Source organism: Streptomyces sp. SA15 (assembly GCF_002291145.1).
GTDB lineage: Bacteria > Actinomycetota > Actinomycetes > Streptomycetales > Streptomycetaceae > Streptomyces.
Genome location: NZ_NTGE01000165.1, coordinates 1 through 55083 on the forward strand (window position 1 = coordinate 1; position 55083 = coordinate 55083).

Sequence of the window (55083 nt, forward strand, 5' to 3'; positions counted from 1 at the left end):
AGTCGGAGTTCACCGCGACCATGTTTCAGAATGCGGGCACAGGCGCGGAGCTCTCCCCGGTCGCCTCGATTGCGGACGTTCTTGAGCGGTTCAAGAGGTTTCCGGAGTTCGTGAAGACCAGTCCGACCGCCTATGAAGCGGAGGTGGCCACCTACGACACGCTGCCGCTGCCGCTGCCCACCCCTGAGGAGCGGGAGGACTTCCTGCTCGCCCTGGCCGATGCGCGTGAGAAGAAGCTGCGCTACCTCCAAACCCGCAACGATCTGCAGTTCGCGCTGCAAAACCCCGCGTTCTTCCAGGACCTTCCCTCGAGTCAGACCCTCAATGGGGCCATTGCGGTGTACACGAAGCTGATCAACGCGGTGGTGCAGCATGCCGTCCGGCTGTCACGGGGGCAGATCACCCCGCCGCAGCTGTTCGACCCCGGTGCGCTTACACCGCCCATCGTGGAGCCGGCCCCTATCCCGTTGACGAGGAAGCCGGCCGAGGAGCCGCGTCTTGCGCTCACGGCGGGTCCGCGGTCGTCTTCGAACATCCCACACCGCGTGTTCGATGTGCCGGATAGTTTCCAGGCCACCGTCAAGCTCTCGCTCCGGTTTGCAGAACCGTCGATCAGCTCAGCCCGCCACGCCGGTATCGCTCTGCTCGCCCCGGGCGGCTTCTATGTCGGTGTGAGCAAGCGCATCGATTCGGGCGGGCACCTTGTCGGCGCGGTCCATGGGAGCGTCACCGGGGACGGGAGCATCGCGGACGGGAGCAGCAGCACGACGGGCGGGGAGCAGCATCTGGTCTTCCGCCCCGAGCCGCCGTTCTTCGACGAGACCGTGCACCTGAGGATAACCGTCCGAGATCGGAAGATTCGCGGAACGGAATTCAGCAGGGACGGAGTGGAATTCACCCCCATTAGGTTGCGCCTGATTCATAGCAACAGGCCACAGCCAGAGAAAAAGCTGGTCCTCTTCGCGTTTTCGGGAGACGACACGTCGTTCACCGCCAGTTTCTCCGAACCGAAGATCGTGGATCTGGCAGCCCCGCCAGGGTAGGTGGGGAAACCCGCAGGCCATCCGAGTCGGGGCCTGGTTGCCTGGAGAGCTCTGGCGTTCATCGCGGAACGCCTATGCGATCGGTAATGGCATATATAGGGACGTCATGGTAGATCCGTAATCTCTGGCTGCCGCCCTCGCACGCAGGGGGCACAGGTCACTCTTCGAGTCGCAAAGTGTGATCAGCGGGAGTCGGGTCATCTGCGGCTTCCCCCCGGTGAGCAAGGAGGTCGGCATGGCCATCAGGCCCAAGGTCACGCCGCTGGTATCGGCACCGGTGACCGGCCTCAGCGAGGCCAACGGGATCAACAACGCCGGGGTTGTGGTCGGCCAAGACGATACGGTCTTCCCGTTCGTGTGGCGCCCCGCCCAACCTAACGGCCCAACGGGCACGCCGACCCGCCTGCCGATCCTGCCCACGGGCAGTGGTCCCAGTACCGCCACTGCCTTCGCGATCAATAACAACGACCAGATCGTGGGTTTCTCCGACGCCCTCGACGCCAACGGAACGCCCGTCGAGCGCGCCGTGTTGTGGACCGCAGGCGCCGTGCAGGACTTGGGCACGCTCATCCCCGACCCGGCTAATCCGGGCAGCTTCCTGGGCAGCAGTCGCGCGATCGACATCAACGACGTCGGCCAGATCGTCGGCAAATCCGACACGGCCCTCGGCGTCGAGCACGCCTTCCTGCCGGCACAGACCCCAGCGGCAATCCGCTGACCGGCGCGGCCCAATTCGTCAACGGATCGCCGCCCAGCGCTTTGCTGCCGCTGCACAGCGACGGTTTCGATGTGGGATCCAGCGGCCACGTCGTGGGCAGCTTCGGCCTCCCGGCCAAGGGCTTCGTGCTCCACAGCACGACCGGCCTGGTCGACCTGACCGCGTTCGCCGCCACGCCGGGCATGACGATCATCGGGGGCACCGGAGTGAACGCCTCGCGCCAGGTCACCGCTCTAGCGGAGGTCAGCGGCGCCACCGTAGGGGTGTTGATCACACCGTGACGGCGGCCGTGGTCCTCAAACCAGCACACCACCGAGATTGCCGAACCACCTACCCCGCCCATCCCGAAAGAGGCCACACGCCCCCGGCTAACACCGCCTGCCACGAATCCACACGCCGACGGACCTGACCCGAACCAGGAGGGATGGACGATGCCGCCAGCACTCCAGGCACGCCGGATCATCGTCAACGACGACGGTCGTACCCGGCAGCTCGCCTGCGCCATCGTTCACCCGCAGTGAGGAGACGACCATGTCCCTGCTGGTCCTTGAGGGAACATTCCGCGTGCCCGGTGCCATCGCCGACGGGGGCACAGTCCGCTTCGCCCCAGACTCCCTAGACGCCTGGCATGCCCTCGAAGGCACACATCAGGTCGCTCTTGATGCCGACGGGCACGCCAACGTGCGCCTGTATGGCGCCGACACCTTGGAGACGGACTTTCCGACGCGCACCGGAAAAGTGCATCAGCCTCTAGAATTTGCCAATTTGGCCGGAACTGCGCTGATGCGCCTGGTGCTTCAGCGCAGCGCCAAACTCGTACGACCGCTTGGGGTGCGTGGGTACGTGCTGGCCCGCGGGGCCGATCGTCACGGACGGTGCGTGGCGTTCGCAGGCGGCGGCCCGACGCCGGCGCCGAGCGGCACCCGCATTCAAAACACAGACGCAGCGCTACAGCAGTCGGCCAACCTGACCTTGTTTCAGCTGGGCCTGGCCTACCCCGCCTTCGACCGGGAACTCGACCCCGACCTACGTACCAAGATGGCCCACGCCTCAACAAGCGCCCGCCACGAGAAATTGGGACTGTGGCGCAAGGATCGGACGGGTACCGGAGCGCAGATCGCCGGTATGGACTCACTGGCCGACATCGTCGTCATGCCGGCGCTGTTTCGGCGGTTGGTGGACTTCCTGGTGCGCAACGGCCCCGAGACGTCGTTGGCCGGATTCCGCGAGGATCTGCGGCAACGCCACGATCAGGTCACCGTGATATCCACCGGTGAGCAGACTGGCCTCGACACGCTGGTGGACGTCTTCGGCCAGACCGTGAAGCTGGTGCATCGTCCGGAGGACCTCGTCTTCGACCAGCCCTGAGACCGCAGGAGGCTGATGACCCGGTCCGCCTAGGAGCAACCTGAGTGAGCAGGTCCAGCCGGCGCATCACTCGCAGTGAGACTGATCGTGTGGTCGCGGCTGGGTGCTCATCGGCTTCAGGGCCCCCGGTCTTCTCTTCTCTCCAGGGAGTTGCTATGCCAATGCTGCTGTTGCTGATCAGAGGCTCGTACCAGGTCGTTGGTACTCGGCCGGAGGGGGACACCGTCCACTTCACCCCTGCCAATCCGGCTGAGTGGAATTTCGTCGGCGTCGGCGGCTTCCACAGCGTCGAACGCAATGCGTCCGGCCAGGGCAAGCTGCGACTGGATGCCGTCGACACGCTGGAAACCCACTACTCCCGGTCTGGCCCCGAGGTCAGTCAGCCACCGTTCTTTGCTCACGCCGCCAGGGACGAACTGTTGAGTTGGCTGGGCTTCACCGACGTGCAACGCGCGCCGGACGAGACAGTCACTGCTGCCACGCCCGAGAGCACACCCGGGTGGATCCTCGCCCGTAGTGCGGACATCGGCGGCCGCTGCATCGCCATGGCCGGCCGCGGCACGCCCCCTGGCAATAGCGGGACAGACACCATGCTCGACGTAACCCGACTCCGCACCACCGTCAACCACCATCTGCTCAAGACAGGGCTGGCCTATCCGACCTACTACAGCAATCTCTTCCACGACGATCCCTTCCAGGACCTGCGCGCTGAGCTGACTGCCGCGGTCCATCAGGCGCAGGCCGCCCCCGTCAAGGGGCTGTGGACCAAGGACGTCACCCTCAGCGGGGCGACCGTCACCGGCATGTCCTCGCTCACCAACGACGTGGTAATCCTGCCGAAGCTCTTCCGACGGCTGGTGGACTTCCTCAACCTTGGCAATACCGATCTCTCCGGCTTCCCCGCCTTCCTAGCACAGACACAGGACCGCTTTCTCATCCTGTCCACTGGCCAGTTCACAACCGGTCTCGACGCAGTGGTCGAAGTCACCAACAGCAACGTACGGATGACCCACCCCGCCGAAGACCTCGTCTTCGAAGAACGCGTCTTCGAAGAGTCCTGATCCTTCGGAAAGGAATCCCGGCGGCGCCGGTCGCCGCGAGGTGCGGACAGCGATCGCGGCATGGCTCAGGCCTGGCTTCGACGCCGACGACCGGGCTCTGGCACAGATCTTGGGGAGCGGTCGCGGAGGGTCACCGTGGTGTTCGATTGCGAGGGTTGGTCTCGTGTGAGACCGCGTACGCCTCGCCGTCGGACAGGCGACAGTGACGCTCCATCAGGTCTCTGCGGGCCTTGGCGGTCGTCGGCTGTGGCCGGTGACGGTGCTGGTCATGCAGGCCGACTCAGTGTTCTGGGACTCGCTGGTGTTCGACGGGATCGACGACGTGGACGTCGCGGCGGTGACCGCTGTCTTCGGCACCGTCGACATCGTGGCGAGAGGCCGGGCGGCGGGCGCAGCCTGTCCGGACTGCGGTCGGTTCTCGGAACGGGTGCACGACTCCTACCAGTGCAGGCTGAAGGATCTCCCGCTCGGTGGGCAGGGCGTCGTCATCCTGCTGCGGGTCCGGCGCTTCATCTGCGGCGACACCACCTGTTCGCGCCGCACCTTTGCCGAGCCGTTCGCGCAGCTGACCGCCCCGTACGCGCGCTTCACCACCCGGTTGAACCGCATGCTGGAGCGCATCGGGCTCGCGCTGGCCGGACGGGCCGGCGCCCGGCTGGCTGCCCAACTGGGCCTCGGCGCTGGGCGGATGACGCTGCTGCGCAGGGTCGTGGCGTTGCCGGATCCGCAGTTCGCCACGCCGCGGGTACTCGGGGTGGACGACTTCGCCACCCGGCGTGGCCACTCGTACGCCACCGTGATCACAGACGGCGAACGCCACCGGCCCATCGACGTCCTGCCGGGACGCGAAGCGGCACCCCTGGCGGCGTGGCTGGCGGCCCACCCGGGAGTTGAGGTGATCTGCCGGGATCGCGCCGGCGCCTACGCCGAGGGCGCCGCGCTCGGCGCCCCGCGCGCGCTCCAGGTCGCCGACAGGTATCACTTGCTGCAGAACCTCGGCCAGGCCGTCGAGAAGTGCGTCGCCGCGCACCGCGACTGCCTGCGCTCCAGCGCCCCGCAGCCGGACCAGGCAGTCACCGGGGAAAACGCCGACGGGGCCTGCGCCGTCGAGCCGCACTCACTCCCTTTGCCCACCGGTCGGCGGGCCGAGCGGATGCGCGCCCATCATGCCCTGGTCCACGGCCTGTTGAGCGAGGGGATGGGGCTGCGTGCCATCGCCCGTCACCTGGGCTGGGGGCGGCACACCGTCCAGCGGTATGCGCGCGCCGCCCGCTGGCAGGACATGGTTACCGGACGCAGTTCCCGCACCAGCCGCCTCGATACTCATCAGCCCTACCTGCAACGGCGCATCGACGAGACCGACGGCACGATCACCATCACGAGGTACGCGAGGAGCTCGCCGGCCGCGGTCATCCGGTGCCCTACAGCAGCCTGCGGGATTGGGCCCGCAGCCGCCTGCAGTGGCCCGACGCGCCCGTCCCGGCCGCCGCGGCGCCCTCGGTCCGCACCGTTGTCGGCTGGATGACCCGGCACCCCGACACCCTCACCGAGGACGAGAAGCGGCTGCTCAAGGCGGTGCTGGCCGTCTGCCCGGAGCTGGAGCAAACCCATGGACTCGTACGGGATTTCGCCCAGACGCTCACCCAGCGGACCGGCGCTGACCTGCCGGACTGGATCAGCACCGCCCGTGCCGCGCAGCTGTCCGGGATCACCGGCTTCGCCCGCGGACTGACCTCCGACCTCGAAGCCGTGATCGCCGGGCTGACCCTGCACTGGAGCTCGGGCGGCACCGAGGGCGCCGTGACACGCGTGAAAAAGATCAAGAGGCAGCTCTACGGCCGGGCCGGATTCGAACTGCTCCGCAAGATGATCCTGCTCCAGTGACCCTCCGCGACCGCTCCCCAAGATCTGTGCCAGAGCCCGTGAACGACGTCACAGCCAGCTCAGGCCGGATGCGCCGACCGCCCGGCCACCGGGGACGGGCGATGCTATCGGTGGCGCTCAGGCTGTCAGTAGGTATAGGCGGCGTGAGACACCTTGTCGGTGAGACAGGTTGACAGACCGCATAACGGCTTCGGACACCCAGGCGCACCAGGCGGGCCGGTCGGTGCCGGCGTCGCCCAGGTGTTTCTCGGCCGCGGCGAGGGCACGCAGCACAGCGCGTCGTTCGCTTCGGTCGCCTCGTGCGGCGAGGGTGCGGGCGAGGCGCAGCTGGAGCAGGCAGCGGGCGGCGGGGTTCTGGGCGCGGGTCAGGGCGTAGTTGAGGATGTTTGCCGCGGTGGTGTGGTCGCCTCGCCAGGCGGCCTGGTAGGCGAGGTTGTGGCCGTAGTTGCCCACTGACCGCTGACCGCGCGCCCCTGCCCCTGCCCCTGCGGACCGAGGTTGGCCTACTTGTGGATGAGGTCGTTCCGAGTTCGAAGTGAGTTCGCAGTGAGTTCAAAAGCGGCCCGCCATGCACGGTCATCGACCACGGCACCATGGTCTCGTGCATGGCGGGCCGTATCTCGCAGTCGGGCTGCTCGGTGATCAGCCCGCGAACTCGTCCGCGGAGCGGGCGTCGTGGGCCTTGCGCAGGGACAGGACCTCGTCGACGTGCTCCTCGGCCCAGGTGGTGATCGGCTCCACGACGGGCCGCAGGGAGTGGCCCAGCGGGGTCAGTTCGTACTCCACACGGGGCGGGACCTCGGCGAAGACCGTGCGGGTGAGCAGGCCGTCGCGTTCCATCCCCCGCAGTGTGTAGGTGAGGACCTTGGGCGTCACGTGATGAAGCGTCCCGCGTAGTTCGCTGAACCGCTTGGGGCCGTCGCCCAGGTTCAGCACGATCAGCACCGACCATTTGTCACCGATGCGGTCGAGCACCAGCCGGGACGGGCAGCAGATCTCGGATTCGTCGGCAGCTTCTACTTTCTCGGTGACGGCGTGTGCGCGGCACACGCGATGACTACAGGGAGGTCGTGGGATGCGCATCTTGCTGTTCGGAGCCACCGGGATGATCGGCAGCCGGATCGCTGCCGAGGCGGGCGAGCGGGGCCATGAGGTGACCGGTGCCACGCGCAGCGGGAAGGACGGCACCCTCGCGGCGGACGCGAGCGACGCCGACACCGTCGCGCGCCTGGCGGCCGGCCACGACGCGGTGGTCCTGGCAGTGGCACCGCCGCGAGGCGGCATCGAGGCCTCCGAGTCGCTGCTGGAGGTGGGCCGCGGCGTACTGGACGGCGTACGCAAGGCCGGGGTGCGTCGCCTGGTGGTGGTGGGCGGCGCGGGCATCCTGGAGGTCTCCCCCGGTGTACGGGTCGTCGACACCCCCGGGTTCCCCGAGGACGCCCTGCCGCCGGTTCGCGCCCAGGTGGCGCTGTTCGAGCTTGTCCGGGACAACGCCGACGACCTGGAATGGACCTACCTCTCCCCGCCCGCGGTGATCACGCCTGGCGAGCGCACGGGCGCGTACCGGATAGGCGATCACCAACTGCTCAGTGACGGCGAGGGCAACAGCCACATCAGCACCGAGGACTACGCCGTCGCTCTCGTCGACGAGTTGCAGCGGGGCGAGCTCACCCGCCGCCTCGTCCACGTCGCGTACTGACCGGCTCACACAAACGGAAAAGTTGGCACGTCACCGGCACGTGTTGTGTTGGTTGCCAACCAATATCAGAGGAGCACCACGTGACGAACAACAACAGCACCGCCGACGCGGTCGGCGTAGTCGAGGCGTACATGCAAGCGCTGCAGATCAAGGACACTGACACGATCTTGCGGCTCTACGCCGACGAGGCCGAGAGGGGTATCGCCGAGGTGAGCCTAGAAGCCGCCAATAGTTGATCTTGGAGGCGTCAGCGCTTCCGCCGGGCGGCGGGGTCGCGTTCGGCGACGTGTCGGGCGACGGCGTCGACGCCAGGGCGGGCGTACCGCTCCAGGGAGCGGACGGAGGCATGGCGGGACCGGGCCAGCAGCATCGGGGTGGAGGTGCCGCCCTCCGCGTCGTGCGTGAGCGCGGAGTGCCGAAGCCGGTGCAGGGTCCAGCCGTCCAGGTCCTCGATGTCCTCGGGTGAGGCGAGCGGGTTGGCCAGCAGCCGGGTGTCCTCCTCGAAGATCTCCTCGGCCCGGCGGTAGGAGAGCCGGGCCCGGCCGGTCTCCGGGCACACGTCGAGCGTCGGCGTCCCGGCCGGGGCCTTGCGGTCGGTGAGGAACAGCGGGCCGCGGGCGCGGCGGGCGATCAGTCGGGGCAGGAGCTGGGCGGTGCCAGACTGCCAGTGAATCCACTCCGTCGCCCCGCCCTTGGCGGTGATCCTGCCGCGCTTGTCCTGCGGGTACACGTCTTCCACGTTCAGGCACAGCACCTCATCGGCCCGCGCGGCACTTTCGTAGAGGAGCTTCCAGAAAGTCTTCTCCCTGAGCCCGACGTCCAGGCGCCACAGGGCGGCGATCTGGTTCTCGGAGAGGGCCTTGGTGCGGTCCGGCGGTGCCGGCCGCCGCTCGATGCCGATCGTCGGATCGCCGTCGATCCAGCCCTGGCGCTGCCACCAGCCGATCGCCTTGCGGGCGATGGACAGCTCTCGGTTGACGGTGTCGGCGTCCATCTCGTCCGCCCGCGCTGCCGCCAGCTCGGCCAGGAGCTCCGGCAGCGCCGGGTCGCCGATCGCGGTGACGGGCAAGACGGGCGGCTTCGCGCCCCGGCGGGCTGGCCCGGTCGGCGCGGGTTCGCTGGCGAACATCCACCCCCACGTCGTCAGCGAGATCCGGTAGATCCGCGCGGAGGACTTCGCGATGCCCGAGCCGGTGAGGTACCGCTCGACCGCCGCGGTGTACGACGAGGGCGGGGCGGACAGGGGCACGATCCGAGCGCGCCGCAGCCGGAGCGCGCCCCCGGCCCCGAGTTCGGTCACTGGTTCGATCGTCACGCCCGCCCCGCCCCCTACGTGCTGCCGCAGTAAATGCGTACACCTCGCCCCGGCGGCCGGAATCGTCCGCCGCAGGTCGCGATGATCAGGGTAGGGACTCCGCCGCAGTAAATCCGGTATTTACTGCGGCATCACCCTGGCGAGCCGTCAGGCGCGCCGGAAGTCCGATAAGCGGACCTCGAAGCGGAATCGCTGCTACCGCGGACGCTTTACCACCGACTCTTGCGCCCGGTCCAGCCCGGAGCGTCACCCTGCGCTCCATGTCCCTTCGCCGTAGCTATGCGAGAACAGGGCCGTCCCGGCCGACAGGGCCCGTCGTCCCGTCTCGCGGCTGCGAGGTGCGGGGCCGCGCGGTAGATTGGAAACCGGGACGTGGTGTCGGATTTCCACCGGGTACAGGCGCGTCGGCCCTCCCGACAAGGAGCCGAACATCATGGCCAAGTCTGTCCGCCTCGGCATCATTCGGGCCCGGCACGACACCACCTTGCCCGTCATCTCCGATCCCGCCTGTATCGCAATGCTCATGACCGGCGACCACGCCCTGCTGCGGTTCTGGGAGAACACCACCCGGGGTTACCTCGACTTCGTCGACTCGTCGATGTTCCCGTGGGTCGACATGATGATCGGGACCGACACCTCCCGAGCGGCCCAGGCCCGCGCTGCCGTCGACGCGCTGCGCGCCCGGTTCCCCAACCCCCCGGAGTGGCCCGGCCTCGACGGTCTGATCGTCATCACCTACCCGGGACAGCGAATCGTGCCGAATCCCCGGGCGGGGCAGCCGGGCCAGCCTGTCACGATCACGCAGAGCTTCGACGGCGGCGCGAACGGTGTCGATGGGTTGCCGGTCGCCGTGCTTCCGGTGATGTCGAGCGACCTCACCTTCATGTGTCACGAGGTCGGCCACATCCTCGGCCTAGACCACACCTTCGGGCTCGACAACAACGGCACCGACTGGGATCCGACCGACGCCACCATCATCGTCGGCCAGGAGTACGGCTCCCCCTACGACCTCATGTCGTCGGCGACCTTCGCCGGCCGCTTCCTCGGCGCGGGGCCGTTCTACTCCGGCCAGCCGACCTTCACCGGGCCGACGGTAACCAACTGGCCGTACTCTCGCGCCTTCGCCATGGGCCCGCACCTCGCGCGCGCGAACCTGCACCTATTCATGCCGGACGCGCTGGCCGGCCGGGTGGTCGAGGCGCCCTTCCCGCAGCCGGGCGCACCGGTCACCGCACGCATCGTCCCGGCGTCCGCGTCGAACGGCAGGTGCCTGCTCGTGCTGCACCCGCCCGGCGAGCCAGCCAACGGGGTGGGCCGGGTCTACGTCGAGTACCGCATCCCGGCGGGCTGGGACGCCGGCATAGACCCACTGGGGCCAAGCCTCTCGCGGGAAGGGGTGGTCGTTCACTCGATCGTCGACATCGCCAACAAGGGGCCGCGCGCGTGGTACCGGGGATCGGTACCGACGGCGTCGCCGGATACCGATGTCGCCGTCGCGACGACACCGCTCGTCGTGCGCACCATAGCTGTCGATCCCGAGCGGCAGTGGGTGGACCTGTCGGTCACTGCGGGCGCGGCGAAGGCAGTCGAGATCGTCCGGGGACTCCAGACCGACGACGTGGTCGGCCCCGTCGGTGAGATCCAGGAGACCACGACGCCGTGCGGCGACCCCCTGCGCCGGGGGACCTTCGCCACCTCGACGACCGCCCGCTTCGGTCTGCGCAGCACCGGCTTCGGCGGCAGCGGCGAGCCCGTCAACCCGCAGCTCACGATCGCCTGGACCGTCGGTGGAGTGCCGCTGAGCGCGCCGGGCGGGAATGTCAGCGTTCCCGTGGACGGGACGGCGTTCACGCTCGACTACACGATTGAGCCGGTCATGTTCGAGCTAGCGCTCACCTCCCGGGGCGGTGAGCGCTATGAGACGCCCGCGGTGGTGACGGTCAGCGGGGATGGGACGACGACGTCCGCCACCGCCGTGTTCACGGCCCAGGGGTGGGTCGAGGGAATCCACCCCGACGACGTGGAGAAGTTCGGTGACTGCCTGCGCCGGATCACGGAGCGGTACCGGCGAATGCCCGCGCCGTTCCGCAGGCCGACGCCCGAGCCGCCGTGGAGCGACCTGGCGACGCGTCGGCTGGCCGAACAGGCCTGGCTGAGGCAGGCGTTCCGGCTGATCACCCAGCCGCCGGACCTCGACGCCACCGGCCGCGGCGAGCTGAGCCGGCTCCTCCAGGTGCAGGCGCCGCCCACCGCGTTCATCGACGCGCTGGGGGAGGCGGCCGTCGACTACAGCGTGCCGGAGGCAGACCTCACCGACTGGCTCCGGAACCCGGAGTTCACCCCTTACCCGGCGCTCGCCCAGTCGCTGCTGCTGAGGCTGGACAGCACGCGGTTGAAGCGTCCTGTGTTCCTGGACGTCATCGCGTTCAACTACGAGAACTCGCCGGGGAAGCCGTCGCCGCGTCTACTGGAGGACGTGGACACGGCCGTCCTGGAGGCGGCCGTGGTTGAGGGCTGGAACGTCCGGTATGGGGAGGCGGCGTCGGAGTTCGGCGAGCTGTTGGCGTGATGGTGCTGCTGATGCACAGGAAGTCGGACGGGCCGACTTCCTGTGCCACCCGACCGGCCCAGAACACCGGTCCCGGACCCGAACCATCCGAATTGACGACCGGCGCAGTACGGGTTAGGCGGCCTGGCCGAAGCCGACTGCGGTGGGGTCCCGCTCGCGCAGCGGGGTGAAGTCGACGTCGAGCTTCGGGTCGTACGCCTCGGGCTCTATGCCGAGTTCGTGCGTGCTGTACTCGCCGAACCGTTTGATGTGCTCGGTCAGGTACGGCGAGATGTGGGCCAGGTCCTCGGAATCGATCTCCCACCCCTCTTCCAGGAGCTGGCGGACGATCTCGGCGATGTCCAGGGCGTTGTGGAAGATGACCGCGTTCGTGAGCAGCGAGTTGAATTTCATCGCCTTCTCCTGCTCGACGGGGTCGTTGTCGGCGATGACGCCCTGGTTGCCGAAGCCGACCCACTGGGAGAAGCGGTTGAACGACTCAACCTTGTTCGTCGCCGCGGTCACCCGCCGGCGCAGCGGTGCGTCCGTCAGGTACCGCAGCAGTTGCACGGTACGGATGACGCGGCCGACCTCGCGGAAGGCCACATACGTGGCATTCTTGTGCGACCCGGAACGCAGCCTCTTCAGCAGCGTCGCCGAGGAGATCGCGCCCTCGCGTACGGAGACGGCCACCCGCATCAGGTGCCGGAACTGGGACTCGATCAGGTCGAAGTCGATGACGTTCTTGCCCGCCTCGCCGAACAGGGCGTCGATGTGCACGTACTCGCTCTGCTTGCTGGGCCGGTAGAAGGTCAGGCCCTTCCAGTTCCTGATCCTGGGCATCAGGTCGAAGCCCAGCAGGTGCGCCAAGGTGAAGACAGGCAGCGACTGGCCCTGGGTGTCCGCGTGCACGGTGGTGGGCTTGACCTCGGAGGAGTTCTTGAGCAAGCCCTCGATGATGTAGACGGCCTCCCACACCCCGCACGGGATGAAGTGCGTGAACAGCGCGATGTAGGTGTCCGAGATGTGGTGGTAGGCGATGCCTCCCGGCTTCCCGTACCGCACGCTGGTCTCGGCGAGCAGGTTGTCGAGGTAGGTGTCCATGTGGGTGCCGTCCGCGGCCACGGCGGTCCCGTCGCCCCACGCCTGCGAGATGTCCAGGCGCGCGTGCGCGTTGACCAGGTCGGCGATGGCCTCGTTTAGCAGTACGAGAGAGAAGTGCCGGTTCGCCGTGTACGCCAGCTCATGCCCGCTCACGCCGGGGATGTGGCGGGCCGCCTCGTACGGGCCCATGTTGGTGCCCTTGACGAACGTGGTGAGCACGTACCGGCCGAACGGGTCGGCAAGTTTCGGATCGTTGCCCGAGGGCGGGCCGAAGCGGCGCCACCACTCCACCCAGTACGCGGTCCGGGCACAAATCCCGATCAGCGTGCGCTCCGGCATCCGCGCCTTGATCTCCTGCTCCAGCCGCTTCGCCGACGGGCGCTGTCCCTCCGAGCGGTGCGCCTTGAGCGAGGGGATGCCGGTGGCCGGGTCGATCACCAGGCTCTCGTTGTCCGGATACCCGGCGTCCGCCGCCGCGGCGGCAGCCCGCAGCCGGTCCTCCAGCTGCCGGCGGAAGGACCCGGCGTCAAACCCGTCGGCCTCACCCTCCTCGGCGAGCCCGACCTCCACCAGGTAGGCGGGCAGCTTTTCCTCCACGACCTCCCACGTAAGCAGCTGCCCCGACCAATCGGCGTACTCCTCCGAGCCGACCACCGCCACATCGCCCGTGCGCAGTTCCTCGGCGAGGCAGGTGAACACCATCGCCTCGAAGTGCTTGCGAACGAACTGCCCCGGCCGCGTCTTGTCGACCACGGCCTTCTGCCAGTTCTGCGTGGCGAAGGAGATGTCGATGCGCCTGCCGTCCTCGCCGATCGCGCTGATGTACTCGCCACGAGCGGCCTCGTTGCGCTGCGCGTGCGCGAGCGCGTCCAGCACCCGCCCGTCCTCCGAGGTGGCGGTGAACTGAAGTTTCTCGGCCAGGTCGAACATCAGCGCCCGGTCCCGGCCGATCTGCCCGTACAGCAACACCTCCCAAAAGTTGCCGTGGTGGGCGGAGACCTTCTCGATCTGCTCGTACTGCTTCGCGAACCCGCCGAAGCTCTCCACGGTCTTCGTGACCGCGCCGAGCCCGCCGGCCTGCACCACCACGGCCTTCATCAGGGCGAGGACGGCCGGGGAGACCTCTCCGCCCAGGCGACGGGCGACCTCCTCGAGCGACGCCTGTTCGTCCAGCCCCTGAAGGGCGTCCACGGCCCCGGCGGTCATCTCGGCGGCCTTCGCCAGCGCGGCCTGGGCCGGGCCGCCGTCGTCGATGTCCTTCAGCACACTGCGGTAGTTGCCGATCAGCGCCTCGGTCATCTCCCGCTCGGCGAGCCGGATCTCCTCCAGCTCCTCCTTCGCCCTCTTGACCTTCGTGCCCATGCGCTTGCAGAACATCAGCGCCAGCTCGTCACGGACCCGCATCCTCGCCTTGTGCGCCAGACACGCCATCAGCGCGACCCGCCTGACCGGCACGTACGCCTTGAGCTCGGAGGCTTCCGCCGCGTCCGCCTCCCCGGCGAAGTCCGTGACCTTCCGCGAGGCGACACCGTCCATCCACACCCCGGTGTCGCCCAGGGCATCCACCCAGTCCAGATGGGTGATCAGCCGCTTGAAGTGCGACCAGGTCGGGCTCTGCGCGGACTTCTTCAGCCGGTTGTACTGCGTGGTGCCATCCGAGTCGCGTTCCTCCAACAGCCGCAGCAGCCCCGCCCGCTCCACCGCGCTCATCCGGTCGTAGATCCCCGTGCAGATCGACGCGTTCACCTCCTTGCGGACCGTCGAGGCCATCGCGTCGAGCGTGGAGAACGCCGGCAGCTCCAGCCCGGCCCCCACGACCCTCTCCAGCGCAATGTTGATCAGATCAGCCGGGCGGTTCTTCGCCGCGGCCTCCTTCCGGATCGACGCCTCAGCGATCCGGCGGGCCTCGGCCTGGTCGTACGTCGCCCCCACCTGGCGGCGCACCTCCGTACGCTGCCGCTCCGCCGTCCGGCCCGTCGCCCACAACGGCACGGTCCCCTCCGGCAGCTCCACCGCGCGGCGGACGAAGTCGACCACCATCTCCGGGTACTCGTCCGGCTTCGGGAACCGACCCATCCGCTGATAGGACTTCAACGCCAGCAGCAGCGCGAGCTGATGGCCGTCGGAATCCATCCGCTCAGCCGCCCACGCCGCCTCCTCCCGGGTCGGCGCGAAGAACAGATGCAGCTCATGCGCGGTGATCAGCCGCTTGAACCGCGGATACGCGGTCCGTTCGATCGAGGTCACAACCCACCCCGGCCCAGACGACGGTCAACATCACACCAACGACACTGAGCTGAATGGGTGACGGCCGACGATCGCCGAACCTCAAGATCAACTATTGGCGGCTTCTGCGCTTATCTCGGCGATCCCCCCGAGATCATCCCCGAGAACTTGCCCAGCCTGCGCGGCCGCGACGCCGTTGACTCCTTCTACGCCAGCACCTTCGCCGCCATCGGGATGGAGGTCAACGTGGAGGTGGTCTCGACCGAGGTCTACGACGAGATCGCGATCGTCCGATCCGAGCAGCCCGTCACGGTGATTGCCGTGGCCGACGGCACTCGCACCCAGGCCTACTTCCGCGAGCTGTTCGTGCTGCGTCGCACCCCGGACGGGTGGCGCATCCACAAGTACATGTTCTCCCAGAACCCGGCGCAGGCCTAGAAGCCGGCGGTCACCGAAGACGGTCGCGAAAAGGCGCACAAGCCCGAGGATCTGGGCCGGCTGTGGCTCGAGCGTGCCGAGGCCGGGGACATCGACGGCGTGCTCGCGCTGTACGAGCCCATCGGTGCCCTGTACTTCCAGGGTTCGGCCAGCACCGGCTACAGCGGACTGCGCAAAGCCTACGAGGCGCCCCGTCTTCTGCGGGTTGCCCCTCTCATCGACATCCTCTCTTGGAGTGGATCCTCGTGACCGCGGAAGCACCCTCAAGCGCCTCGCGTAGCTGTTCGTTGGTCAGTGCAAGCTGCTGGAGCTGGGCAACGGCGAGAGCGAGGTCTGAGGTCAGCTCCTGGTTCCGGCGGCGGAGTTTCGCGTTCCGGGCGATGAGCCTGTCGTGCATGGTGGGCCCGTCGGCGGGATCGGCAGGGGTGGACCGGAGGGTGCCGAGCTCTTGGGCGATGTCGGGGAAGCGGCGGCGGAACGTGGTGTTGCTCAAGCCGAGTTGTTGGGCCAGCTTCAGGACGCTGGGTTTGGTGTTGGTCTGCCGGCAGGTCTCGATCATCTCCGCCATCCGCTTGCGGACCAGGGCTTCAGGCAGGTCAGAGACGCGGGCGGTCATGCGAGGGGCTCCGCGCCGGTGTTGGCGGCCAGGAACTCGGTGATCTCGGCGTGACGCTGCTGGAGACGGTGCCGCAGGAGGGGAGGCATGGTCGGCCGGGCCGCCATCCTCTTCTCCAGGCCAGCCAGTTCCCGCATCCAGGCAGCGACGTTCTCCGGGGTGAGGGCAACATTTCTGCAGGCCAGGGGCTTGCAGCCGCCGTGGTCGGGAAGTCCATCGCTTCCGCCGCGCTTCGCCTTGTCACAGAGGGCCTTGGCGGGGTCGCGGACGCAGGTGATGTATTCGCCGGGATAGATCGCTGGGTCATGCCGTTTCATGATCCGCTTCAGGCGATGCTTGTCGAGCGCGATCTGTCCCTGGAACTGGGCTCGTTCGCCGAACTCGCCGAGTCGCCGGGCGACCTCTTCGGCCGATGGGCCGGTCAGGTCGGTGTGTTCGTGGGCGTCGATCATCGCGATGTAGGTCTCGCCGCGGGCGAGGGCCTGTTCGCTCTCGACTTCTGCCCGGAATCCGGAGGCGCTGGTGCCCGCGTATCCTTCGAACATTTGGATTGATTGATGCCGATATTGCAGGGCTCCGGCGACGACTCCGCCGGGCCGTCGTGCGATGAACCACGCGAGCGTGCGCCGGAAGACGCTGGTCTTAAACCCGGTGCGGCTGCGACCGGCTGCAGGGATGCTGTCGGACCGGCCGGAGGTGTCGCAGAGCTGATTGACGTAGGTGATGAATCTATTGATCTGTGTGCCCGTCGCCTTGGTGGTGAGAGCGTCGGCCGATCCCTTCTTGGCGTCGGATCCGTGACGGAGGCGGGCGAAGAGGAAGTCGGTCTCGGTTGGTTGGAGGCGTTCGAGGACGTCGATGGCCCGGGCGACGGGCTCGCCGACGACCCAGGTCGCCTCGACGCCGGCGGAGCGTGTCGGTGCGGACGGCCCGCCAGTTGGCGTCGGCGGCCAGGATGTCCGAGGCGAACTCGTCGACGAACCGCAGGGCCCAGCCCAGCAGCGGTCCCATCGTCTCCTCGGGGAGCCGGTCGGTGGCGTTCTCGCCACGGCGGGGCGCCTTCGACTCACCCCACTCCGGGATGTGGAGCGGGTCGAAGGAGAGTGCATGCTCGTCGAGGTGGAACCGCCAGCGCCAGAGGAGCCGGATGACGCCTCTCGCGATCGTCCGGCGGTCAGAAGACCAGGGATAGAGCACGTTGAGCTGCTTGCGGTAGGCGGCCAGGTCGTCCGGGGTGAGGGTGGACAGGTCAGTGCGGTGCAGTTCCCAACGTTTGTCCAGCCAGGTCAGGAATGCCTTCATGTGGGTGAAGGTGATCCTGATGGAGGTGATGCCCGGCGAGGACTCGCCGTCCGGCGGTTCGACGGACAGCAAGTGGTAGAAGAGCTTCTTCGCCGCCGACCGGAACCGCTGCGGAAGGCTCGGGAAGTTCAGGATGAGTGCGGCGTCGTGCGCTTTGAGCTGGGCGGGCCAGAGCCGCCAGATGTCTTCGCCGTAGCGGGAGGTGTCTTCCAGCCGGAACCCGGGCCGCAGCTGGCGGCCGTGCAGGACGTGGATGTTCTGCAGGGCGAGATCGGCAGGCGGGGAAGCGGCGAACGTGGCAAGGCTCATGGCTGTTCCCAGGGGGCTTCGACGAGGTCGAGGAGAGCGTCGGGCAGGGGGTTCTTGCGTTCCTTGGCGACCTCGGCCGGCGAGAACTTGGTGAGGATGTCGCGCCGGATCGCGATCCAGGCCGGGCCGTAGCGCTTCCACCAGTCGATCTCGTTCATCCGCTGTCGCAGGGCGCCGAGGCTGTCGAGGAGGCCGAGAAGTTTGGGCAGGTGGGTGCGGGTGACCAGGCAGTTCCCGCAGTGGAAGCAGTCCAGGAATGAGTCGCCGCATGGCGCCTGGGTCTCCGGGTTGTGATCATGGTCCTCGCAGGCGGTCCAGGCCGTGTCCAGTTCGCCGCCCGCCAGTTTGCGGGCGGTGTCCGGGGTCATGCCGGCCTCCTCCAGGTCGTGCGCGGTGCCAGCCTCGGGCAGGACCTTCGGGCCGCCGCCGCGGCGTTCGGCGGCTCGCCTGTGGGCGTCGGCGGCGGCACGTTCGGCGTCCACGAGCGCTTCGGAGACGACCTCCGCGGCCCACTCCCGGGTCGGTTCGGCCGGCTTGAGATAGTTGGCGTAGAGGACCTGGGCGGTGTTGCTCTTTGCGGAGGACGGCAGGTGGCCGCCCATCTGCCGGGTGCGGCGGGCATCCACGCTGGTCTTGATCTGGTTGAAAGTGATCCGCAGTGGCGGTGCCGGTGGCTGCTTGCCGTTCTTCCTCGGCGGTGGGTCCGCCAACACCGGCTTGGGACGCTCCGCTGCCCAGGCGGAGATCTTCATCGCGGATCCGTGGCCGAGGTCTGCCTCGAACGGAGCCCAGTGCTCCGCGATACCCGTGTTGCCGTCGCGGTGATTGTTGCGCCAGAGCGCGAACGCGGTGGTGGCGCCGCAGAAGGCCCGGCCGCGGGCGGTCAGCTCCAGCAGCAGGAGATAGAGGCCGCCGGGCGTGTGCAGTTCACGGTTCTTCGGTCCGATCTCCCAGGTCACCGTCTCGAACCAGCGCTTGGCGCCCCGGCGGCGTTTGACCACGGTCAACTCGACGGCGCGGTCTTCCAGCAGCCGGTGGTTGACCGGCAACTCCTTGACCGACTCTCCGTTCCGCTCGGTGACGATCATCAGGAGGACCACCAGGGGTGCCAGGTCCTTCCAGGTCAGGAACAGCTCGGAGGCGAAGGCGACTCTCTGGGCCTGCCGTTCCTGGCGGCGTCGGGCGGGCTCTGGGACGACGCCGCTGTCGGCCATCAAGGCCAGCATCTCGCCCCGCTGAAGGTCGTCCTCGCCGAGCTTGCCGGGGTCCTCGCGATAGCGTCGCAGCAGGTCCTCGCTGGCCCGCAGGCGCCGGGCGATCCGCGCGGTGTCAGCCCTTGCCGCGGCCGTCAGCCGGTCCAGTTCCCCGATCGAGTAGCCCCCGACCGGCTGTGCCGGTGGCTTCGGCAGGCGCCGGTTGAACGCGTCCAGTGCCTCGGCCGGGAAGTCGTCCTTCAGCTGTGGGTCGGTGAACTGCGTGCGCAGCTCCAGCAGCATCGAGTACTTCGTTCGCGGGGAAATGTCCGTGCGGCCCCGGTAGGCGTCGACGTGTGCGCGGGTCAACTGCTGCGAAGACCCGGGCGGCGGGTCGAGGGACGGCAGGAACTCGGCCCAGTTCTGGACCGCGTTCCAGGCATGCCGCGAGCTCTCCAGGGTCCTGGCGCCGCCGCTGTAGCCGGTCCGCAGGGCGACCGACCGGGCCAGGAACAGACGCCAGCCCGGCATCGGCAGCGTACTGAAGTCGAAGGTGCGGCTGCGGCCGTCCTCGCCGTGGAAGTCGACGGCCAGGGAGTCCGCCGCGTCCGTCCTGACCAGCGGCGGGGCCTCGTAGGCTCCGGAAGGTGTCGCGGCCGGGCGGCCTGGTCCGGTGCTGCCCCGGCCGTGGCGCCGACTCACCGCGTCACCGCTCCTTCGGGCAGGTCGGCGGGTGGCGTCCCGTCGCCGAGCTCGACGACCGGGGTGTCCCGCGGGTCCTCCCAGGTGTCCGGGACAAGGGCCATGCGCGTCTCCATCTCCAGTTCCTGTAGCGCATGCAGATAGATCAGGGTCGACAATTGCGAGGCGTGACCGAGCCTGCGGCGGATCCAGTCCACCGGGTCTCCGAAGATCTTCTGGTAGTGCTGGCGCTGGGCCGGATTCATCTCGCCGAGCGCCGCGAGGTGGCCGCGCTGGAGCTGTTCCAGAGTGATCACGGCGAAGGTGTGCCTGCAGAGGTGGGCGTGCGCCCTCTCCTCCAGCCCGGCCTCCTCGCAGCGCTGGTTGGCCGCGGTGAACATGTCCTTCCAGGTCGACAAGGCCAGCGGCATCCCGTCTTCGCCGAGCCAGAACATCGCCGGCTCGAGGCCCTGCTCGGTGTCCACCAGCAGCCGGCGACGTTCCAGCGGGCCGAGCAGACGCACGTCCACCCGCTGCCCGGCCATCGCCCCCGAGGTGTACTGGGCAAGGCGCGGAAATTCCGGGTCCGAGATCACCAACGGTCGGCGGATCCGCCGGTAGCGGCCTGCGGCCTGGGCCTCCTCCACCACCAGGGCCCGGTCCTCGAGGGCGTAGGCCGTCAGGTCCCGACGCGAGGAGGCCGGCGCATAGAGCCCCCGGGCGGACTCCCGCTTCGCGATCGACTTCGGAAGCCAGAACTTGCTGTATCCGGGCGGCCCCTCACCCAGCGGGATCTCGGACTTCAGCAGGGTGGACTGTTCCTCGAGCCGCATGCCGCCGCGGACCAGCATGTCCGTGAACGTCGCGTTGCGCGAAGCCCATCGGCCCCGGAAGTTGTCCCTCGGCAGCCCGTCGCGGTCGTATCCCCGTACCCCCACGTCCCGCCAGCGCCGGTAGGCCGCAGCCGGTAGCCACTCGATCCTCTCGCCACCCTCATCGTGCGCGTAGGACGCCGGGACCTTCTTCCTCTCCGTGACGACGGGCCGGCCGCCTGACGAGGTCGCCCTCTCTTTGGCCTCTCGCAGGGGGATCGGGATCTCGGCGACCCACTTCTGCCGCTTCGCGTGCTTGTAGAACTGGAACACGTGCGAGATGTCCTGGCTCCAGGTCGCGCCGCCGATGCGAGGCCCTTTCGCGTCCTGACGCCGCCAGTGGCGGTAGGCCCGGTGGTCATCCTCCGTCGCATCACGCCAGTCCTTGGCCCAGCGGGCCTGGTGCAGGAACGTAAAGTAGCCAGCCAGGGCCCTCGCCCGGTTCCTCTGGCTGTTCAGCGGACCCTCGAGATAGTCCACCCGATGGAGGTACGAGTTCAGGTCAACGTCGTAGACGTACCGGGGTGACAGCAAGTACGGCGTTCCGTCAGGAATGCCCTGGTCATCGAGCCAGCACTCCCACTCCTCAGGACGAATCTGCAGGTACCAGAGCTCATCACGCGGCTGCGGTAAGTCCCGCGAGGTGAAGTGGACGGACCAGCGATTTCGACTCAACACCCGCGGACCGTACAGGTACGAGGTCACTGACCGGTCGTGCACAAGCGAGGTCGCCCAGAAGACCGGCGCCCATGTCGTGGTCCCCTGCCTCGTGGGCGTTGTGCAGGCCGGCGATCCAGTACTGGCTGGCGTGGGTGTGGCGGCCCAGGTCGAAGCGGTCCCAGGCGACGGTCTGGGACAGGGACGCCGCCAGGGTCGGCCAGTCGGCGGCACGAACGATGTCCGCGGGCCAGCCGAGCGCTTCGGCGATGTAGATCTGGGATTCCTCGCTGGGCTCGACGCCACGTTGCCATTTACGCACCCGCGCCTCGTCCGTGCCTGAGCGCAGACCACGCCGGGCGGCAGCGGCACGAATACCGGAGACGAGCTCGTCCATCGTCATGCCGAGCGCGAGCCGCGCCAGGGCCAGCGGGTGACGGGTGGTCTCTTCCACACCTTCATCCAATCACCCAGCGCACAGGACCGGTTACTCCTGCGCGGTGGCGGGACCCCTGCGGGACCCCCTCCAACTGCTCGACCCAGTCGAACAGTTGAGCCCATTCTCGTCTTCTCGTGCCGCAGCGCGCGGCAACGGGATCCCACTGGAGCTTGGGAAGAGAGGAGCACCGATGGCAGCACAGTCGGATACGCCGCTGGTGTCCGTGGTCGTCAGCGCCCGCGGAAACACCGCGAACGTGCGAAGTCTGCTGAATAGGCTGGCAGCGCAGACGCTGCCCGGCGGACAGATGGAAGCGGTCGTCGTCGACAACGACCCGCCCGGCCCCGTCCGGCCGATCGCTGACGCCGTACGCGACGGCGACTGGCCGTTTCCCGTGCGGGTGCTGTACGAGCCGACCCCAGGGTTGAGCGCGGGCCGCAACCGCGGAATCTGCGCGGCCCGCGGACAGTACGTCGCCATCACCGACCCCGACATCACCCCCGAACCCGGCTGGCTGCAGGCCCTCGTCACCGCGATCGAGGAAGAGAAGGTGTTCGCCGTCGGCGGCCGCACCCACGTCACCTACCCGGGCGGCCAGATCACGGCGTTGACGAAGGCACTGCGCGAGTGCCACGGCGCGGTGGACTGGCCCGAGGACCGGGCGCCGGCCGTGTGGCCGTACTGGGTCACCGGCTGCAACCTGCTCTTCCACCGCCAGACCGCGCTCGACATCGGCCTGTTCCGTACCGATCTCGGGCGCCGCGGGCGGTGGATGGGCGACTGCGAGGACCTCGAGTTCATCGACCGGGCCCGCCAGGCCGGCCACCAGACCCTCATCGAGCCGGCCGCCGTCGCCTCCCACCCCATCTACCGCCAGGAGACCACCCTGCGGTACTTCGTGCGCCAGGGCGCCGGGCACGGCGTGTGCGTCGCCCGGATGCACCTGAGCGTGATCGTGGAGCCCGCCGCGATCCAGGCCGGCAGCGACGCGGTGCACGCCGCCGTCATCAACCTCGCCGCCGGGTGGACCTTCCTGGACCGTGCCCGCGCCGTCGAAGGCGCCCGCGACCTCGCCCGGATCAGCGCCTATCACCTCGAACGTGGCCGCCTGTGCTTACTCGGCCGCCGCCCCATCGCCCTCGCCCAGCACGCCCCCGAGAAGGAGATTCCCGCATGGACGTGACCACGACGGCCGGACTGACCGCCGCTTCGGCCCTGTTGGGCGTCGAAGTCGTCGAACGCAAGGGGGCCGGTCACCCCGACACCCTCGCCGACGGAGTGGCAGAGGCGATCTCCCGCGCCTACAGCCGCTACTGCCTCGAGGAGTTCGGCGCGATCCTGCACCACAACACCGACAAGACTTCCCTGCTGGGCGGGGCCGCCGACGTGCGCTTCGGGCACGGCGAGCTCACCGTGCCCGTCCAGGTCCTGGTCAACGGGCGCATCACCGCCGCCCTCGGCGACCACGCCATTCCGGTCGCCGCCATCGTCACCACCGCCGCGCGCGACTACCTCGCCCAGGCCCTGCCGCTACTCGACGTCGACCGGTGGGTCGATGTACGGCCGCGACTAACCCAGGCCTCCAGCCCCGGCGCCGTCAGTGCCCCGGATGCCGCCCCGCGCGAGGCCTCCCGCCAGCGGTGGTTCGCCCCGCGCACACTGGACGACCTCGCCGAACGGCACCGCATGTTCTCCAACGACACCAGCGCCGGCGTCGCCTACTGGCCGCTCGGGGTCGGCGAGCAGCTCGCCCTCGGCATCGCGGAACACCTGACGAGCGAGGCGTTCCGCGCCGAACACCCCTACTACGGCACCGACATCAAGGTCATGGTCGTCCGCCACGGCCCGCGCGTGCAGCTGACCGCATGCGTGCCGCAGATCGCCTCCGAGACCCCGGACCTGGACACCTACATCGCCCACCGGACCCGCGCCCGAGACCTGATCACCGAACTCGCCGGCAGGATCGCGCCCGAACACCACGTCACGGTCTCCGTCAACACCCGCGACGACGACACCCGGCCCGAGCTGTACCTGACGGCCACCGGCTCCAGCATCGAGTCCGGTGACGAAGGCGTCGTCGGCCGCGGCAACCGCGCCAACGGCCTGATCAGCATGCTGAGGCCCTGGTCCGCCGAAGGCGTCTCCGGCAAGAACCCCGTCTACCACGTCGGCAAGCTCTACAACCTGGCCGCCGCCGAAGCCGCGCGCCGACTGCACGAGGAAACCGGGCTGGACTGCGCGGTCGCGCTCGTCTCCCAGTCCGGCCGGGACCTGACCGACCCCTGGCAGGCGATCGTGCAGAGCTCCGGGCCCAACCCCCTCGGCGCCGCCCGCGTCCGGCGGGTCATCGCCGACGTCATGGCAGACCTGGGCACGCTGCGCGAGCAGCTGCTCGAGGGAAAGCTGGCCACGGCATGACCGCGCCCGTCACCGACGACGTCACCGGGCGGTTCGTGCCCTGCCTCAACCCGGCCACCCTCTCCGGCATCCCGCTGCCGACGTTCCTCGCCCTGGCCGCGGGCGCCGGATTTCCCACGGCCGAAGTCTCCATCCAGCAGGCCCAGGCCCACGGCCCCGCCCGGTTACGCGACCTGCTCCAGGAGCTCGGCGTGAAGGTGACCGCCGCGAGCGGCATCCTGCCCGCCGGACCCGTCCTGCCCGCCCCGCTGCTGACCGCCCCGGACACCTACCGCGCCTGCCTGGACGATCTGGACGGCCGACTCAAGGCCATGACCGCGCTGGGCTGCACCATCGCCACGACCGTCCTCAACCCCCGCTCCCCGCTCCACACCACCAAGGCGCGGGCCGTCGCGCGCAAGCGGATCGCCCAGCTCGCCACCGCGGCCGCCGTGCACGGAGTGCGGCTCGCCATCGAAGCCGTCAGCGTCCGCGCCGGGCTGCCGCCCGAGCTGGACGGCCCGCACCCAGTTGCCGACACCCTGCCGCAGCTGGCCGAACTGCTCGACGACACCGACACCGACCACGCCGGGCTGCTGGTGGACTCCTTCCACTGGGCGGCCGCCGGAGCCGACCCGGCCCACATCACCGGCCTCCCCCCGGGCACCGTCGCGCACGTACAGATCGCCGACACCCCGGCCAGCCCCACCGCCGGTGAACTCACCGACAGCCAACGCCTGTTCCCCGGAGACGGGACCGTGCCCTGGCCGGCCTTCGCCGACGCCCTGGCCCGGGCCGGCTATGCCGGGCCGGTGTCGGTGGAGCTGTTCAACCCCGCCTTGCGGGCGCTGCCCGCAGGCGAGATCGCCCGCCTGTCCCACCACGCGGCCACCCGCTGCTGGACCCTCGCGAAGGCAGGACCCCGATGACCCCCACCCCCACCACCGTGCGGCCGTGGCGGCTGAACGTCAGCCCGGACGCGGTAAAGGCCAGCAGGTTGGTCAGGTTGGAGACCGGAAGCAGCAGGGAGGCCGTGTTCGACAGGTGCGCGCTGGCATAGACGTGGGGCTTGGGCCGGGCACCCATGCGCGCGGCCGTGGCGAACACGACGGGGGTCAGCAGGACGACGGTGGCATCCAGACTCAGCGCCGCTGTGATCACCGACGCGAGGGCGAACACCACCCCGAGCAGCCGTCGTGGACGGCGGTGGGCCCAGCGGGCCATCCAGGTACCGCAGGCATGGAAGAGTCCCTCGTCGTCGCAGAGCTTGGCCAGCACCAAAACAGCGGCCAGGAAACCAATGACGGGGCCCAGCCGCTCAGCCTCCTGCCGTACGTGGTCGAACGGGGTGGCGCCGCAGACGGCCACGAGGACGGCGCAGGGCACCGCGAAGACCGCCTCGGGCCACCGGAACGGACGGATGACGGCGCACACCAGCACCACGATCAGCGCGGCGACGGACACGGACTCAACCAGCATGCGCCCGATCATCCACACCAGGTGTCAGCACCTGAGCGCGGGGTCCCAGCGCCTGGGAAGGCCACCCAGGCGCTGGGGACGAGCCACGGTCCGGCAGTGCCACTACTCGGTGTCGGCCCGCTTCATCGGCCAGAAAGTGCGGGTGCCGCGCCTGGCTGTCCGCCCCTGCATGCGCCATCCGCTGGACACCGGTCCCTTCGGGGAAGGCCGGCCTGCGCTCTAGCTGGCAATCCGTTTGGGGATCCTTGGCCCAAACATTGCGGATTTATCAGACATATTGGGCCTGGATGTTGGCAGGGTGGGAATGCGCCCGTCGCTCGCCACCCTGCTGGGAGGCTCCACCGCATGGATCACATAGCCCGTCCCGACTCTCACAGCCTGGCCCCCCGCCCAGACCTCGCCCTGGCCCGGGACTGCGTGACCTGCAACGGATGGGGCACTGTCGTCAAACCCGGGGGCCGCCTCCAGCTGTGCGCGGCTTGCCAGCAACCCACCAGTGCATCCGCGGTCACCTCGCCGAAGTCGTGAGCGGCGGGCGCGCGACCGGGCGGGGACGGGGACGGGTCAGGTGAGTGGTCCGAAGGCGATGTCCGCCTGGCATTCCGGGCAGGCCACGGCGCCGGGACGGCGCAGGACATCGAGCGCATCGAGCACTGTCAGCTCCGCACCGTCGGCGGGCGCTTCCTCGCAGTCCCACACGTGCACGACGAACGCGCCGGGGCGGCCGCCGACGGCCGGTTCCCGGTGGATTTTCCAGGCCCATCGGTCGGCCGCCTGTGCGGTCGCTCCTCTCGGTGCAACGGATAGGTGGGGACTCGGTCGTAGCGGACGCCGTCGATCGGCCGTGCCTGGGCAGGGGTCAGCCAGACCCGGTACTCGCATGGCTCGACGGTCTCAGAGGCGAACTGGTGGGTAGGCAGTATTCCGCGGATGCTTAACTCGGGACTTGAGGAGTACCGAGGGCGCCGGTAGCCGTCATAGCCAGGGGTGTGGAACGTCGGGACGAACGTCGTCATGCCAGGACTGACGGCCCTCAGCGGCCGAGGCACCATAGCCGCAGCGGCCCGGGGCATCTGAAAAAGTTCGCGTACGGTCTGTCGAATTCGCGTCGCCCGTCCGACGTAGAGGCGTACCGACCAGACACACAGCCAGGGAGACCCGTTATGGCCCAGTACGCGATCCTCATCTTCGACAACCCCGCGGCCGGCGACTACACGCCCGAGCAGCAGGCGGCGAGCAAGCGGCACGCCGACGACCTCATCGACTCCGGCGCCATGATCACGGCATACGCGCTGCAGTCCACCGACACCGCCACCTCGCTGCGCGGTGACGTGATCACCGACGGCCCCTTCATCGACTCCAAGGAAGTCATCGCCGGTGTCTGCATCGTCGAGGCTCCCGACTTGGACGCCGCCCTGGAGCTGGCCCGTCGGAACCCGGCCGTCCAGTGGGGCCGCGGCGGTGTCGAGGTGCGGCCCATCGCGGGCGGCATCGCGCCCCTCGCCCGATGACGGCTGCGACGGACGCGAGGCAGGCGGTCGCCGACGCGCACCGGCGCGAGTGGGCCCTCGTGCTCGCCGCGACAGTGCGCGTCGCCCGCGACCTGGACCTGGCCGAGGAATGCGTACAGGAGGCCTACGCCGCGGCGCTGTCGGCCTGGGAACGCGACGGGATCCCGGGCAACCCCGAGGCGTGGTTGACCACCGCGGCAAAGCGCCGGGCGATGGACGCGATCCGCCGGGAGCGGACGTTCCGCTCGAAAATGCCGCTGCTGGTGGAGCCCGAAGGGGCCGTCGACGAGCTCGCCCTGGACGAGGCGGACGAACAGACGGAGGGGGAGGCCGTGGACCCGGAGGATGTCGTCCCCGACGAACGGCTGCGACTCATCTTCACCTGCTGCCACCCCGCGCTCGCGCAGGAGGCGCAACTCGCGCTCACGCTGCGGCTGGTGTGCGGGCTCCCGACACCGGACGTCGCCCGGGCGCTACTGGTATCGGAACAGACGATGGCCGCCCCCATCACCCGGGCGAAGAAGAGGATCTCCGCCGCCCGCATCCCCTACCGGGTGCCACGCCCGGCGGAACTTCCGGACCGACTGACAGCCGTGCTCGGCGTGCTCCACCTGCCGTTCACCGCCGGGCACACCGCCCCATCAGGCCCCGCGCTCATGCGCACCGACCTGGCCGACCGCGCTCTGCACCTGGCCCGCACACTTCGGGACCTCATGCCCGACGAGCCCGAGGTCCGCGGGCTGCTCGCACTGATCCTGGTCACCGACGCCCGGCGCGCCACCCGGACCAGCGCCGACGGCCGGCTGCTGCAACTTGCCGAGCAGGACCGCTCACTGTGGGACCGCACCGCCCTGGACGAGGCGCACGAGTTGATCGTGGCCGGGCTGCACGGCGGCCGCGCGGGGCGCTACCTGCTGCAGGCGGCGATCGCCTCGCTGTACGCCGAGGCACCGACGTACGAGGAGACGGACTGGCCACAGATCGTGACCATCTACGACAGGCTGCTGTCGCTCTGGCCCTCACCGGTCGTCGCACTGAACCGGACCGTTCCGGTGTCGATGGCCCACGGGCCGGCGGTCGCGCTGGCGCAGGTCGAGGCGCTGGAGCTGGACAGCCGGCTCGCCCGGTACCAATACCTGCCGGCTATCAAGGCGGACCTGCTACGGCGCCTCGGCCGTACGGACGAGGCGGCGGCCGCCTACCGGCAAGCCCTGGAGCTGACCGGCAACGAGGCTGAGCGGGCGTTCCTCACCGCGCGCCTCACCCACCAGGAGACCAGCCCCGCGTAAGGGAAGTCCGTTGACGTCAGCGGAGCGCACTCACCTCACCCTTTTCAAGATCACCAGGTTGGCGCGGAAGTACACCGTAGTGGTCCGCCAAACTCATCGGTCATGGCCAGGTGAGACCGGGAGACAGGCTCTAATTCGCCCACTTCTGGGCGGTGCTGGGGTGCATGCCTCAAGTAGGTACCGACCTGCCAGCCTTCCCCGCTCAGTCACTGAACGTCACAGATCACCGGTTCTGAAACAGCTTCTGACTTGACTTTTAATCTCAGTAACTATCGCCCGGTGCCAACAGGCCCTCTTGACGTGAATACTGCAGTTCGCATGGCATGCACTCCATCCGCTCGGACTCGGGAAGCCCGCGTCTCTGGCATCTCCGGATGGGCCCAGACGGCGCTAAACCCAACGCTCGGCCCGTCGCTGAGCAAGGCGGCTAAGATCGCGGACAAGGAGCGCCAATAGGCCGGTTGACACCTTGGGGGGCACAAACATGCCTACGCCTGAGCGAATTTGGGCGGACGCTGATCTCCCCACACGTCGGCTCGCCGGGCTGGCTCTCAACCCGTCCGCGCCGGAGAGCATCCTGCTGCGGCTGCTCGCCGACGCTCCGCTCGCAGTACGGATGGTGCTGTGCCGGGACCGCATCCTGCCCGACGCCGTCGTCGACGCGGTGATCGAGCACCCCGACGCCTACACCCGCAGCTTCTTCGCGCGTAACCCCTATGTTGATCCGGCCCAGCGAGTTCGACTGCTGGACGATCCCGACTGGTTCGTCCGCGCCCACCTCGCCGACGGACCCCGAGTGGCCAACCCCGCCTCGCCCAGACCCCTGCCCGACGAGGCCGTCGTCCATATGATCAGCACGTATGACGACGAACTCCTGGGCGGTTTCTTTCACCGGCAGATCTCCACCGGGCTGCGCCGATCCATGCCCACGCATCCGATCGCGAAGGTCCGCCGTTGGGGGGTCGGCATGTGGGCGCTGCTGTCCGCTGAGACACGTGCCGCACTGCTAAGAGACCCCGACGACACGGTCCGGGAGACAGCGCAGCGGCATGCGCGGTACCAGGATCCGGCGTGGGTGGAGAGCGCGCTCCCTGACCGACCGTGCCACGCCCGCACGGACATGCTGCTCCACCACGCCCTCAGCACAGGCGTAGTGCACGGCGTCCTCGCTAGTCCGGCCGGCAAGGAGGACAAGGCGATGATCGCCGTCAACCCCACCCTCCCTCCCGACGCAGTGGTTCTCCTGGCCGCCGATCCGATTCCGGAGATACGGGGCCTGATCGCGCAGCGCGCAGACCTCAGACCCGCCGAGCGCCGCGCACTCGTCGGCGATCCAGACCCGGACGTGCGCACGAGGGTCGCGTACCGCGCGGACTTGGGACCGGCCGAGCGCCACGCGCTCGCGACGGACCCCGACCCCAACGTCCGGCTGGCCGTGTCCGTCCACCCAGCACTGAACGAGGAGGAACGGGCCCAGATCGACTACCAGGTCCCCATGGACCACCCCTTCGTCTTCCACCCTGCGCCCGAGGTGCCGCGGGATCCCGGGACCATCCGTCGGAACGCGCTCTCCAGCCACCCACTGCTGCGCCGGCAAGCAGCCAGGGACCACCTGCTGTCGCCGGACCTTGTGGTGCGCCTGGCCGCCGACGACGACCTTGGCGTGCGCGTCCTGCTGGCCCAGAACCATCCAGACGCTCCCGCGCCGCTTCTGCTGCGCAGCTTCCTCGAGTACACCGGCCCCGAGCGCAGCCACCTCACTACCCGGCCTAACTTTCCGACCGACGGACTGGCGGCCTTCGCCGACCACGAGGACTCTGAGGGCCGGGCCTTGGCCGCACGCGACCCCGAAACTGAGCCGGAAGCCATGGAGCGGCTCACCCAGGATCCGGACCCTGCCGTGAGGTCTGCGGCGACGCGCCACCCGAATCTTCCGCAGTCCCGGCTGGCAGTACTCCTCGACGACGAGGAGTTGGCCCACGCCGCGGCTGCGAATCCGGCTCTGGACTTGGACACGATCCGCCGGCTAGTGGAGACGGACGGCCAACAGGCACGGCCGCCGGCGTAGTGGGGACTCCTGGTTGATCGCTGCGCTCCGCGAAGAACGAGTTGTGAAACACCGACAGAACGAGGCTTCACTCCACCGGTGTTCCGAAACCATATGCCGCTCAGAGAGAGGGGCGATCACAGGCGCCGCCTACGTGACGGTCTCGATCATCCATTGGCAGACAACGCAGCGAAGAACGTTAAAACTCAAGCTGAGCTTGTTTTTTTAACCTCTGATGCTGTCGCGCTCGATGACGCTCTCGGGTCGTCTGGTCGTCTGGTCGTCTTCCCGACGTCATAGCGGGGCGCAGGGCGGCGATTCTTGGAGCCTAGCGGCCTTCCTGGTCCGGGTGTTGATGGTTTAGGTGCACGGGCCGGACAGGCCAGGTGCGGGCGGAGGTGCCGAAACCCCCGGCGGACACGGGCCGGGGTGAGTCGTGCGGGCTCGGCCGGCCTCTCCCAGGGCCGGCGGAGATCCGCCGCGGCTTCGCGGGTGAGCCGGAGTTGGGTGTTGGCGGCGATCACGAGCCACGTCCAGCGGTCGCCGGCCCCGGGGGTGCGGAGCTTCGGCCGGGTCCATCCGAGGGTCTGCTTCATCAGCCGGAAGGTGTGCTCCAGGTCGAATCTCCTCAGGAACGCCTGCCAGCGCATATCGATGCCCTCGCCGGTCAGGCCGGTGGCAGAGGACCACAACCAGACAGGCAGTGGGTCCCCACCACCGGGCAGGCAGTTGACCTGGAGGCGGATCAAGGTGCCCTCGATGATGGGAAGTTCACCGGTGTGGTCGATCCAGGCGGAGCGAGTGGTCAGCCGGGGGTGGATGCGGTCCCAGGCCATTGCTCGGGCGGTGCCGTACCGGTCGGTGACTTGTGTCGTTGCAGCGTCGGGTTCGCCCCAGGTCTCTGGCTTGGTGAAGCGGAACTCCTTGCCGTGTTTCCGCGGCCGTCCGCCCTGCGGCGGGGAGATCCAGGGCACCGGGACCGGCTTGCGCATCACCCGGTCCGTGCGCATTAGTCCAAGGACCTCCACCGGCAGCCCGGCCAGGAGGTGCGCCATGCGTGGGGCGTCGTAGCCGGCGTCGAAGACGACCAGGATGTCGCGGTCGCCGACGTGCCACCGGCCCATCTCGATCAGATCCACGACCACCCGGTGGACCTGGGCGGCCGTGACCTCGGCGACGTCGTCGTCCGGCCCGAGACGCACGGCGTCCAGGAGCTGGCACCAGGACGTCCGGCCCGATTCCAGGGCGGCGACGAAGGAGTACGGCCAGCCGGGTATGAACTGGTCCGAGGACCGGCCGCTGCGGCCGTAGACGTGGCAGAACAGACGGTCGGCGCTGGTGGGGGCATCTGGGCGGAGCCAGTGGCTGATGTCGACCGCGAGGACCAGGCGCCCGTCGGCTGCCTGCGGCATGGGCAGGCCGGCCAGCACCTGGCGCAGCCGGGGCACGCCGACGTTCCCGCGGTTCAGCGCGTCGTACATGGCACCGTGCCCGCGCCGGTGTTCAGCCACCAGCGTCAGGTCCACCGGCGCCGTCACCGGCCCGTCCGCGCACAGCAACGCGTCCACCAGGTCGAACAGTTCGTCACTACTCGGTCCGCCACCAGCCCTGTCCGACATGCCAGTCCCTCACCCAGTGCAGGAAATCGCCCCCCGGCTGATCGGACGGGCGGTCGGCATAGGGTGCGGCGCATCCGTCTCTGAGCCACCACACCCGGCCGCGTTGCGGCCCGGTCACCACCAGCGTCCAGTACTCACCGGGTCTGTCGCTGCCCAGCAGCACCGAGCCGTGCTGGTAGGTCCGGTGCAACAGAGACGAGTGGCGGGTGTGGTCGTAGTAGTCGTACTCCCACTGCCATTCCTCCTCAAGAGGGAAGGGCTGGCCGGGCACGCGTACGGCGGCGCCATCGAACGGTTCCGGGCTCATCCAGCAGTCCGCTTCCCAGACGGCCCAGCTGTCCGGTTTCTCTCCCAGGGGCAGCAGACCACATTCGTCAGGCGGACCATCGTCGGTACCGTTCGCGATCTCGGTCACGAAAGTGCGATACGGCTCAGGCAACATCACCCCGTGCCCTCGCTCCCACACCCGAAGCTCTTCCCTGTCCAAAGGGCGGTGACGGACCTCTGCCGGAAAGGCTTCACGCAGGACGGCTATCGCACCCGAAATCGCATCTTCCACGCCCTACAGGTATCACCGGTCACCGACACTCTGGCCTCGGACCACTGCACGCAGCGGGTTAAAAGAGCTCAACTTGAGTTCTAACCTCCGGGGTTCGGAAGCGTGGCGGCATTGCTCTCGAAGGGCGGCCACGTCGGGCGTCGTGCACGGCGGCAGGCCTGGACCATGTGGCACCCGACTTGGGGAGACAGATCAGCGCTCAGGCGTAGGTGCAGGCACGCTGTCGCTGTGAGGGGCCGGCGAGCATGCGGCACCTGGTGACCCTTCTGCAGCTGCGGCGAGACCCTGCCGCAGGTGTGTGAGGCGTGTGATCTCTGCGTCCAGGGCCGCAAGGCGATCGGCCACGACGTCACTGAACTCGCCGGGGCGGCCGGCGCAGGAGGCCGACGGCTGTTCCTGGACGAGGAGGTCCAGTCGGTGGGCGCGGCGGCGGATGTCCTCCAGGGTGAGGCCCAGCCCCAGGAGGCTGCGGATGACGCGGACGCGGGCCACCTCGGCGAAGCCGTATTCGCGTTGGCCGGACGAGGTGCGTGGCGGAGGCGGAAGCAGGCCGCGTGCCTCGTACAGGCGCATAGCGCGCGGGGTGGTTCCAGCGGCAGCCGCTGCCTCGCCGATCCGCATGTCCGCTCCCGTCCCGTCCTGTCTTACAACTCCACGATGGACGCCCCGAAGGAGCGGCCGGCAATCAGTTCGGGCAACGCGCCCGGGGCGCGCTCCATTCCGCGGACCGGGGTGTACGGGAAGTGGATGTCTCCGGCCTGCAGCCAGTCCTCGAAGCGGGTCTCCCACTCGGCCTCGACGTCCGGGTGGTCCACGCCGTTGTAGCCGGCGATCGTGATGCCCCTGGTCAGCAGACGGTAGGTGTCGAGCACGGCAGGTGCACTCCCACCCGCTCGGTCTGGGGACAGCTGGCCGTCCAACGCACCTACCAGGGCGATCCGGGCGCCGCGGTTCGCTGCGTGGACGGCGGCCGTCAGCAATTCGCCGCCCACGGTGTCCAGGACGACGTCGATGCCGTCCGGCGTCGCCTGGGCGAGTTGCCTGCCGACGGAACCCGCTCCGCGCAGCACGGTGGCGTCATAGCCGAGCTCCCGCTCCAGTCGCTGAGCCTTCTCCGGTGAGCCGGTGCTGCCGATCACCCGGGTGGCGCCCAGTAGCCGGGCGATCTGGCCCGCCATGGTGCCCACGGCTCCGGCGGCGCCGGTCACGAACACGGTGTCTCCCTCCTGAACCTCGGCCAGCCGGGTCAGCGCGCCGTACGCCGCGGAACCCTGGGCGAGATGGTCCACCGGGTCGGGCAGGGTGCCGTCCAGCAGCCGGCACTCGGTGGCGGCAGGCGCCGCGTACTCCCGCCACCCCTGAAGGTGCAGCACCAGCCGCCCCTTCTCCAGCGGTCCGTCGACCACCTCGCCGATCGCGGGGCCGAACAGGGTGTCGCCAGGGTGCAGGGGCGGCAGCGGGACATCGCGTGTCTCGCCCCCGATGAGGGTGCGCAAGCCCGGGAAGACGAGAAAATGGGTGTTACGGACGAGCACCTGGCCGGCCTCAGGACGGGGTATGGGCGCTTGTACCAGGGTGAAGTCGTCCGGAGTCGGCAATCCATCGGGGCGGCGGACCAGGCGTACGAGACGGTGAGTCGCATTCATGGTCGGACGCTAAGCCCTGCCCCATGGGGCAGGGGCAAGCCTCAGCTCCGAGAGGTTTCCGTACACCGGCCAAGCGGCTCTTCTGTCGGTGCGTGTCCCAAAACCCCTGTGCACCGGCGAAAGCAACACTCAACGGCGGCGTGTCCACAGTTCCGGGTCGCGGTCGGCTCGAACGGGTCGCGTTCCAGGGCCGATTGGCGTGATGAGGGTCGGCTGACGGGTCTGGGCTGCGGTGGCAGCTCCGGCAGTGAGGGCGGACTTGCGGCCTCGCCGAGCCGGCGGGCCCGGTCTTCGTCGCGAGCCTGGTCGCGTCTGCGTTCGGCATCCTTGCGGCAGGTCGGCGAACAGTAGATCTGGCGGGTGGTCTTCAGGGTTTCGAAGGGGTCGTCGCAGACGGGGCAGGTGCGCTTTTCCCGGATGTCTTCGCTGGTACGGGCGGCGATGCGGCACTCTTCGGTGCAGTAGATGCGCTTGCGGCCCGCGGTGGTGGTGAACTCGTTTTCGCAGACGGGGCAGGTCTGCTGGACGGGTTTGCTCTGGCGGTTGGTCTCCTTGCAGGTGGGTGAGCAGAAGACCTGGCGGCTGGTGGCGGTGGCGACGGTGAAAACGGTCTCGCAGACCGGGCAGCGGCGGGCCATCTCGGACGTGACCTCGGTGGTGTCGGGGGTGTTGTCAGGAGACACGCGCGTTCACCCCGGCTCGGATGGCTTCGGCCTGGTTCTGGTGGCCGCGCAGCCGGTAGGAGGGGCCGTCGATGCCGGCGACTGCGGCCCGGTGCAGGAGCCGGTCGAGCATCGCGGCGGCGACCGTGGCGTCGCCGAAGGCGCCGGCCCAGTCGGCGATCCCGACGTTCGTCGTCAAGATCGTCGAGGATTTCAGATACCTCTGGTTGATCACTTGGAACAGGGCGGATGCTCCGTCCTCGGGCAGGGGGAGGTAGCCGAGTTCGTCGATGACCGGGAGTTTCGGTCCGGCGAAGAAGTTCATGCAGGTCTTCCAGCGGCCTTCGAGGGCCGCTTTGTGGCATTTCGCGGCCAGTTCGGCGGCGGTGGTGAAGTAGACGCGGTGTCCTGCCTCGACCGCGGCCCGGGCCAGGGCGACCGCGAGCATGGTCTTGCCGACGCCGGGCGGGCCGACGAACAGCACGTTGGAGGCGTCGTCGAGGAAGCGCAGGGTGGCCAGGTCGCGGATGAGTTTCTCGTCGACGCCGGGCTGGGCGGCGAAGTCGAGGTCGTTGAGGGTCCACGGTTCGGGCAGGCAGGCGAAGCGGAGTCTGGCGGCGAGCCGGCGGGCTTCGGTGGCCTCGACCTCGATCTCGAGCAGGCGTTCCAGGGCCGCGGTCAGCGACATTCGTTCGGTGCGGGCCTGGTCCAGGACCCGGTTCAACGCCTCGGCGGCGTCGTTGAGTTTGAGGTAGGACAGGTGGCCTCGCAGCTGCTGGAAGCGGCGTGCTTCGCTCATCTGCATGGGCGACGTACTCACTCCGGGTTCTCCTCCTTCGTCGGTGGGGGAACACTCCGCAGCCGGTCGGCCACGGCGGCATAGTGGGACAGGTCGATCACGACCCGCTCGGCCGGAGTGCCGGCCACGGTCTGCCCGCGCAGACGCTCGGCTTCCGCGAGAGCGGCCTCCGAGGGCGGCTTGCGGACCTTGTTCTTGCACGGGGCCCGGTCGGAGAACGACGCCAGCACCGCCCGCTCCAGCGCGATGACGTGGCCGTCGTCGCGGACGGTCTGCCCGGCGCCGCGCGGGGCCCGGCGGTGCTGGGCGATCACTGCCCGGCCCGCCGTCGCGATCCGGAGGTCGTCCTTGCCCAAACGGTGCAACACCTTGACCTGGACTCCGGGCAGCCCCGGCGGCATGGAGTAGAAGTTGCCGTCGAACTGCACCAGACTCTGCGGGCTGACCGTGCGCTCGACCTCCAGCTCGGCCGGGAAGGGTCAAACGGGGATGTCCAACAACGGCTCGGCAGCGGCGAGTTCACCGACCGTGGTCACCACGCCGTCGATCCGGCGGCGCCGCTCGTCCATCCTGACGGCGAGTTTGTCGACGCCGGACTGGGCCTGGACGACGGTCAACCCGTCGGGAACCGTGCGCCACCAGCGTTGCGCGGCCGAGTGGTTGGCCTTCTCCACCACGCCCTTGCGGTTGCCGCGGCGGGGCGGGCAGATGTCCACCCCGGCCCCGTAGTACTTCGCGACCGCGGCGAACGCCGCGGTCATCTGCCCGCTGGAGGGGTAACAGACCGTCGCCATCCGGTCGAACCGCCACCTGCGCGTGGTCCCGCCGAGCTTGCGCATCACCTCGTCCAGGGCCTGGACCAGATGCGGGAAGTCCTCCGACTCCGACAGAACCGCCCGCCACCGGCCCGAGTGCGCGAGCGCCCCGACCAGAAGATGGGCATGCTCACCCACTCCCCACCCCTCCGGCGCATCGGGCAACTCCAGCCAGTCGAACTGGATCTCCTCACCCGGCGGGTGCGCGATCACCGCGACATTGCGGCCGGTGGAGGCGTGACAGGGCTCGCAGTGCGGCCGGACCTGATAACGGCGAAGCGCCCGCGTGAACGTCGAGTACGCACTCTGATAGCCGAGCGCGGTCACCTCGTCGAACAGCGTCGAGGCCCACACGTGGGGATCGTCCGCGAGCCGTTGTCGGCAATACGGCAGGAAAGGCACGAACGCATCCGGCGCCTGACGCCGCTGACCGGGGACCCGCTCACCATTCAGATAGGCGCGGATCGTCTTGCGATCCCGGCCCAGGTGCCGTGCGATCGCCGAGATCGTCCATCCCTGGCGACGCAGAGCGTGAGCATCCACGTCTTCCTCCCGCGTGAGCATTCAGGCCCCCGACCAGGCCGAACTCATGGCTCACGCAGGCTCTCCACGACACACCCAGGCACATTCGACACGCCGGGCAACATCACGCGAAAAGACCGAACCAGGTCACACGAAGGGTGGGGAGATCAACAGAGCAGGTTTGCCCCACGGCTGAGCAGCAGGTGGGGAGATTCAAATAGCCCCATCATGGTCGGGCTCGGTGTACCGCAGCACCTCCTGGCAGTTCTGCACGCCCTCGGAGACCAGGTGATGGATCGCCCGGCGCAGCGGCTCGGGCATCGGGTGGAGTCCATGGCCGCACGGTAGAGGGGCCGCGCCTGTCACCACCGCAGTTGCGGCTCCTGGTCACCCGTACAGCCCAGACACCGTCACGGCCGCCGCCGGTCGGTACAGCGGCGACGTCCGCCAGACGCAGGTGCTGAACCTGACCGACACCGAAGCCGCCGCGTAGACCACCCGCGCGCCCTACTAGGGAAACCCCTCGACCTGCGGGCACGGCCTTGCCACGGATCTTGCCGCAGGGTTCACTGGCGCTGCTCACCCCCCACAGGAGAACATCCGTCCCGTCCACCGAAGGGCCCCGTTCTCTTGACTCCTGTACGCGCCACCGCCGTCCTCGCGGCCGCCTGCGCCGCGGTACTCGCCACCGCGGTACCGTCCTCGGCCATCAACTCCTACAACGCCACGCCCGCCCCGGAACGCACCGAGGTCGGCGCGCTCGTGGCCACCTGGGACAACGACGACAACCCCGCGACCCCGGACCGGGTCGACTGGGTCTGCTCCGGCACCATGATTGACGCGGACACCTTCCTGACCGCCGCGCACTGCACCACCGACTGGCCCGACAACGTCAAGTTCTACGTGTCACTGGACCAGGACGTGCAGTCCGGCCTCGACGCCGCCGCGAAGAAGTACCCGGGCGACCCGGCCGCGCAGGCGAACGCCGTCGCCGTCCAGGGCACCGCCCACAGCCACCCCGACTACCCCGGGCCCGCGTCCGACACGCACGACATCTCGGTGATCGAGCTGCCCGCAGCGCAGGTCAAGGCCCGCTGGACCTTCACGCCGGCCACGCTGCCCACGGCCGACCAGCTCGGCAAGCTCGGCCCCCAGGGCCTGAACTCCACCGACTGGTTCGTCGCCGGATACGGCACCCAGGAGGCCGTCAACGGCCCCGGCGGCCAGACCCACCCCGGCGGCGGCGTCCGTATGAAGGCGCCGGTCACCTTCGACGCCCTCAACAACTCCTGGGTCCGCCTTGCGATGACCGCCCCACAGGGCAACGGCGGTGCCTGCTACGGAGATTCGGGTGGCCCCAACTTCGCGATGCTCGGCGGCCGGACCGTGCTGGCCGCCACCACCATCACGGGCGACACGCCCTGCTACGCGACCAACGTGACGTACCGCCTGGACACCCCGGGCGCCCGTGCCTTCCTGTCGCCGTTCGTGAAGCTGCCGTAGTCCGTTCCTGAACCGCCGCGGCTGCTCCTGGGACTGCCGTACGGATTCCCGAACCGCACCCTTCGGCCCCACCGCCGCACGGCCGACCACCCCGCCGCCTCGCGCACCGCCCGAGCGGCGGGGCTCCGCCGTTCTTCCCCACCCCGCGCCCTCCCCCACCGTTTCCCGGCGAGGCTGCGGCGATGAGCGGCACCGGGCCCGCCGAACCCGTGTCCGCCGGTGCGAGTCGCGACATCACCATGGAAACAACCGTCTAGGCTCGACTCGGCGCTGCCACTGAGGAGTTCACGTGTCCTAAACCGCCCGCCGCGCCCCCGACACCACGGCAGCCCGCGAGGCCCTGCACCGCGCGCTGCGGCTCCTGGACGACCAGGACAGCCCGAACGCGCTCGCCGAGGCCCGGGCGGCTGCCCAGACGGCGGTAGACGCAGTGCCCTACCCATGGCGGCAGCCGCACTGTGCCGAGTACCGGCGCAACGCGAGGGAAGACACCTGTCACAGCCGCACCTGCACTCGTTGTGCTGCGCTCAGGGCTGGCGACCCCATGCCGGACGACGACTACTGATCAGCAGGCCCTCAAGCGAGGCACACGGGCGAGATCAAAGGAGAAGCCCCCGGCGGCCGCTGATTCGCAGCGGTCGCCGGGGGCTTCGTGGGGGTCGCCCGGAGCCGACGGGGGAGGCGGCGCCGGGCGACGATCAGGGGGAGGCCGTGGTGATCGCCTCCGCAGCAGGAGCGGTGCCTTGGAGCCGGTCCAGCCGCTCGTACAGTGCCCGCAGCGTACGGGCCCGGTCCCTGACGCGGAGCAGGTTCCGCGAGGGCCGCGCCAGGCAGTCGTCGGCCTGGCCCATCACGAATTCGGCGAACAGCCGCCGGCCGTCGTCCTCGGGCAGGCTGACCGCGAGCGCGCGGACGTCGTCGGCGACCGCGCGGGCGGCTCCGGCGAGCAGCAGCCCGACCTGTTCGTAGTCATCGGGCCGGCGCGTCGGGATCGGACCACGCAAGCACGGCACGGGCGACACGCTCGTGCGTGGTGCGATCGAGCGGCAGCTCCGCGTCGATGCGTCCTTCGGGGTCGTACAGCACGGTGTAGCGACACGGGCGCCTCTTCGGGTGTGTCGACAGGAAGACCTCGCAGACCCCGCGCGAGCCGGTCGGCGGGGATCAGGGCGGGCGGCTCGCCGCCGCGCGGGTAGCTGATGAGGTCGGCGGCCGCCGTGCTGTCGTCGTAGGTGGCGGGCATGAGCACCCCGGAAGAACCCAGCCTCGAGGACGTCCTCGCTCGCGCCCGCGAAGCCTCCAAGGAGCTGGCCGCCGTGCTCGATGAGCCGCCGCCGTGGGAGCCGATCTGGAAGCGGCCCCGGAAGCCGAAGTCGAAGGCGGAGAAGAAGCAGGAGCTGCGCAAGCAGCGCAGGCGACTCCAGGACGCCGGACGCCGCCGCTTCGCCGCCGGACAGTCGCGCCGGCCCCGGTCCCGGCAGAACCGCGTCGGCAACGCGGCCGCGCGCCGTGACGCTCGTGCCCTGTCCCGGGTGCGGCACTCCACCGCCTGGCTGTGGTGACCATGTCGCGCATCGTCCACTCAGTGCACCGCACGATGTTCTGCATCCAGTGCGCGATGCACGACATCGGGTGCGGAACATCCGATGCGCGACATCCAGTCGACTCCACTCTGGTGCGCACCGGATGACGATGCCCGGCGTTCCAGCGCGCTCCACGATGCGCCGCACTCGATGTTCTGCACCGCACCGGTGCGCATGCCGCCCGGCCGAACCTTGGCCAGGTTCGGCCGGGCGCGCGTCGTTCCTGGACCAGCCTCGCTACCCGGCACGTTTCCCCTTGTCAGCCTCCGTCCCGGCCGCCGATCAGGTCGCGGACAAGGGGGTGTGTGATATAGGCACCCGGCCGGGTTCCGGTGCGCACCAGGTGCGGTGCGCGGTGTGGGTGGTGCGCGGTGCGGTGCGCGCCAGCCGGCCGTGGTGCGCGCACCACCCGCACCGCAACCGGGCGGTGCGGCGCGCTACATGTCGGCGGTGCGCGCCGACTCTGCATCGACGGCCTGGCGCAGGGCGGCGGCCGCCAGCTGCTCCAGGATGTCCGCGACGTCCTCGTGGTCCTCGGTACGGGGACGGGGCGACCACATCGTCGACGGATGCGCCGGCCGTCCGGCCACAGGTCTGCTGAGGCGGCGGCCCTCGATCCCCGCGGCCGCCGCCTTCGCCGCATGAAGATTGTCACCGGACACTGCCGGTAGCGCTTCTGTCCCGCGAAGTACCCATGCTGACGCGGTACTCACTGGGAGACATCCCGGTGAAGGAACGGAAAGCGCGCGAAAATGTATCGGCCTGGGGATAGCCCCACCTGCAGGCGATGGCATGAACGGACAGGTGCCGCAGTGCGGGATCGGCCAGGTCCCGGCGGCAGTTCTCCAGCCGCTGCTGCCGTATGAAGGCTCTGGGCGTCGTGCCGTTCTGCTGGAAGATCCGGTGCAGATAACGCACCGATATGCACTGGGCGGAGGCGATGGCTTCGGGCCCGAGATCGGGGTCCGCGAGATGGTTGTCGATGTAGGAGGTGATACGGAGGAACAACGTGTTCCTGCCCGACTCGTCCCACAGGGGCGAGTCGCCGTCGAGATGGTGCCGCAATGCCGCCGTCAGCAGACCGAGGAGCGTGTCCTGCAGGGTGGCCGCGTCCCGGGGCGTACAGGCGCCGTATTGTTCGGCGACCCCCGCCATGAACTGGGCGAAGAGGCGGCCGACGCCCTCCGTCGTCGACAGCGACAGCCCGCACAGGCTGGTGAATCGCCGCTCCGGAATGGGCAGGAGCTTCTTCGGGAACTGGAAAACGATCGTCCTGGTCGCAGTGTCTCCGGTGAAGCTCTCGAACGGCTGGGAACTGTCGAAGAACCCTATGTCCCCGCGCTGGAGAAGGGAATTCTGCCGGTATTGTTCGATACCCACCTCCCCGGCCGTGACGAGCGCCGCGTGATACAACTCCGGGTCCGACTGCCTGACGAGTCGGGGCGTCCTCTGCGCCACTACTGAGGCATGAGAGAGGTCGGTTATCTGGCCGGTCCCCAAAGGCATCACTGTTATACGTCCCTTGAAGCCCGCTCCGTCGAGAAACCGGGTGCGCTGCGTCACCTGCGCCATGGCCATGACCTCGACCCAGGCATCGGCGCGTTCCCCCACCACGAGTTCACCGGTGTCGATGACCGTCGCCTCCAACCTCGTTCCCCCCAATTCGCAGCGATCGAATCCCCGCACACAGTCAAGTGGAGGAGCCACGCACACGACAGTGCGTTCCACGCCAACAACTGTGCGCTCGAGGACAACGACGGCCACGCGTGAGGCGGACAACCTATGTCCCGTCCACCGCGGACGAAGCCTCCGCATCAGCTGTACGGAAGGGAACCCCCGTGAGACGGAAACTCGCTGCCCTATTGGGAGCTGCCGCACTGCTGGCGTCCGCCCCCGTCGCCTCCGCCGCCACTCCCAGCGCCGCGTCCGGCGAGGTCGGAATCAACGCTCTGGGCGACTGTCCCTCGACCTACGCCTGCTTCTGGGTGCACAGCGGCTACCGCGGCACCATGGGCAAGGTCGCCGGGAACAACACCAACTTCATGAACCTGAGCAACAGCTCCGGATGTACCGCGTACCCGGGAACGTGGAACGACTGCGTCAGCTCGATCGCCAACCGCGGTACGCAGTGCACCGTCTACTTCTTCACCAACGCCGGCTACGGCGGCCGGTGGCACAGCCTCAGCAGGGGCGACGAGGTCGCCGACTTCGCTACCGGCTACAACGACCCGGCGTTCAACGACGCCATCAGCTCGAACCGGTGGTGCAGTTTGCCATGAAGCATCTGGCGCGAAGCCTGTGCCTCGCGCTGGTGGTCGCCGCCGGGGCAGCTGGTTGCGCACCGTCGCAGTCAGCCGCCCCGGCGGTCACACCACTGCCCAGACCCTCCGGCCTGCCGGAGAACGGGCAGCTCAGCGCATCCGCGGTCGATATGGCCACCCGATCGGGCACCTGGCCCAAGACCGAGCGAGTCATCCAGTCGGCGCTCAACCAACTGACCCGCCAGTGCATGGAGGAGCGCGGGTTCTCCTACCCGGCCGGTTCCGCCGAGCCACCGCCCGACCCGGCGGACGACGCGGCGGTCGTGGAACTGGCGCGCCGGAAGGAGATCGGGTACGGCATCGCGTCGGACCCCGCCAACGCGAACAAGCCGTCCTCGGCCGTCGACCGGTACTACTCGACGCTGCCACCCAAGGACCAACGCCGCTTCGATCTGGCCCTCTTCGGTCCCGACAACCGCAAGGCAACCGTGGAGGTTCCGGGCAGAGGACGCTTCCGCGTTCCCCAGGAGGGCTGCGAGGCCGACAGCAGACGCCGTCTGGCGGGAGACGCCACTCTGTGGGTCCGCATCGCCTACACGCCCGAGGCCGTCGACATCCAGTTGTCCGACCGCTCCCTGACCGCACCGGCCTACCGCTCGGCCCTGAAGCGGTGGCGCACCTGCATGTCCGCCCGAGGCCACGCGCACGCCGGCCCGGAGGCCGCATACCGTTCTCTGCAGGACGAGTTTCGCAGGACCGGTGGCACTCCCGCCTTCCGCAAACGGGAAACGGCGGTCGCCGTAGCCGACGGCGAATGCGCCCTGCGGACCCGGCTGCCCTCCACCGCACTGCAGGCGCGCCGGGACCTCACGGCCTCAGTGGGCGAGGACGTCCGCAGATCCCTGAACGAACTGGCGGCCTACCGTATGGCCGTCGTCAAACGCGCAGAGGACATGGGCACCGCCGGTTGAGGCCGAGTCAGGTGCGGCTTGGTGCCGGTCCCGGCTCGGAGAGATGTGCTGCCGCAGCGCGACATCAGGCCGTGCTGAGCGGCGCAGTCGAACGCAACCGCCCCGCCACCGTGGGGCCACCGAGGTGTGATGACCCAGGAGTCAGGCGCTGTCGTCTGCGCGGGGTGCGAGAAGGGTGACGACGTCGGCGTCCGAATCGGCAGTCAGCCGCTTGGCTTCGTAGGTGAGAGTGGGTTCTGGTTCATCGGCCTCCTGCTCAGATCAGGGGAGTTGGCCGTCGGGAGGCGGGACTGCCCGCAGGAGCTCCCATAGTGGGCGTGAGCCCGATGCCCATACCGCCAGCGTCTGGCGGTCCACCACATGGAGCCGCTGCTGGTTGGCGAAGGCGACGGCCGGTGCGGTCACGCGCCCGTTCGTCACGATGACGGCGACGTCCGCTCCGTGGACCTGCCTGGCGGTGCCGTTGAGGACCTGCAGATCCGGCGTGCCCACCGCTGAACCGCGGGCGCCGTTGCGGCGGTGTTTGCACTGGATCACCCAATGCCGCCCGAACGGGTCGGTTGCCTTCACGTCGCCCAGGTCGCCGCGGCCGCCGACGCGCTGAGCGTCCTGGCAGCCGTCCCGGTGCATCAGGTCCCGTACCGCGTCCTCGAACCGGGCGTGGTGCAGGGCGTCCAGCTGCGGCAGCCCGTAGCGCGGGGCTTGCGTGCGAACGGCCTCCCACCGGGCCTGCTGCTGCCGGTTGTGGAACCAGCCGATGCCCGCCAGCACGGCGAGCACCCCGGCGATGACGAGCAGCCACCAGTGCGCCAGCAGCCAGTTGACCACCCCTACGACCAGGCTGAACATCACGACCGCGCCGACCGCCAGGCCGGTCAGCTGCGCCTGTGCCTGCTGCTGCCGCTTGTTCCGTCGGCCAGGGCGCCGCCGTGTCGGCGGCGTCGAGCGTCGCCGCGTCACCGGGCACCGTCCTCGCGCACCCACGGAATCGGGTACGACACCGTGGGCTGCGGTCGCGGCGCCTTCATGGCCGGCGCATCGAACGTGATCGGATACTGCACCGTCGACTGCGGCCGCGGGCTGCTCCCGCCCCCCGAGGCCACGCCACCGTTGCCGAGCACGACGGCCGCTAACGCGACCCCGGCTAAGATCCCCATCTCCCGGCGCGCGCCTGGAGCCCACCGAAAATAGCTGCGTACCGGCGTGTCAGACGCCTGTGGCGGGCAAGGTACGAGGTCTGCTCGCCCTGCCGCAGTGGTTCGACGCCGCCGACCACGATCAGAGGTGGGAACGCTGGCTGGGCACGCTGCAGAGTGCGGATGCTGCGTTCCCTGAACTGCTGGCCGTCGCGCGCCACCGACCCGAGCGTGTTGCGGAGCTGGTGCGACCGTATGTGGGCACCACGCCACAGTGGGGACAGCGGCTTCTGCGGCTGATTGAGTGGGCGCTCACGCCCGACCTTATCGACCTCGCCGTCGACCTGGTCGAGAGCGGACATGCGGACGAGGCGCGTGGACCCATCGCGGTGAACAGTGACTTCTGGTCACTCCTCTACGGCTTGGCCGAGACCGCTCCCGCTCCCGCTGCGCGTCTTGTAGGTGCCTATCTGCGGCGTCACCTTGTCCGAGCGCGCGCCGATGGCTCCGATGACCCCTTCGAATCCGGGCACTTGTCAACGCATTCGCAGGTTGCCGACACGGTCCTCTCCCGCATCGCGGAGGCCGAGCCGGAAGCCTACGTGAGCCAGGTCCTGCCCTTTGTCATCGACGTGGCTACGGCAGGCTGCACGGGGCGCACCGACGCCTACGCCCCCAGCGGCCGTTGGGCTCACCGCCTTGTGGGCGGCCACGGCGTCGACGCTGCACTGCTGACCGCCCTCGACACAGCACTGCGCTCCCTGGCTGCCAACTCCCCGGCTGCCGCTGCGGACGCCTTGCGGCAACTGACTCCCTCACCGGTTCAAGAGCTGCGCTTCCTCGCTTGCCGTGTCTACGCCGTCATGAATCAGGCAGACGAGGCGATCGCCTGGCTCCTGAACGATGAACACAACCTGCGCCTGGGCTGGCTGGGCAGCGCGCGCTGGGCCTCGCGTGAACTCATCGAGGCAACCACGCCTCACTGCAGTGACGAGACGTTGGAACGTCTGACCGCGATGCTGCTCGACTTCTACCCGGCGTGGGAGCGCCGACGGCAGAAGGGGCAGCACAGCGCCTGGGGCTGGAGCCAGTACGAGCTGCTGTCGGCAATCTGCCCCTCGCGCCGTAGTGACGCGGGATGCCGCCGACTCGCCGAATGGGAACGCAAGTTCCCTGGCCAGGTCCCGTCGCCACCGACACCAATCCAGACTGGGTTCGTCGGCTCGCCGATCAGTGACGATGCGGCCCGGCACATGACCAATGAACAGTGGCACCGAGCCCTGAACAAGTACGCCAAGCCCCAGGCCGAGCGGTTCTGGCCGCCTCAGGGGGGCGTTCACGAACTCGCTCAGACCCTGGGCAGCCGCGCGGAGCAGGAACCCGAGCGCTTTACCGACTTCGCCTTCACGCTTGGCCTGGACGCACCAGCCGCCTACCTGTGCGCGATCGTGGGAGCGGTCACGCCTCATCTGGACGCCGACCGTTGGGAGCAGTTGGCTCTCCACACCCACCAGATCCTCGGCCCCGCCGCCGCGCCCACGATCTGCCGCGCCCTGCAGTCGGCGCCGCAGAACTTCACTGCTGCTTCGCTGCCAGCCCTCGACAGCTACACCACGGATCCCCACCCCGAGCAGGACATCCGCGACGCCGATGAAGAGGGAACCCGAACGGATCTGCTGACCGCCGGCATGAACGCCACCCGCGGCCAGGCAGCGCTCACCGTTGCCGCCCTGCTCTTCCACGGCAGTGAGCACCTGCACGCCTTGACGCCCTTGGTCACCCGCCTCGCCAACGACCCTGTGCTCGCTGTCCGAGTCTGTGCCGCCCAGGCCGTGCTGGCCCTGATGAAGCATGACCCTCAGATTGCGCTGGACACCACTGAGCAACTCCTGAACCACCAGGACGCCAACGTCTACAACGCCTCCACCACCCAACGGCTGCTCATCAACACACTGGTCCGTGAATCCTCACGTTTCGCTGCCCACCTCGCCCGGGCCCTCCAAGGGCCGGGCGATACGGCCGAACTCGCCGGCCAGTCCTGGGCTGTTGCCACCATCCAGGGATGCCTCACCCCAGACCTCCCGAACAGCACGCACGAACTCAACGCCCTCGCCCGTCGTGGGGCGGCAACAGTCTTCGCCAACAACATCGACCACTACCCGCACCTTGTCCCGCTGTTCAATGACGACGACACCGACGTGCGAAAGAACGCCTCCCAGGGCATGCGGCAGGTATTCGACCTGCTTCCTGCGCAAGCCGACGAACTCGTCAGTGCTTTCCTCGACAGCGACGCGTTCCCGGACCACCTCGAACATCTGGCCTTCGCTCTCTACGACCACACCGGCCCCCTTCCCGCCGTGGCTATTGATGCCTGCGAGCGCATCGTCCAGCACGCGGGCAAAGACCTCGGCGACCTGAGAACCCACCGAGCAGCGGACGGCCACTACCTGGTCTCGGCGGTCCTCCGCCTCTACCGCCAAAGCCCGCGGCCCCAACGGATCCGATGCCTGGACATCATCGACAGGCTGTCGCAAGCAGGCGCCTACGGGTTGAACGCGGCTTTGGAGAATGAGCGCTGAACCGACGAATCCCTGTCTCTGGCCTTGCCGAGAATTATCTCGGGGAGGGCCAGGGGTGAGGGATGTTTGTTCTGGCTCTCACCTGGGGGGATGGTGTTAGCCGGAGTGCGGTACTCCGTTCTGCGGGCGGTGGTTGTGTTTTTCACGTGGATGCCGACTTTGTGGCGGAGCGTCCTGTTTCTCCGGTGACCGGTGTGGTGCGATGGGTGGTGGTGGACGCCGGCTCGTTCGACCTGCACACCGAGGCGGTGGCGTTCCTGGCGTCGTTGAGGGCGCGGGGGTGTTCGCCGAACACCGAGCGTGCCTATGCGGGGCGGGTCGCTTTGTACTTGAGCTACTGCAGGATGCGGCGGCTGGACTGGCGGACTCCCGGCTTCCTGGATCTGGCCAGACTGCAGCAGTGGCTGATCGAGACCCCTGTCCAGCACCGGGCCGGCCAGGCGCGGCCGGATCCGGCCCGCTACCGGTCGCGGGGGACGGCGAACGCGATCATGACGGTGGTGGGGGAGTTCCTGCGGTTCGGCGCCGTGCACAGCTGGGTGTCGGCCGATACGACGGCGATGCTGTCCCAGCCGAAGTTGCTGCGCTTCACCCCACCCGGCTTCGATACCGGCGAATCAGGCCAGCGGCGCCAGGTGGAGGCGGCCGCGTTCCGCTTCAAGGTCACCGAGCCGGGCTATGAGGACCTCGGCGATGAGCAGATCCGCCGGATGATCGCTGCGGCGCCGAGTGGCCCGGGACCGTTTCCTGATCGCGTTGCTGGCGTGTACGGGGCTGCGGATCGGTGAGGCGCTGGGCCTGCACCGAGGCGACATGCATCTGTTGGCCTCCTCCCGCGTGGTGGGCTGCGGCGTGGAGGGTCCGCACGTGCATGTCCTCCACCGTATGGACAACCCCAACCGCGCCCTGGCGAAGTCCCGGCATCACCGCTTCGTGCCGGTCACCGCCGATCTGGTCGCGCTGTATACCGACTACCAGTACGAACGCGACGATGTCGCCGAGGCGGCGGAGTCGGAGATGGTGTTCGTGAATCTGTTCCGTGCGCCGCTGGGCCGGGCGATGTCGTACCCGAACGCCAAGGGGATGTTCGATCGGCTGGCGCGCACCGCCGATCATGCGTGCCGTCCGCACATGCTGCGTCACTCGGCGGCGACCCGCTGGCTGCGTGACGGCGTCGACCGCGATGTGGTGCAGCGGCTCCTGGGCCACACATCTCCATTGTCGATGGAGCGCTACCGGCACGTCGACGACGCCGAGGCACGGGCAGCGGTCGAACGCGTCGGCTCCTTGAAGGAGCGCCCATGAGTGTCCCGTCCGCTCTCTCACGGCTGCCCGCACCGCACACCGACAGCGCGCGGGACCTGGACGGCGGGGGATGGGCTGTGTGGCTGCGAGGTCATCTCGATCCCGCCTGGCGGACGAGTGAATGGCGGCAGGACTGCTGGCTGTTCACCGGCAGCGTCCACGAGCCGCGCAGCTCGGTTGCGCTGTGTCGTACGGAGGCGTGCGACACCGTGGTCTCGCCAGCCAACATCTTCTGCCCTTTCTGCAAGGAGGAGCAGAAACGGTCGCCGCTGCCCGACGCGGAGTTCGCGCGGGCCTTCGTGCCGGTGCGTAACCGGGTTGCCTTCGGCGGTGTTCCGGAGCCGTGCAGTTTCACGAAGGACGGGCAGCGCTGTGTCCGGCCCCGCCACTGCAAAGAACTGTGCGCCACCCACTACACGAAGTGGAAAACCCACACCACCCGCAACGCCGCCGGCCGGTGGGAGGACACCGCCGTCCCCTACACGGATGTTCCTGTCTGCCCGGCTCCCGCCTGCCCGCTGCCGGGCCTGTACGGCCGGGGCCTTTGCCGGCATCACGCGCAGCGTTTCCGTGAGCGCCGACGCACTCACCCGGATGCGGCCGTGGCGCCGTGGGCGGCGCAGCAGCCCCCGTATCTTGCCCCGCATCAGTTCAGTCTCCTGCCGCTGCCCGAACCGCTGCGCTGGGAGGTCCTCTACGGTCTGCAGCAGGTGGACCCGTGGCTGCGGATCTTCGAACCTCCGCAGGTCCGCCGCATGGTGCGGGACCTGGCTGAGACCGGCACGCTCATCGGCGACATCACGGACCAGCAGATGTGCCCTCGCTCCACTGTCGCGGTCCTGCGGATGCTCGGCCGCGTGCGTACGGCGGTCCGGGCGGGTCACGCGGAGTACACCGGCACCGCGCCGGCACAGGGCGACGTCCTGGACCTGCGTGCGCTGGGCCAGCGCTCCCGCACCCCGGCCGGTATCCGGCAGCCCAAGACCGTCGACCTGCGCACCATCCGGCAGCCGTGGCTGCGCGGCCTGCTGCGCACCTGGACCGTCCAGCAGCGCCCGGGAGCGGACGAGTTCGCCCGCACGCTGCGCGGCGTCGAACTCGCCTCCCGGGCTCTCGCGCAGCGCCCGGGAAACGACGACCCCGCAGGCTTGCGCTACGACGACGTCACCGCCGTGGTCGACGCGATCCGCACCGCACTGAAACGGGACGGCGAACCGGCCGGCTGGAACTACCGCATGTCCATCGCCAGCCACTTCTTCGCCCTGATCGACTACGGCCGACGCTCCGGCACCGCCGACACCCTCTCGGCCGCCTTCGTCCGTGACCCCGCCCTCCACCGCATCCCTGAGCAGGAGGCCAACGAGGACGAGATCGGCAAGGCGATCCCCGAACCGGTGATCCGCCAGCTCGACGCCCACCTCCACCTCCTCGGCCTGGGGCGGGCCCGCGGCCAGCGCACTCTCGCCCCCGAAGACCTGCAGCTGATGTACCGCACGCTGTACATCCTGCTCAGAGACACCGGGCGGCGGCCCCTGGAAGTCCTTTCCCTGCCCCGTGACTGCCTGGAGACCCGCAACGACCAGATTTCCCTGGTCTGGAACAACCACAAGGGCCGCCGCCACCGCAGGCGCCTGCCCATCACCACGTCCACCGCTCAGGCCATCCGTACCTGGCATGAACGCCGAGAGCAGCTCCACACCAGCCTTCCACCCACCGGCGCCGATTACCTCTTCCCTGCCCTCACGCACCTCGCCACCCGCCCCTACCTGCACACCAGCTACCTCGGCGAGACCCAGCGCGGCTGGGTCGACTCCATTCCCCACCTGCACGGCGAAGGCACCGATACCCAGGGCAACCCGCTGCCTTTCGACCGCTCCCTCATCTACGCCTACGCCTTCCGCCACTCCTACGCACAACGCCAAGCCGACGCCGGAACCCCTCTCGACGTCCTGCGCGAACTGATGGACCACAAGTCCGTCAGCACCACCCAGCGCTACTACACCGTCTCCCTGAAACGAAAACGCGACGCCGTCACCAAGCTCGCCGCCCACGTCGTCGACAACCACGGCCGCCCCAGCCCCAGCTCCGACACCGCCTACGAACTGCGCTCCGTCGCCGTCCCCTACGGCGGATGCACCGAACCCAGCAACGTCAAAGCCGCAGGCGGCTCGTGCCCCATCCGCTTCCAGTGCGCCGGCTGCGGGTTCTACCGCCCCGACCCCTCCTACCTCCCGGCGATCGAACAGCACATCAACGAACTGCGCGCCGACCGTGAAACAGCCCAGGCCATGGACGCCGCCGAATTCGTCATCACCGCCTTCACCGCCCAGATCTCCGCCTACGAGCAGGTAACCGACCGCATGCGACGCCGCCTCGCCGCCCTCCCCGCCGCAGAACGCCAGGAGATCGAGGAGGCCAGCGCAATTCTGCGCAAAGCCCGCGCCGGCACCCACACCCTCCTGCCGCTCACCGTCGTCTCCAGGACCGACCCGGCATGAACCCCCGCGGCAACCCGCACACCCTCGCCCAGGCCCGCCGCCGCGCCAGCCTCGACAAACGCCAGAGAGCCCTGACCGCACTCACCACCCTGGAACAACAGGGCAAGAAGATCACCCACGCCGCGGTCGCCCGCACCGCCGGCGTCTCCACATGGCTCACCTACACCGAAGGCATCCGCGAGCACATCGAAGCCGCACAACAACGCCAGCACCCCACCACCCCCTCGCCCGACCGCACCTGCAGCCCCACCGCCACGCTGCGCACAGAACTCGAGCTCGCCAGGCAGGAGATCCGGACCCTGAGGGAAGACAGAGACCGGATAGGGCAGGCCATCCAGCACCAGCTGGGACAGCAACTCGACGCTCTCGATACCAGGCACCTGACCGCACGCGTCGACGAACTCACCCGGACTAACCAACGACTCGAGGACAGCCTCCAGCAGACAACCGACGACAACCACCAACTCCACGCCCGCGTGAGAAGCCTGGAAACAGATCTGGCGGCAGCACGCACGAGCCTCCGACGGATGATCCGAGAGGAGAACACAGACCGCTGAGGGCGCGTTCAGGCGCCCCGCAGGACACGCCACGCTTCAGCGACCCCACAGACCCCCTGCTAGGCCCACTCGACTCCGAGTTCGGCGAGGGCGGCGCGTTGGTCGTGGGTGAGCCTGTCGCGTCTTGATTTGGTGTTGGAGATCCATACGCCGAGCTTGTGCTGGTGTTCCTGGCCGTCGATGACCACGCGTTCGACGTGTCCCCTCGGCACTGCCTTGTGAACGCCCTCGCGCTGGATGTACTGGGTGAGGGCCGCCAGACCGCGTTGGAAGGCTGATGCCTTCGCCCCGTCCTTCGCGGACGGGGTCGGTGCGGGCGGTTCGGCGGGTTTCACGCCCAGCGCTGTCAGCCGTTGCTGCTGTTCCTCGGAGAGTTCCGCCCAGTTGCGTCGTTGCCGCTGGAGCCATTTGCCGAGGTCGTCGCCTTCGTAGAGGACGCCGGGGGCGATGTCGGGCAGGACGCCGCCTGGTTCGTCGGCGGCGAGTTCGGTGAGGATGCGGTAGTAGCGTTGCCAGTCCAGTGGCCAGGGGCAGTTCCAGTCCGGGTCGATCTGGGCGAGCTGTGCGGCGCGGGCTGCGGCGCGCTGCGGGTTCTTGCCGAGGCCGTCCTTGCGGCGGAGGTTGGCCATGTGTTCCCCGACCGGGACCAGCTCGCTGTCGGCGTCGCCCCATACGGCGTCGCGTCTGGGGGCGAGGTGGCCGTGGGCGCGGTGGAAGGAGCGGAGTGCGGCGAGTTTGTTCTCCCAGGCTTCGTCGCCGGGCTCCCACACCATCCCGGCTTCGTCGAGCAGCATCTTGCGGTGGGGATCGAGTTCGCCCACACGGTACACGCGCCGCTGTTGGTGGACCCACCGCCCCAGCGGGAACGCCTTGGTGACGCCGGCCTCGGTCTCGGTGTCGTACGGCACTGGGTACAGGCCGGTGATGTGGTTGTCCTTCCGCCAGCGCAGCAGGGCTTGGTAGCCCTCCAGCCACACCAACGACTCGGGCCGGTACACCCGGGTGCGCAAGAACGCCGCGATCGTCGCCGCGTCCCTCGAGGTGGAGAAGTGCAGCAGCGCTGACTCGACTGCGCCCTCGCTCTTGTGCTGCCCGCCGTCGCCTTCGGTGGTGGTGCCGATGATCCGCCCGTCCTCGTCCCGCTTCACGTGCACGTGCCGCCGCCCGCTGGTCAGCGCCCGGCTGGCGAGCTGTTCGACGAGGCGTTCCGAGTGTGAGCGCAGGCCTTGGAGGACCGCTACCAGGGGTGCGAACGAGGCGGAGGCGACCATGTCGGTCGGGTTCTCACCGGACTGCAGGAAGACGGGCACGATGATCCTGGCCACCTTGGTCGTGCCGTCGGGGTTCGGGCGCAGGGCCCGGCCGATGTTCTGCACGATCTCCACCTGGGAGCCGCGGGTGTCGGCGAAACACACCGCCTCCACGCCCCGCTCACCGACGATGTCGACGCCTTCGCCGAGCACCCGGACGGAGGCGAGGAAAGCGCGGTGTACGCGGCGGCCCGCGGCGTCGATGCCGCCTGCGAACTGCCGTAGGGCTTCGCGCCGCTCAGCGACGAGGTGGTCGCCGCACAGCCATGCCGACCACACCCTCTCCGGCGGTACGTGGCGGCCGGCCTCCAGCTGGTAGAACTCCGCGTCGATCGACGACTTCGGCAGGGAATCCGCGCTGGCCAGAGCTTCGTCGGAGACCTTGGCCGCGTACAGCTCGGCGGCCGTCTGCGGCATCTTCTCTGCGAACGCCATCGCCTCCTCCACCCGTTGGTGGAAGGTCATGACCGTGCGCAGGTTCCGCGCGGCGGCGTGCTCCAGGAGCGCGGTCTGCAGCAGCGCCAGCCGCCGGCCCCGCTGCGCCTCCTCTGATACTTCCTGGACGGGGGAGGGGTCGTGGATCTCCAGCACGTCGATCTCGAACCCGGCGAGGATGCCGCGTTCGATCGCCTCGGACAGTTCGAGCTCGTAGATCCACTCGCCGTACGGGCCGTCCGGGTCGGACGCCATGGTGGCGATCTGCAGCTCCTGGCCGTCCTTGCCTCTCCGCGGCCGGGGGGAGGCGAGGATGCGTGGGGTGGCGGTCAGGTAGAGCCGGAAGTCCGCCGGGATGCGGGTGTTGTCGTGGATCGCCGCCCACGGCCGCCCAAGATCACCGGTGGTTGAGTGGGCTTCGTCGACGACGGCGAGGTCGAACGGGGCCATCGTCTGTCCGTACAGCCGCTCTCCGCCCGCCAGAGCCGCCTCCAGCGGCCCGCGAACGCGTCCCTGACCCAGCGGGTCCTCCGGATCGTCGCGGTCCACGAGGGAGGCGTACGTGGCGAACACGACCACCGGCCCATGCCCCGCCCACAGCGCCAACTGGATCGCGTTCGTGGTGGTCCGTACGCCCAGCTGCTCCAGGACGTCGTCCTTCTCCAGCGAGCACACCCCGACCATCGGCCCGTTGTGACCGACCCTCCGCCACGCCTGAACGGTCTGCACGAGCAGATCGAGGGTGGGGACCATGACGAGGATCCGCCCGCCACGGAAACACTCCAGCGCAGCCCACGCAGCAGTGATCGTCTTGCCGGACCCCGTGGCGGACACCACCGTGGCGCGCGCCCCTTCCGCGGGCACAGAGGACCTTGCAGGGAATCCGACCCACTTACGGATACGCGCGGTCGCATCCACCTGGTGCTCTCTGAGCACGATTCTCTGCATTCCAAACTGTCCTGTCATCAGTTCCTCTTGCCGAAAGCGGCGTTGCAACCCGATGTCTCATCGATGGCAGGTGAGCTTTTAAGCGCCGAGCCCTTTGAGACCCCATTCATCGAGCCCGGAGTAGACCGTTGCCGTTCGGCACTGCGGTGCCAGCATGCACTCAGCTTCCCCGCGGTAGACGGCCACAAGAGAGTCAGCTCCTCGCCACCACGTGTCTGCACGTCCGGCAACCTCCAAGACCGGTTCCAAGCCGTCGAGTTGCAGCGCCTCCACGGCTTCACCGGTCACCGTGGTGATAGTGCGGGCGCACCGGCGGGCATGATCTGCGAGGGCCACCGACTCCACCCACCCCGCGATGCTCCCATGCAGAGGCACCCAAGTGCCGGCATGGATACCGAACTCCCCCTCGGGACCAAGCATGAAAGCGTAGGGAAGCGCGGTGCGCTGCAGCCCGGCCCCGAACCACCAGCCCTCCGCCTCCGCCCCCTCAGGGACGTCCGCACTCAGCGAACTGGGACCGCCGTCGTAGTGCGGAGACGGAGGGAGAGCTATCCCGCCCCAGATTTCCTGATACGCCACAGCACGGTCAATCTCTGCTGCCGGGATTCCATGCTCCAGCCACCGGACCCGGTGCTGCTCCACACCAGGATCAGGAATCCGGTAACCGTGGATTCGGACGAAATATTGAGCCCTGCGCGTAAGCCCATCAGGAATCTTTTCCCTGATCGTCACTCGATCCACCTCATCGAATCTGATCACCCTGTCGAGCTCACATAGCCTTGAGGGTGTGACTGATTTTTCCCAACTCTACATGCTGCATCAAACGGAGGCACGTACTACGCTGAAATTCGACACGAACGAGCAGCCCCCTCCTCGCAGCCAGCCAGGCCCGCGTCAGCGGGCCTGAAGGGACTGGAGGCGCAGCCGGAAGGACCGTTGAGGGCGGGGGAGCACAGCGGACCCGCCCGGCTGGCCTGGAGCGTCAGCGGAGGGCCGGATCCAGGACGAAGTCCTGCTGCTCCCGGGAGCGCAGCGGACGGAGCGTCAACCTGACTGCGTAGCAGTCAGGTTGAGCGGGACGCGCAGCGTCCCGCCAGCGCTCCCGCGGAGCGGGAGCGCAACAACCGCGCGCAGCGCGGTTGTTCGCTTGCACATCGCGCAGCGATGTGGTACCCGCTC

50 protein-coding genes and 2 pseudogenes are annotated in these 55083 nt (G+C 68.9%); 26 read left to right on the forward strand and 26 right to left on the reverse strand.

Annotation, left to right across the window (positions count from 1 at the left end):
• The 7 genes from CLM62_RS36920 to CLM62_RS52250 all read left to right on the forward strand — a co-directional run.
• Positions 1-1043: hypothetical protein (locus tag CLM62_RS36920; protein ID WP_218835655.1), on the forward strand; the 1043-nt coding region annotated here is incomplete at its 5' end.
• A 235-nt stretch (positions 1044-1278) separates the two neighbouring features.
• Positions 1279-1761 (forward strand): hypothetical protein, encoded by a 483-nt coding sequence (locus CLM62_RS36925; RefSeq protein WP_143659212.1) that lies wholly within the window; start codon positions 1279-1281, stop codon positions 1759-1761.
• A gap of 71 nt (positions 1762-1832) precedes the next feature.
• Entirely contained in the window at positions 1833-2042 is a 210-nt protein-coding gene (locus CLM62_RS36930) for a hypothetical protein (protein WP_143659213.1), read from the forward strand.
• A 250-nt stretch (positions 2043-2292) separates the two neighbouring features.
• Positions 2293-3129 (forward strand): thermonuclease family protein, encoded by an 837-nt coding sequence (locus tag CLM62_RS36935; protein ID WP_095754268.1) that lies wholly within the window; start codon positions 2293-2295, stop codon positions 3127-3129.
• 161 nt (positions 3130-3290) lie between these two features.
• A complete protein-coding gene (locus tag CLM62_RS36940) occupies positions 3291-4190 on the forward strand; it encodes a nuclease (protein ID WP_373559224.1) in 900 nt (299 codons plus the stop codon).
• A gap of 268 nt (positions 4191-4458) precedes the next feature.
• Positions 4459-5715, forward strand: a complete 1257-nt coding sequence (locus CLM62_RS36945; protein ID WP_257004297.1) for an ISL3 family transposase — start codon at positions 4459-4461, stop codon at positions 5713-5715.
• Positions 5712-6074, forward strand: coding sequence for a transposase (locus CLM62_RS52250; protein WP_257004298.1), 363 nt, complete (start codon positions 5712-5714; stop codon positions 6072-6074). Before CLM62_RS36945 ends, CLM62_RS52250 begins: the two co-directional genes overlap by 4 nt.
• A 117-nt stretch (positions 6075-6191) precedes the next feature.
• Here CLM62_RS52250 and CLM62_RS36950 read toward each other — a convergent pair whose 3' ends face one another.
• Together CLM62_RS36950 and CLM62_RS36955 are read right to left on the reverse strand one after the other, a co-directional pair.
• On the reverse strand, positions 6192-6527 hold the full coding sequence (locus CLM62_RS36950) for a hypothetical protein (protein ID WP_095754270.1): 336 nt from the start codon (positions 6525-6527) through the stop codon (positions 6192-6194).
• A 189-nt stretch (positions 6528-6716) separates the two neighbouring features.
• Positions 6717-7124: a helix-turn-helix domain-containing protein gene (locus tag CLM62_RS36955; RefSeq protein ID WP_257004299.1), complete on the reverse strand. Its 408-nt coding sequence runs from the start codon at positions 7122-7124 to the stop codon at positions 6717-6719.
• Positions 7125-7149: 25 nt separating this feature from the next.
• Between CLM62_RS36955 and CLM62_RS36960 the strand changes: the two genes are divergently transcribed.
• Together CLM62_RS36960 and CLM62_RS50430 are read left to right on the forward strand one after the other, a co-directional pair.
• On the forward strand, positions 7150-7773 hold the full coding sequence (locus CLM62_RS36960; protein ID WP_095754272.1) for an NAD(P)-dependent oxidoreductase: 624 nt from the start codon (positions 7150-7152) through the stop codon (positions 7771-7773).
• 80 nt (positions 7774-7853) lie between these two features.
• Positions 7854-8009, forward strand: coding sequence for a hypothetical protein (locus CLM62_RS50430; protein ID WP_179382393.1), 156 nt, complete (start codon positions 7854-7856; stop codon positions 8007-8009).
• 11 nt (positions 8010-8020) lie between these two features.
• On the opposite strand, the gene CLM62_RS52255 is transcribed toward CLM62_RS50430, so the two are convergent.
• Positions 8021-9088 carry a site-specific integrase gene (locus CLM62_RS52255; protein ID WP_257004300.1) on the reverse strand — a complete coding sequence of 356 codons (1068 nt, stop codon included), beginning with the start codon at positions 9086-9088 and terminating at the stop codon, positions 8021-8023.
• Positions 9089-9521: 433 nt separating this feature from the next.
• On the opposite strand from CLM62_RS52255, the gene CLM62_RS36970 reads away from it, so the two are divergent.
• On the forward strand, positions 9522-11657 hold the full coding sequence (locus tag CLM62_RS36970) for a hypothetical protein (protein ID WP_095754273.1): 2136 nt from the start codon (positions 9522-9524) through the stop codon (positions 11655-11657).
• A 114-nt stretch (positions 11658-11771) separates the two neighbouring features.
• On the opposite strand, the gene CLM62_RS36975 is transcribed toward CLM62_RS36970, so the two are convergent.
• Positions 11772-14987: a Tn3 family transposase gene (locus tag CLM62_RS36975; protein WP_095754274.1), complete on the reverse strand. Its 3216-nt coding sequence runs from the start codon at positions 14985-14987 to the stop codon at positions 11772-11774.
• Between the two features lie 57 nt (positions 14988-15044).
• On the opposite strand from CLM62_RS36975, the gene CLM62_RS36980 reads away from it, so the two are divergent.
• Complete coding sequence (locus CLM62_RS36980) at positions 15045-15404, forward strand: nuclear transport factor 2 family protein (protein WP_095754275.1); 360 nt, start codon at positions 15045-15047, stop codon at positions 15402-15404.
• 214 nt (positions 15405-15618) lie between these two features.
• On the opposite strand, the gene CLM62_RS36985 is transcribed toward CLM62_RS36980, so the two are convergent.
• From CLM62_RS36985 to CLM62_RS37010, 6 genes are all read right to left on the reverse strand, one after another.
• Complete coding sequence (locus tag CLM62_RS36985) at positions 15619-16020, reverse strand: hypothetical protein (RefSeq protein WP_095754276.1); 402 nt, start codon at positions 16018-16020, stop codon at positions 15619-15621.
• A complete protein-coding gene (locus CLM62_RS36990) occupies positions 16017-16565 on the reverse strand; it encodes a hypothetical protein (protein ID WP_095754277.1) in 549 nt (182 codons plus the stop codon). Before CLM62_RS36990 ends, CLM62_RS36985 begins: the two co-directional genes overlap by 4 nt.
• A 184-nt stretch (positions 16566-16749) precedes the next feature.
• Positions 16750-17631 carry a hypothetical protein gene (locus CLM62_RS36995; protein WP_095754278.1) on the reverse strand — a complete coding sequence of 294 codons (882 nt, stop codon included), beginning with the start codon at positions 17629-17631 and terminating at the stop codon, positions 16750-16752.
• Entirely contained in the window at positions 17628-19526 is a 1899-nt protein-coding gene (locus CLM62_RS37000) for a hypothetical protein (RefSeq protein ID WP_095754279.1), read from the reverse strand. Before CLM62_RS37000 ends, CLM62_RS36995 begins: the two co-directional genes overlap by 4 nt.
• Positions 19523-20911 (reverse strand): integrase, encoded by a 1389-nt coding sequence (locus CLM62_RS37005; RefSeq protein WP_179382394.1) that lies wholly within the window; start codon positions 20909-20911, stop codon positions 19523-19525. The genes CLM62_RS37000 and CLM62_RS37005 overlap by 4 nt, the downstream gene beginning before the upstream one ends.
• 82 nt (positions 20912-20993) lie before the next feature.
• Entirely contained in the window at positions 20994-21488 is a 495-nt protein-coding gene (locus CLM62_RS37010; RefSeq protein ID WP_095754280.1) for a hypothetical protein, read from the reverse strand.
• A gap of 175 nt (positions 21489-21663) precedes the next feature.
• Here CLM62_RS37010 and CLM62_RS37015 point away from each other — a divergent pair, with 175 nt between their 5' ends.
• From CLM62_RS37015 to CLM62_RS37025, 3 genes are read left to right on the forward strand one after another with little or no spacing between them, the layout of a single operon-like run.
• A complete protein-coding gene (locus CLM62_RS37015; protein WP_095754281.1) occupies positions 21664-22656 on the forward strand; it encodes a glycosyltransferase family 2 protein in 993 nt (330 codons plus the stop codon).
• On the forward strand, positions 22647-23891 hold the full coding sequence (locus CLM62_RS37020) for a methionine adenosyltransferase (protein WP_095754282.1): 1245 nt from the start codon (positions 22647-22649) through the stop codon (positions 23889-23891). Before CLM62_RS37015 ends, CLM62_RS37020 begins: the two co-directional genes overlap by 10 nt.
• The gene (locus CLM62_RS37025) at positions 23888-24799 is read left to right on the forward strand and encodes a sugar phosphate isomerase/epimerase (protein WP_095754283.1); all 912 of its coding nucleotides are present in this window, start codon (positions 23888-23890) and stop codon (positions 24797-24799) included. Before CLM62_RS37020 ends, CLM62_RS37025 begins: the two co-directional genes overlap by 4 nt.
• Before the next feature lie 28 nt (positions 24800-24827).
• Here CLM62_RS37025 and CLM62_RS37030 read toward each other — a convergent pair.
• Positions 24828-25361: pseudogene (locus tag CLM62_RS37030) on the reverse strand (SLC13 family permease); the annotation flags it as partial.
• Positions 25362-25913: 552 nt separating this feature from the next.
• Positions 25914-26231 (reverse strand): DUF6233 domain-containing protein, encoded by a 318-nt coding sequence (locus CLM62_RS52260; protein WP_257004303.1) that lies wholly within the window; start codon positions 26229-26231, stop codon positions 25914-25916.
• A 281-nt stretch (positions 26232-26512) separates the two neighbouring features.
• Here CLM62_RS52260 and CLM62_RS37040 point away from each other — a divergent pair, with 281 nt between their 5' ends.
• From CLM62_RS37040 to CLM62_RS37050, 3 genes are all read left to right on the forward strand, one after another.
• The gene (locus CLM62_RS37040) at positions 26513-26860 is read left to right on the forward strand and encodes a YciI family protein (protein ID WP_095754284.1); all 348 of its coding nucleotides are present in this window, start codon (positions 26513-26515) and stop codon (positions 26858-26860) included.
• Positions 26857-28149, forward strand: a complete 1293-nt coding sequence (locus tag CLM62_RS37045; RefSeq protein WP_218835656.1) for a sigma-70 family RNA polymerase sigma factor — start codon at positions 26857-26859, stop codon at positions 28147-28149. The genes CLM62_RS37040 and CLM62_RS37045 overlap by 4 nt, the downstream gene beginning before the upstream one ends.
• A gap of 484 nt (positions 28150-28633) precedes the next feature.
• Positions 28634-30217: a hypothetical protein gene (locus CLM62_RS37050; RefSeq protein WP_095754300.1), complete on the forward strand. Its 1584-nt coding sequence runs from the start codon at positions 28634-28636 to the stop codon at positions 30215-30217.
• A gap of 185 nt (positions 30218-30402) precedes the next feature.
• Here the strand turns inward: CLM62_RS37050 and CLM62_RS37055 are convergent, their stop codons facing one another.
• The 8 genes and pseudogenes from CLM62_RS37055 to CLM62_RS37085 form a co-directional block, all read right to left on the reverse strand.
• Entirely contained in the window at positions 30403-31815 is a 1413-nt protein-coding gene (locus CLM62_RS37055) for an NF041680 family putative transposase (RefSeq protein WP_095754285.1), read from the reverse strand.
• Positions 31784-32230, reverse strand: a complete 447-nt coding sequence (locus CLM62_RS37060; protein ID WP_143659214.1) for a hypothetical protein — start codon at positions 32228-32230, stop codon at positions 31784-31786. Before CLM62_RS37060 ends, CLM62_RS37055 begins: the two co-directional genes overlap by 32 nt.
• A gap of 336 nt (positions 32231-32566) precedes the next feature.
• On the reverse strand, positions 32567-32995 hold the full coding sequence (locus CLM62_RS37065; RefSeq protein ID WP_095754287.1) for a MerR family transcriptional regulator: 429 nt from the start codon (positions 32993-32995) through the stop codon (positions 32567-32569).
• 23 nt (positions 32996-33018) lie between these two features.
• A complete protein-coding gene (locus CLM62_RS37070) occupies positions 33019-34020 on the reverse strand; it encodes an NADP-dependent oxidoreductase (RefSeq protein ID WP_095754288.1) in 1002 nt (333 codons plus the stop codon).
• Between the two features lie 41 nt (positions 34021-34061).
• Positions 34062-34703 carry a hypothetical protein gene (locus CLM62_RS37075; RefSeq protein WP_095754289.1) on the reverse strand — a complete coding sequence of 214 codons (642 nt, stop codon included), beginning with the start codon at positions 34701-34703 and terminating at the stop codon, positions 34062-34064.
• A complete protein-coding gene (istB, locus tag CLM62_RS37080) occupies positions 34693-35502 on the reverse strand; it encodes an IS21-like element helper ATPase IstB (protein ID WP_257004304.1) in 810 nt (269 codons plus the stop codon). The genes CLM62_RS37075 and istB overlap by 11 nt, the downstream gene beginning before the upstream one ends.
• Positions 35499-35948 (reverse strand): annotated as a pseudogene (locus tag CLM62_RS52265) (transposase); the annotation flags it as partial. The gene istB and the pseudogene CLM62_RS52265, both read right to left, overlap by 4 nt.
• Before the next feature lie 12 nt (positions 35949-35960).
• Entirely contained in the window at positions 35961-36860 is a 900-nt protein-coding gene (locus CLM62_RS37085; RefSeq protein WP_257004306.1) for an IS21 family transposase, read from the reverse strand.
• 588 nt (positions 36861-37448) lie between these two features.
• Between CLM62_RS37085 and CLM62_RS37090 the strand changes: the two genes are divergently transcribed.
• Positions 37449-38321: a trypsin-like serine protease gene (locus CLM62_RS37090; RefSeq protein WP_095754291.1), complete on the forward strand. Its 873-nt coding sequence runs from the start codon at positions 37449-37451 to the stop codon at positions 38319-38321.
• Positions 38322-39019: 698 nt separating this feature from the next.
• On the opposite strand, the gene CLM62_RS37095 is transcribed toward CLM62_RS37090, so the two are convergent.
• Positions 39020-39325, reverse strand: coding sequence for a hypothetical protein (locus tag CLM62_RS37095; RefSeq protein ID WP_257004307.1), 306 nt, complete (start codon positions 39323-39325; stop codon positions 39020-39022).
• A gap of 237 nt (positions 39326-39562) precedes the next feature.
• Here CLM62_RS37095 and CLM62_RS37100 point away from each other — a divergent pair, with 237 nt between their 5' ends.
• Positions 39563-39883, forward strand: a complete 321-nt coding sequence (locus CLM62_RS37100; protein ID WP_095754301.1) for a hypothetical protein — start codon at positions 39563-39565, stop codon at positions 39881-39883.
• A gap of 458 nt (positions 39884-40341) precedes the next feature.
• Here the strand turns inward: CLM62_RS37100 and CLM62_RS37105 are convergent, their stop codons facing one another.
• Together CLM62_RS37105 and CLM62_RS37110 are read right to left on the reverse strand one after the other, a co-directional pair.
• Complete coding sequence (locus CLM62_RS37105; protein WP_095754292.1) at positions 40342-40566, reverse strand: hypothetical protein; 225 nt, start codon at positions 40564-40566, stop codon at positions 40342-40344.
• Positions 40556-41551 carry a helix-turn-helix domain-containing protein gene (locus CLM62_RS37110; RefSeq protein ID WP_179382395.1) on the reverse strand — a complete coding sequence of 332 codons (996 nt, stop codon included), beginning with the start codon at positions 41549-41551 and terminating at the stop codon, positions 40556-40558. The genes CLM62_RS37105 and CLM62_RS37110 overlap by 11 nt, the downstream gene beginning before the upstream one ends.
• A 191-nt stretch (positions 41552-41742) precedes the next feature.
• Here CLM62_RS37110 and CLM62_RS37115 point away from each other — a divergent pair, with 191 nt between their 5' ends.
• Complete coding sequence (locus tag CLM62_RS37115) at positions 41743-42183, forward strand: peptidase inhibitor family I36 protein (protein ID WP_179382396.1); 441 nt, start codon at positions 41743-41745, stop codon at positions 42181-42183.
• Positions 42184-42335: 152 nt separating this feature from the next.
• Positions 42336-43136: a hypothetical protein gene (locus CLM62_RS37120; RefSeq protein ID WP_095754294.1), complete on the forward strand. Its 801-nt coding sequence runs from the start codon at positions 42336-42338 to the stop codon at positions 43134-43136.
• A 261-nt stretch (positions 43137-43397) separates the two neighbouring features.
• Here the strand turns inward: CLM62_RS37120 and CLM62_RS37125 are convergent, their stop codons facing one another.
• Positions 43398-44096, reverse strand: a complete 699-nt coding sequence (locus tag CLM62_RS37125) for a restriction endonuclease (protein ID WP_095754295.1) — start codon at positions 44094-44096, stop codon at positions 43398-43400.
• Positions 44097-44352: 256 nt separating this feature from the next.
• On the opposite strand from CLM62_RS37125, the gene CLM62_RS37135 reads away from it, so the two are divergent.
• The 5 genes from CLM62_RS37135 (at position 44353) to CLM62_RS37150 (ending at position 51211) form a co-directional block, all read left to right on the forward strand.
• On the forward strand, positions 44353-46851 hold the full coding sequence (locus tag CLM62_RS37135; protein ID WP_257004308.1) for a hypothetical protein: 2499 nt from the start codon (positions 44353-44355) through the stop codon (positions 46849-46851).
• Between the two features lie 146 nt (positions 46852-46997).
• Positions 46998-47639: a hypothetical protein gene (locus CLM62_RS52270; protein WP_257004309.1), complete on the forward strand. Its 642-nt coding sequence runs from the start codon at positions 46998-47000 to the stop codon at positions 47637-47639.
• Entirely contained in the window at positions 47581-48156 is a 576-nt protein-coding gene (locus tag CLM62_RS52275) for a tyrosine-type recombinase/integrase (protein WP_257004311.1), read from the forward strand. The genes CLM62_RS52270 and CLM62_RS52275 overlap by 59 nt, the downstream gene beginning before the upstream one ends.
• Positions 48153-50654, forward strand: a complete 2502-nt coding sequence (locus CLM62_RS37145) for a site-specific integrase (protein ID WP_257004312.1) — start codon at positions 48153-48155, stop codon at positions 50652-50654. The genes CLM62_RS52275 and CLM62_RS37145 overlap by 4 nt, the downstream gene beginning before the upstream one ends.
• Positions 50651-51211, forward strand: coding sequence for a DUF6262 family protein (locus CLM62_RS37150; protein ID WP_179382397.1), 561 nt, complete (start codon positions 50651-50653; stop codon positions 51209-51211). Before CLM62_RS37145 ends, CLM62_RS37150 begins: the two co-directional genes overlap by 4 nt.
• Positions 51212-51270: 59 nt before the next feature.
• Here the strand turns inward: CLM62_RS37150 and CLM62_RS37155 are convergent, their stop codons facing one another.
• Both CLM62_RS37155 and CLM62_RS37160 read right to left on the reverse strand, forming a co-directional pair.
• Positions 51271-53904, reverse strand: a complete 2634-nt coding sequence (locus CLM62_RS37155) for a DEAD/DEAH box helicase (RefSeq protein WP_095754296.1) — start codon at positions 53902-53904, stop codon at positions 51271-51273.
• Between the two features lie 78 nt (positions 53905-53982).
• On the reverse strand, positions 53983-54663 hold the full coding sequence (locus CLM62_RS37160; RefSeq protein WP_257004314.1) for a hypothetical protein: 681 nt from the start codon (positions 54661-54663) through the stop codon (positions 53983-53985).
• Positions 54664-55083 lie beyond the last annotated feature (420 nt).

What these genes read in the sequence shown, in the direction of transcription:
- CLM62_RS36925 (WP_143659212.1), top strand. Translation starts at nt 1,279, where the DNA reads ATGGCCATCAGGCCCAAGGTCACGCCGCTGGTATCGGCACCGGTGACC.
- CLM62_RS36935 (WP_095754268.1), top strand. Translation starts at nt 2,293, where the DNA reads ATGTCCCTGCTGGTCCTTGAGGGAACATTCCGCGTGCCCGGTGCCATC.
- CLM62_RS36940 (WP_373559224.1), top strand. Translation starts at nt 3,291, where the DNA reads ATGCTGCTGTTGCTGATCAGAGGCTCGTACCAGGTCGTTGGTACTCGG.
- CLM62_RS36945 (WP_257004297.1), top strand. Translation starts at nt 4,459, where the DNA reads ATGCAGGCCGACTCAGTGTTCTGGGACTCGCTGGTGTTCGACGGGATC.
- CLM62_RS52250 (WP_257004298.1), top strand. Translation starts at nt 5,712, where the DNA reads ATGACCCGGCACCCCGACACCCTCACCGAGGACGAGAAGCGGCTGCTC.
- CLM62_RS36960 (WP_095754272.1), top strand. Translation starts at nt 7,150, where the DNA reads ATGCGCATCTTGCTGTTCGGAGCCACCGGGATGATCGGCAGCCGGATC.
- CLM62_RS36970 (WP_095754273.1), top strand. Translation starts at nt 9,522, where the DNA reads ATGGCCAAGTCTGTCCGCCTCGGCATCATTCGGGCCCGGCACGACACC.
- CLM62_RS36985 (WP_095754276.1), bottom strand. Translation starts at nt 16,020, where the DNA reads ATGACCGCCCGCGTCTCTGACCTGCCTGAAGCCCTGGTCCGCAAGCGG.
- CLM62_RS36990 (WP_095754277.1), bottom strand. Translation starts at nt 16,565, where the DNA reads ATGTTCGAAGGATACGCGGGCACCAGCGCCTCCGGATTCCGGGCAGAA.
- CLM62_RS36995 (WP_095754278.1), bottom strand. Translation starts at nt 17,631, where the DNA reads ATGAGCCTTGCCACGTTCGCCGCTTCCCCGCCTGCCGATCTCGCCCTG.
- CLM62_RS37015 (WP_095754281.1), top strand. Translation starts at nt 21,664, where the DNA reads ATGGCAGCACAGTCGGATACGCCGCTGGTGTCCGTGGTCGTCAGCGCC.
- CLM62_RS37020 (WP_095754282.1), top strand. Translation starts at nt 22,647, where the DNA reads ATGGACGTGACCACGACGGCCGGACTGACCGCCGCTTCGGCCCTGTTG.
- CLM62_RS37025 (WP_095754283.1), top strand. Translation starts at nt 23,888, where the DNA reads ATGACCGCGCCCGTCACCGACGACGTCACCGGGCGGTTCGTGCCCTGC.
- CLM62_RS52260 (WP_257004303.1), bottom strand. Translation starts at nt 26,231, where the DNA reads ATGCGAGTACCGGGTCTGGCTGACCCCTGCCCAGGCACGGCCGATCGA.
- CLM62_RS37040 (WP_095754284.1), top strand. Translation starts at nt 26,513, where the DNA reads ATGGCCCAGTACGCGATCCTCATCTTCGACAACCCCGCGGCCGGCGAC.
- CLM62_RS37045 (WP_218835656.1), top strand. Translation starts at nt 26,857, where the DNA reads ATGACGGCTGCGACGGACGCGAGGCAGGCGGTCGCCGACGCGCACCGG.
- CLM62_RS37050 (WP_095754300.1), top strand. Translation starts at nt 28,634, where the DNA reads ATGCCTACGCCTGAGCGAATTTGGGCGGACGCTGATCTCCCCACACGT.
- CLM62_RS37055 (WP_095754285.1), bottom strand. Translation starts at nt 31,815, where the DNA reads ATGTCGGACAGGGCTGGTGGCGGACCGAGTAGTGACGAACTGTTCGAC.
- CLM62_RS37065 (WP_095754287.1), bottom strand. Translation starts at nt 32,995, where the DNA reads ATGCGGATCGGCGAGGCAGCGGCTGCCGCTGGAACCACCCCGCGCGCT.
- CLM62_RS37070 (WP_095754288.1), bottom strand. Translation starts at nt 34,020, where the DNA reads ATGAATGCGACTCACCGTCTCGTACGCCTGGTCCGCCGCCCCGATGGA.
- CLM62_RS37085 (WP_257004306.1), bottom strand. Translation starts at nt 36,860, where the DNA reads ATGCTCACGCGGGAGGAAGACGTGGATGCTCACGCTCTGCGTCGCCAG.
- CLM62_RS37100 (WP_095754301.1), top strand. Translation starts at nt 39,563, where the DNA reads ATGAGCACCCCGGAAGAACCCAGCCTCGAGGACGTCCTCGCTCGCGCC.
- CLM62_RS37120 (WP_095754294.1), top strand. Translation starts at nt 42,336, where the DNA reads ATGGCCACCCGATCGGGCACCTGGCCCAAGACCGAGCGAGTCATCCAG.
- CLM62_RS37145 (WP_257004312.1), top strand. Translation starts at nt 48,153, where the DNA reads ATGAGTGTCCCGTCCGCTCTCTCACGGCTGCCCGCACCGCACACCGAC.
- CLM62_RS37150 (WP_179382397.1), top strand. Translation starts at nt 50,651, where the DNA reads ATGAACCCCCGCGGCAACCCGCACACCCTCGCCCAGGCCCGCCGCCGC.
- CLM62_RS37155 (WP_095754296.1), bottom strand. Translation starts at nt 53,904, where the DNA reads ATGCAGAGAATCGTGCTCAGAGAGCACCAGGTGGATGCGACCGCGCGT.